Consider the following 57,671-nt stretch of genomic DNA (forward strand, 5'->3'; position numbering starts at 1 on the left):
TTTACTGATGAAGTACTCCGCTCTGTTGACCGTGAACTAATCGGCTATTTGCAAAATGATAAATTGAACATTTTTGCTCAGCCGCTGCCGTTGGAAACTGATATTCGTCAATTGGATGTAAACAATCCTGCTGATTATACTTTTCATTTTGAAATTGGGATGAAACCCGAATTTCAACTAGCCGATTTGGGCACTGCCAAAACAACAAGATATGTTGTTAAGGTAACCGATGAAATGATCGGCAATGAAATTGCCCGCCTTCAAAACCGCTATGGCAACATGAAGGACCAGGATACAATAGCAGTTGAAGACAACGTTCTGAATATTATTTTTACTGAAGTAGATGAAAATGGCAATGCCATTGAAAACGGTATTACAAAAGACAATTCCCTGTTGGTAAAATATTTTAAACCCGACTTTAGGGGCAACCTGATAGGAAAAGTTACCAATGACTTCATCATTGTACAATTAGACAATGCATTTGAGGAAAAAGAACTCGAGGCTATTTTGAGCGATTTGGGTCTTGATAAAAATGACCCGACAGCAGCGCAGAGACATTTCAAAATTCAGATCACCAAGATTGGTCTTTTAGAAAAAAAAGAATTGAACGAAGAGTTTTTCAACCAACTTTATCCCAGCCAGGATGTAAAAACTGAAGCAGATTTTCGCAACAAGATAAAGGAAGAAATACAGGCTTATTGGGATAACCAGGCTAAAAATCAAATTCACGACCAGGTATTTCATGAATTGACCGATCATACAACTATCCCGTTTCCCGAAGGATTTTTGAAAAAATGGGTAAAGACACAGGGTGATCCTTCAGCCGAAGAACAAAGTGGCAAATCAGATGAACAAGTAGAAAAGGAGTTCCCAACTTTTCTGAACCAGTTGAAATGGACATTGATCACTGATAAAATAGTACAGGAAAATGGCATCCAGGTAGATCCCGAAGATATCCGTGCATTTGCCAAACAACAATTATTTGGTTACATGGGCGGCATGGGAACAGACGCACAGGATCAACCCTGGGTAAATGACTATGTAGAAAAAATGATGAAGGACCGCAAATATGTTGAAGATGCTTACAACCGCATCCAGACACAAAAGATATTTGAATGGGCCGAAACAAAAGTAAATCCAACGGATAAAGAGATCAGTGCTGAAGATTTCACCAAGATGGTTGAAGAACATCAACACCATCACCATTAATAGAACTTTGTCGAAATAAAACGAAAGGTTGACATGATATCTGTCAACCTTTTTTATTTTCTGCTATGACCCAATAAATTAGTCCGAGTCACTTTTGTTTTTTTTCTTTTTGGTCTTTGAATACAGGGCCTTTGCCTGCGTCACCAGGGAAACAAATTCTTTTTGCAGCAATTCATTGGGATTGGCAGACGCTGTGGCTAACAGAAGCACATCATTCCACGTAACATTTTTCGTAAATGATGATGAACGAAGTAAAGACCCGAACATTGCCACGGCTGCCGAAAAACGGTAGCTCCTGTCTAATTCGGAAAAGTCCATGAAATCATATGGACAGTTATAGGTAAAAACTTTATTGGCTGTGTCGTTTGGCAATTTGTAGTGCAGTTTGACCTGGGCGAATTTTTCAATGGCCACCGTATCCGCATCATTGGACTCAATTTCAAAAATCCCCATCATTGAGTAGCCAGAGCCAATTTCACCGCCTTCTACTACCGCAGATGTATCATTCAACGCCCCTACCTTGTTGTCAAAACCCAATAGCCTGTATTGTTTAACATAATTGGGGTTGAACTCAATATTCATATAAGCGTCATCTGCTACTGAATATAGTGTCTGAGTAAACTCTTTCATCAATACTTTTTCAGCTTCCGCGAAGTTATCCAGGTAAGAAAAATTGCCATTCCCCTTTCGGGACAGTGTTTGAATTTTGGAATCCTTATAATTCCCCATACCAACACCGAGACAAGTAAGATAAATGCCCGATTCCCTGTTGCGGGATATTAATTCATCCAGCTCCTCTTCTGTTTTTAGGCCAACATTGAAATCGCCATCAGTGGCTAATATCACCCTATTATTTCCTCCGACAATAAAATGTCTTTTGGCAAGGCTGTAAGCTAGGCTGATACCTGATTCACCAGGCGTAGCGCCACCGGGGGTTAACTCATTAATCACTTGCAAAATTTTTTCCTTTTCGGCACCACAGGTAGTGTTCAACATAATGCCGGTGATACCACCATACACTACTATTGCAACCGAATCTTTAGCCCTGAGATTATTCACTACTAACCTGAAAGCAGATTTTAATAACGGTAGCCTGTTGGTCATATCCATCGAACCGGAAACATCTATCAGGAAAACAAGCTGAGTGGGCGGAAGATTATCCAGGTTTAACTTCCTGGCGGAAAGGTCGATATAAAATAAACGGTTAGCCGGGTTCCATGGACAGGAGGTCAATTGAGTTTTGATATGAAATAAATCATTTCTCTTAGGTGCAGTATAATTCAGGTTAAAATAATTCAACATTTCTTCAATGCGCACCGCATCCGGGGGGACAAACGAATTACCAGAAATAAATCGGCGGATGTTACTATAAGAGGCCCTGTCAATATTCAGCGATATACCTGTGCTGGGAAACCGGTTGGTGTTGACAAATTTGTTCTCTACAATGCTGGCATAAGTCTCATCTCCTGCAAACCATTTTCTCTGATCTTCTTTGGCCATGCCCTTTGTAAAAGATAAAAGCTTGTTTGTTCTTGCCGTAGTACGATTGGCAGGTGCTAACTTCAGTTGTACGGTGAGATAATTATCCGCATTCGCCACGACCTTCTCCGGCTTGTATCCATCCAATGAAAAATTAAACGTATCAATCTTTTGATTGACTCCTATACCAAACGATCCTACCGATCCGCTTTTATAGATATACCCCGTACGTAAATGTAAAATGGTAACATTTTGAAGATTGTTGCCAGACTCATCCTTTACTTCACCACGCAAATAGTATTGCTGGCTTTTACAAGGCAAGCTAATCAAAAGGCTTAGTAGTATATAGAAAGCGGCCTTCAAGGTAGATAGTACTTTACCGGTTTCTGGTTATCGGATACTGGTTTCCGGTTACAAGATACAAGATACAACTCATCAGAACAAGGTTCGTTAATGGCTTGCAAACCGGCAACGGGTTACCGGTAACTGGCAACCCAATTTTTACACCACCTGGTAAATTTCTTTTAGGTTACGCCCCAGTCCGTCATAATCGAGTCCATACCCTACCACAAACTTATTAGGAATATCAAACCCGATATAGTCCAATGTAAGCGGATACTCCGTTGCTTCTGACTTGTGCAACAAGGTAGCTATCTTTAAAGAACGGGGTTGCTGGTGTAACAAACGGGGAAGAAAATTATGCAGTGTCTTACCGGTATCAACGATATCCTCCACAATGATGACATCCTTATCATACAGATCCTCATCCAGGCCAATTGAGGTAACAATATTACCGCTTGACTTCATCCCCTTGTATGAAGCCAGCTTGATGAAACAAATCTCGGCATCGATCGTCAGGTGCTTGAACAGATCAGAAGCAAACATGAAGGACCCATTCAATATCGCAACACAAAAGGGTCGTTTACCAGCATAATCTTTATTTATTGCAGCAGCCATTTCTTTCACCTTTTGCAGGATTGTTTCTTCGGAGAGATAAGTAACAAACGACTTATCATGTACTTTGACGTCTGACATATTTATTGCGGGTTTCTGGTTCGAGGATTTACAAAACTGGAACAATATTATTACAGTTCATGCAGAACCTGCAGATAAATTTTAAACATCACTATAAACCAGATTGAAACTGGCGGGGAAGCTAGATCTCATTTTTGGCCAGCCTGGGCATTGCCGGCGCCTTTTTACGCAAATACAGTTGCTCGCCTACAGCAGGCTGCATATGGCTTTTCAGATGGTTATATTCTAATAAGGACTCCATGCGGATAGCTTCTTCACGGGCAATATCCTGGATGGTTTCGCCTTCAGCTACAATGTGAAATTCATTATTTCCTGTTTTCCTTTTACGCTGAAGATAAATTAGCTGATCATTTTGTATGGTCTCAGACTCATCCAAATCATTAAACTCAAATATTTTGGACAATGAAATATTGTAGCGGTCAGCAATGGCTAAAACAGGCGTTCCGGCGAGGGCATAAATAACTTTTGTCTCGTTAATTTTAAATTCTCCGCTTGGATAATCGATAGCTTGTTTCATCCTTCTCACCGGTCGGGTAACAGCAGAAGCAGTTGTAACTCCATCACCGTGTTTTTCTCCGCCGTCCGATTGTGCGATCATATCTTCTTTGGGAGACATTTTACCCATTGCAATCAGGGTGTAATCCTGCAATTGATATGTCTCAATCAACTTTATAATAATTTGGGGATACCTGGGATTGGTGGCATAGCCTGCTTTTTTCAGTCCATATGCCCAGCCCTCATAGTCCAGCGGGTCCAATGCAAATAAAGAGGCATAACGGCTGCTTCCTCTCAAAAAATCCGAATGATCCCGGTAAGATTGAGCAGGATCATCATATTTACGAAAACATTCATGGGGCGCATCATCCGTATGCTTTACCGATTCTCCGGTCCAGTTTGACTTACATTTTATTCCAAAATGATTATTGGATCGGCGGACCAAATCACTGGTACCGGCTGTTGTCTCGTGTATTCCCTGTGCCAACTTAATGGCGGCAGGTACTCCCGTTCTTTGCATTTCTGCAATGGCCGTTTCACGATAGGTATTTATGTAGTTGCGGATAATGTCAGGGTTCTGGGCATTGCTGACCAGGCAAGCCATAAGAAAGACAAAAGAGAAGAGAAATCGAATGTTTTGCATGAGATAAGAAGAAAGTTTATTAATTAAAAGTTAACATTAAAAATAATATCTATAATTTCCGAATAAGGTATAAACCGTCCCTCAACGTAATGATCATCTTGTCTATATCTGTTCTTTCCGCGATAAACACATTAAATTCTTTTATGGCTTTGGCACTTTTGCCTTTTACTTCCTTTTCAATTACTTCACCATGAAAGAAAATATTATCTGCTAAGATAAAACCGTTTTGCCGCACCTGTGGCAAAACAATCTTAAAATATTCCTTATATGAAATCTTATCAGCGTCAATAAATACTAAATCCCAGGTTTCACTCATAAAAGGAACAATATCTAACGCATTTCCGGTGTGTAAAATTATCTTGTCAGCAAAAAGGGAGCGATCGAAAAAAGCCTTAGCTGTAGCCGCATCCGGCTCTCTTAGCTCAATGGTATGTAATTGCCCGTCTTCAACGAGGCCTTTGGCGAGACAAAGAGCACTATAACCCGTAAAAGTGCCTATCTCTAAAATTCGCCTGGGCCTGATCATGCGGCTGATCATTTCCAGCAGTTTTCCCTGCAAGTGGCCGCTTAGCATATGATGCTCCCGGTGATTGGCAGCCGTGTATTCATTTATTTCTCTTAGTAAATCATCTTCGGCGGTTGAATACTTTTCTGCGTATGCCTGAATGTCCGGATGTATAATATCCAAGGTAATTTTTTTGGTAAAGGTAAAATTCCTCGTTTAAAACAATTTGCCTGCTTCTCTACCATATAAAAGAATAGGGCTGACAGTATTTATCAGCCCTATCCAATCAATGCGCCGTCACCGGCTATTTCGGATCTTTCAAAACAAAATATCTTTTTTGAAGAGTATGCACTCCAATCATAATAATACATGCCAAAAGTATCAGCGTAACAATTGACCTAATCGAATCTATGTTCGCAATTTCATTGATCAAATAAACCCACATAAACACAACCCAGCAAGATTCTAATCCTTACAAAAGAATTGTTATTAAGAATATTTTTTCTTGTCAAAAATTGAACAAGAAAAAAACACGAAGGCGATCATTATTGGCAAATAGAATTAAATTCCCATAATCTAAAGTTTTTCTAAAGAGACTATTTTCGCCTCTTTGGAGACTGCCAGCAAACCTATAAATGTCAATGAACCATTAATGATTAACAATTCGAGCCCCAGCTCGAAAGATCCAAAGATTTGCTTTTGAAATTTATCCAATATAAAACAGATAAGAGGCGATGCCACACAAATCAGGGGTACCCATTTATCAGCCACCTGTCTTTTAGTAATGATTCCAAAAGTAAACAGACCCAGCAACGGACCATAGGTATAAGCAGCTACTTTTAATATAACTCCTATCATGCTTGGATTATTTACCTTGTAAAACACCAACACAAAAAGCAGGAAAATAAAAGCCACTGTCAGGTGCACCCGTTGCCTGATCGATTTCTTTTGCTTATCAGTCCAGTCTTTCCTTCGTTGCATTCCCAATATATCGATACAAAAAGAAGAGGTGAGTGCCGTGATGGCTCCATCAGCACTAGGGAATAGTGCAGAAATAAGTGCAATAATAAATATAACTGAAACAACGGGCGGCATGTGACGCAGCGCCAACTCAGGAAACAGTGCATCACCAGTGGCCGTCATATTTTGCTGACTTCCGTACAAATAAAGCAAACCACCGAGAAACAGGAATAATAAAATGACCCCCACCATTATTCCTGATAAGGTGAGAATGTTTTTCTGCGAGTCTTTTAGTGTTTTAACAGAAATAGTTTTCTGCATCATTTCCTGGTCCATACCCGTCATGGTAATGGTAATAAAAGCCCCCGCTAGTATTTGCTTTAAGAAAAACAGCTTACTATGCGGATCGGTAAAAAATATTTTTGAATATCCTTGTTCACCCAAGGCAGAAACAGCGGAACCAAAACCCATATCCATCGCCTGTAAAATATAAATCACACAAACAATCAGCCCGATAAGCATGAAACTGGTCTGTAATGTATCGGTAAACACAATAGTCTTTACGCCGCCCTCGTACGTATAGATCAGGATCATGATCAATATGATGAGGGTAGTAAGCCAAAACGGCACGCCAAAGCTTGAAAGAATAGCATCCTGCAAAATTTTTACCACTAAATACAAACGTGCTGTGGCGCCCAAGGTGCGGGACAATATAAAAAATGAAGCTCCTGTTTTATAAGAATAAAAACCCAACCGCTCACTGAGATAATTATAAATAGAGGTAAGATTAAGTTTGTAGTACAAGGGCAACAACACGTAAGCGATAGCAACGTAACCGATCACATAACCGATTACAATTTGGAAATAAGCAAATGACTCCCTGCCTACCCCTCCGGGCACACTTACAAATGTGACACCTGAAAGCGAAGTGCCAATCATTCCAAAGGCTACCAGCATCCAGTTACTATTCCGGTTGCCAATAAAAAAAGATTCATTATTTGAATTACGGGAGGTGTACCAGGCGACGACGAGCAATAAAATAAAATATCCGATAACAAATGAAAACAACAAGCCTGCCGACATAATAATGTTTTAGTTAAATATTGTTTTTGCAATTACAGGGTTTTGAAGATAGCCAAATTTATATTCCCTTTGTGCAAATTAACAGGATTATGGGCATTCGTTCACTTGCGGTTTTCTGCGGTTCAAAAATTGGAAAGAATCCTCTCTTTTCGCAACATACTATTGAGCTCGGAAAATTAATGGCGGCTCAGAGCATCACACTGGTATATGGTGGTGGCAATGTAGGCATCATGGGATTGATAGCCGACGAAGTGATGAATAACGGGGGAAAAGTAATCGGCGTCATTCCACAGGTATTGGTGGAATGGGAAAGGCAACACACTTCTATCACCGAATTATTCGTGGTAGACAATATGCATGCAAGAAAAAAGAAAATGTATGATCTCTGCGATGCCGCCGTTATTCTGCCCGGAGGCTTTGGCACACTGGATGAGCTTTTTGAAATGGTAACCTGGAATCAATTATCCATTCATGACAAGCTTATTTTCATTGTAAACTCCGATGGCTTCTACAATCATTTAATAGCTCACATCAAACAAATGCAGGAAGAAAGTTTTTTATACGAAGAAGCACAAAAAAGAATAATTGTAATTGATGCCCCTTCCGATCTTCTGGATCATTTGTAGTCCTCTCTATTTCTACCCTGAAATAAAGGCACCTGAACCCCAGCTCTGACTATAGGTATCGTTCTACCAAAGGCATCAGTATACGGAGAGTATGCTGCTTTTGCTATATCAAACAAAACTGCGACGTAAAAAAAAGGCTGTCCGTTATCCGCATAACGATTCGTTGTGTACCCTGCACCAACTAAAAAACTATTCGCTTCGTGTTTTTCTACCGTCGAACCTGTCCCATTTGAAGGAATATATTTCTGCCTTAAAAAATTATGTTCGACTTGAGCCTGTGCAAATAAAAATCGAACCGGATATAGTCTGATAAAAGAGCCTCCGCCATAAACAGATTGGCGAAGTTTATCATCAGAACCATAATAAGAAACATCCCGATAAGAAGTGTAATTATAATTTACCACAAGTCCTAAATCCACCCAGTTAGTAAGACTGTATCCAAATACCGGACTGCCGCCTACTAAAAAAGTATTGTTATAAAATGCTAAAGAAACACTACCTCCGGTAAATAAATTTTCTTTTTTAAACCCTTTTTCATCTGCTTCATCATCCTGTGCCCAGGCTGATAGCACACTAAAACAAAGACAGAAAAGAAAAAAGCCAATCTTTTTCATCTGTTTATTTTTTATTTTTATTTATGGTCAGATGGATCCGATAGCTATCGGATTCTGCATAAAAAATTTTCATCGCTTGGACATAAATTGCTCGTCCGCCAGCTGGCGGATTATGCTTCATTTCATACGCTTATTTGTTATTGCTTTTACCGCCCAATACTTTTCAGACCTCAATAAATTTTATGAACCTGTTTATTGATCAACGAAAGACCAGTTGGTTTAGTTTGCATGGATTTCTATTTGTAAAATCTTTAGCATATCCAAACAACATGTTAACAGCGATTCAAACGGGAATAGAATGCCCGAAAAAGTCTTTACGCATCAAATATTTTACCAGCGTTTAAGATATTATTCGGGTCAAATACTTTCTTTATCCCCTGCATCAACTTCAACTGTGTATCATTAAATACAATATCCATGTATTGTTTTTGAATGAGGCCTATACCATGTTCTCCGCTGATCGTTCCACCCAGATTTTTCACGAGTTCAAATAATGCCCGCAGGCTTTTTGTCATCTCAGCATCGCCATAGCTATTCGGTGTTCCTTCCTTACGAATCCGGATATGCAGGTTACCGTCTCCGGCGTGCCCATAACAAACAGCATGAAACCCATGTTCAACACCTAAGGCTTTCACAGCTTTAACCAATGCAGGCAATTCAGCCCTTGGAACCACGGCATCTTCTTCAATAGTATAGCCGGCTATCTTTACCGCTTCAGCCGTGCGCCTTCTGAGTTTCCATAACTCGGCTTTTTGCTGGGCATCATCTGCAAAAAACACCTCACCACCTTCATATTGCACCATCAGTTCGGCTATCTGCTCCATCTCACTCATCAACACATCCATATTATTACCATCTACTTCAATGATCAAATGAGCGGCGATGTCATCGGTAACAGGAACAGCATAACTGTCTACCATTTTACTAGTAATTTTCAATGCATCGATTTCCACCAACTCCAAAGCGCTTGGTGTAAACCCTGCACGGAAAATAGCACTGACTGCTTCGCTTGCTTTTTCCAAAGAAGCAAAAGGGACCAGCATCAGCAGGTCATATTTCGGTAGCGGAATTAATTTTAAAACGATCTTCGTTACAATACCCAATGTTCCTTCACTACCGACTACCAACTGCGTAAGATTGTAACCGGTAGAATCTTTCAACACGTTAGCACCGGTCCACATTATTTCACCGGAAGGCAATACGATTTCCAGGTTCAATACATAATCTTTCACCACACCATATTTCACGGCTTTAGGTCCGCCACTGTTTTCAGCGATATTTCCACCGATAAAACAGGAGCCCCGACTGCTCGGATCAGGAGGATAAAACAAACCCTTTTCTTTTACCGCATCCTGCAGCGTTTCGGTAATAACCCCGGGTTCTGTTGTCACCTGCAAATTCCTTTCATCAATATGCAGAATGGCATTCATTCTCTCCGTTGACAATAACACACCACCCAAATGAGGTAAGGCTCCGCCACTTAAGCCAGTGCCGGCGCCACGGGGCGTAACAGGGATTTTATCCCGGTTACAGATCTTCATAATTGCACTTATTTCCTCCGTAGTACGTGGCTTGATCACCACTTCGGGCAGGTAACTAAGTTCTTCGGTTTCGTCGTGAGAATAATGCCGGAGAGATTCTTCATCTACAAAAACAGCTGATTCACCGGAGATTTTCTTAAAAAGTTCGATATGTTCTGAAGTAAGAGTCGCCTTCACTGCAGGTTCGCTCATTGTTAAATCCATGATGCTGTAAAAATCGGAAAAAAAGAACCACGATTAACAAGATTAATTGGGATTATTGGGAAACATAATTATTTGAAATGCCTTAGGAAAAAAACTTTCCACCAAATCCATTAAAATCCTCAAGATCATGGTTCTGTTCTAATACGTCTTAAATGACGGGCACATCGACTCTCTTCGATTGCCCTTGTAACGATCAAACACACCTTGTTTGATCAGGGAAAATTCGAAAGCTCCTCTCGTATTATTATAATTTTTAAGTGTTGATACCGTAGCATCGTAAGTAAACGTGAAATTAAAGTCTTTATATCCAAGCCCAACCATTGGAATGACAGCGTCGGTACTTCTATAGTAGAGACCGGCAATCAAAACATTTTGACCATCACCCGATAAATTGTAATGAGCATTGGCGCCTAAGAGCCATTCATATGATTTTGCCTGCAACGAGAAATAAGAATTCGGGTTTACGATCCATTGATCATTCAGCTTAAAACTTCCATTGATAAATGCGGTATGCCTTACGGGTATCCTGTTATCTATTCCCGGTTCCTGGTTGAAAAAGGATTCCCGCGGCCGATTGATATGCGCAGTAGAAAACCCTACATTGAAATAGGTATTATCATCCGGAAAGTAGGCGTAGTTCATCCCCGCCTGTATGTCCAGGTAATTAATATTATTAGTGGCCAGCGCTACACTGGTAGGAAGATGACCATCAAAAAAATGTCCATCGAACTGATCGGGGAACTTTAAATTGGTCACATTGATCTGCTTATTTGCCAGGCCTACATTGAAACCCAGGCTTAACAAGCTTCCCAGGTTCAGCATCTGGTGATAAGCAACGGAACCATATAATTTGGTTGATGTCAGATTGCCACTTCCCGCAACATCCCGCAATATCAGGCCTCCTACACCTAACCAACCATCATTGTTTTCATTTTGCAAAATTTGTACATCACCAAATGCACTCATAGTTTTATAGGGTATCGACATGATCGACGACCACTGGTTACGATAATTTATACCGAGGCGATAATCTCCTTCAGGCATAAACCCTGTATTGGCAGGATTTGTCGCCAGTGGAGAATTCATAAACTGAGAAAAATGAAGATCCTGTGAAAAGGTACAAGGAGCAAGACCTAATGCACAAGATACAAGGCACAGGGCTCTTGCTATAAGCGGTACTATTTTTTTAAAAGACTCCATAATTCTTTTCCTCCTTTTTCTCTTCTGAGTTTATCGAAGAATAACTCCTAGCTATCTTATCTCTTTTACCCTTTCTCTCTTTTACCTCTTAGCTCTATCTTATTAACGTTATATCGCCTTTCCGGGTTGTTTTTGTGCCGTCGAAAAACTCAACATCAAGCGTATAGGCATAAACATCCATGGGCTGTATGGCACCTTTTACCCGGCCATCCCATCCTTCCAGGCGATTATTTGTCTCAAATACTTTCTGTCCCCAACGGTTCCAGATGATGAACCGCATTTTTGCAATACCAAATCCTCTTACATGTACTTTACTATTGATGTCATTACTATTCGGCGTAAACGCATTGGGTACATCTAATGCAGGCACTACAATTGTGGTGACCGGCATACATAAGGTATCGGGACAACCAACCGAATTATAAGCAATCAAACAGGCATTAAAGGTCCCTGTGGAATTATATTGGTGTTCTATAGTCGCCCTGGAAGTAGTGAATAGCGTATCGCCGTCGCCAAACAACCATTTAAAACTAACAGCATTCGGGGAAGACAGGTTGGTAAACACGTTGGGCGTATTCTCTACCGGTACCGTCGGCGTGTAACTAAAATTAGCCGTGGGCTTATCGGACACTACAATGGTTTGTGAAAACTCGTCTGTTTTGTTACAGGTATTTGGATCATTTGCTACCATGCGAACGGTGTAGGTCCCCGGTGTTGCGTAAAAGTGTGAAGGATTGGCAAGTGTAGAGGTGTTGTCTGCGCCGGATGCCGGATCGCCAAAATCCCACTGAAAACTTTGTCCGCCAATCGATGTATTGGTGAACACCGCTGTAAAAGGAGCGCAAAGCGCCGGTGGTGTTTGAAAGCTTGCCTCCACATTAGCAGCAACACTTACTACCGTATCCAATACATCCGGGTTATTACAATAGGCCGAATCGTTCAGCATCAGTTTAACGTTGTACGAACCAACAGCAGGAAAAGTATGAACAATGCTATTTAAACCTGCTACTACCTGCGGACTGCCATCACCAAAATCCCAAATAAAAGATGAATCGGTAAAAGGTCTTATTGGTAAGGTCGTTGAAAGATTATTAAACTGGTAATCAAAAGCAGTGCAGGCGCCTGTTTTTCCAAAACTCAATTCGAGATTTGCCTTCAGGTCACCGACTTTAATATTCATATAAGTCGTATCACGGATATTGCAACTAGCGGGATCAATAGCAATAAGTCTGACACGATAGGTGCCTACGTTGACAAACGTGTGATTTTGTGTATAGCCTGCTGCCGCAGGCAACGGCCCTACATCAGGCGTACCATCGCCAAAATTCCAGATATATTCTTTTGCGTTTCTTACCAGGTCGGTAAAAGTTACATCAAGCGGAAAACATCCTGCGGTATCATTGGGCACACCACCAATAGCTGATTGCAGTTTTGCGCCAACACCGGCAAGATTAAAAGCAATCTTTATCATTCCAAGATTGCAATTGCTTTGAGCGCCGGGCTTTCCGGTTGACCATGCGCCAGGGGTAGTCGGAAAAATGGCGCCACCACTACAGTTTGCACAAACTCCCTGGTAAATCACACCATTCACATCAAAACGGCTGGTACCACCATCTACGTGATCCGCAAAGCCTCCATTCTGTCCAAAAAAGCTTCCGTAAAGCTGTTCGGTCGCATCCCTCTTTAAGACAAAAAAATAAAAGTCTTTACCGTCAGTTGATTTTTGAAGCGCATCAGCGGTAACCGGAAGACCAACTGTTCCTGCACTAGGATAAGATCTTGCCCAGTCATTATCGGCAAGGCTGCCCCATCCTGAAACATATACGTTTTCACAGCGGTCAACAAGGAAAGCTGTTGGTGAAATATTGGGCCTGGCCGATTGAGTGCCGAATGTGGTGGAATAAACAAAAGCTGAAAGATCGGGTTGCAGCTTACAGATAAATTGCTTGGAACTGCCATTATTATAAATCGCATTGATAATCGGCCAGGTTCCGTTGGTTTGCCCCATTACGTAAGGAAATCCATTTCTGTCAAATTGGATACCATATACCTGGTCTATTTTATCTGTGCCGATGTAGGTCGACCTGATAATATTATCACCGCCGTTTGTCACCTGCGCTACAAAGCCATCAATATCTCCTTTGGGACCAGTTCCGACCGTACCCGCTTTTGATCCCGGAAAATTTGAACTATGTGTCCCGCCGGCAACATAAATATCTCCTGTTGGTCCGAGTGCAAGTACATAAGCTGCATCATTACCATCACCGCCCAGGTAGCTGGAAAATAAATTAGTTGTAAGGGTAGAGTTGAATTTTAAAACAACTCCATCCTGGGTACCACCACCAAAGGTTTGCTGGAAGGCGCCTGCGGTGGTTGGAAATTTAGTAGCCGCATTATCACTTTTAGATTGGGTGCTTGAAGCAAGATAAATATTTCCGCCTGCGTCTAATATCACTTCGCTGCGCCCATCATCACCATAGTTTTGCTGCAGGTCGGATGAACCCCTGCGGCCGGGTGTAATATTTACCCCATCATTGGCACCACCACCAATCATGCGTGAGCCAATTAAACCTGTACCAGTCGCATTCAGTTTTGTAAGGATAATATCATATCCGCCACCCGATCCAACAGTTGGACCCGTGACGGGATAATTATCATCTGCAGATCCTCCCGACGAACTGGATCGCCCGGCTATGATTAAATTACCTTGCGGATCTACCACCAAGCTATGCGGTTGTTCATTTTTCGAACCACCGACATATGTTGCATACAGCCGGTTTCCACCATTAGATGATAATTTGATTATACCAATATCACAGGGCTCTAAGTCATCTCTCTCACCACCCTGGAACACGGTTTGAAAAGCACCGGTAGATACAGGCCATGTGTTACCGCCAAAGACAATACCGCCGCCGTAAAAACTTCCATCAGGACCATAAGTAGCAGTGAAGCCCCAATTGTTGGCAGTACTTCCGGCGAAAGAGCAAAATAATAATGTCGGGTCTATTACCAATGTGGCGGAAGGGTCACGTCCTTTCACCTCAAACTTTACCATTCCATCCTTCACAACATATTTGCAGTTTACATCAGACCGGTCTTTACCTTTTGACTGGTAAGTGTAGGGATATGACTCTTTCAAATCGCCAACCGAAGTACTTACAATTAATTCTTTATTTTTTACACTCAGTTTATCGGCGCCCTTATATCGCAATACGATTTTACTGATGTCAGCGCCCGGCTTTGCGATGATGTCGTATTTCAGATTGCCATTGTAAGTATAATAGCGCACATCAACGTTTGGATAAACTTCCTGCAAGGTGATGGCCTGGAAAATGCGGCATCCTGTCGCCCATTTAGAAGGGTCATTACCAATAAAGTAGTTATTATAAGTAGGGATAAATTTATCAGGCACCACCTTCATATTAGGAGAAGCTCCAACAAAATCAACATCGTAAGCATGAGAACGGATAATTATTTTATCAGTTTGTCTTGCCAAGGTTCCGGGCGGCCGGGTATTTGAATTATTGTGTCGCTCAGTTAATGCCTGGAAATTAGCGTAGTCTTCTTTATTATGCTGGAGGATGGTAAACCCTTTTTCCGTAACAAAAACAGCCCCTGCATAAACGTCGCCTTTAAATTTTATACGCTTATCCCACTGACCTTTGTTTTCAACAAATTCAATGTTACTATAATCCTGGGAAAACGCAGGAAAGGTGGAAGCAAATAGTGCCGTAAAAAATAGTAAAGACTTTAGGGACGTCATTCTGTTATTAAATTAGTTCAAATTTCTGGTAAAAGACATGAAAACTTATGTTAAGAATAAGACAGATCTCAAGTCTTTTAATTAATTCAATTGCAGGTTTTGGTAAAGGAAGTTCGAACCGGAGTTTTGGGTATGGATCAGTGGTAAATCACTCGTAACATTACGATATTTTACTCCAGGCCATCTTCCCTTTTTGTTGTTGCAGGAATTTTTTTAAGGGCAAATTCTCTGCCGAATTAAGATCAGGATCACTTTCGATGATGGCTGAAACCATTGACTTTGCCAATTCCAATAACGCCCGATCCTGCACAATATTGGCCAGCTTGAAATTTAGCATTCCACTTTGCCTGGTTCCTTCAATGTCACCCGGACCCCTTAGCTCCATATCTTTTTCGGCAATCTCGAAACCGTTGTTGGTAGCAGTTAGTATTTTAATTCGTTCACGGGCATCATTACCTAATTTGGATCCTGATAAAAGTATACAATAACTTTTTTCGGCGTCTCTTCCTACCCGGCCCCGCAACTGGTGAAGTTGTGATAAACCAAACTTCTCCGTGCTTTCAATAACCATCACACTGGCATTGGGTACATTCACACCAACTTCAATCACCGTTGTCGAAACCATGATCTGTGTATCACCTTCGACAAATCGCTTCATATTTACTTCCTTTTGTTCAGCCGGTTGACGACCGTGCACCATGCTGATCCAATATTTTGGTTCGGGGAAATAGCCTTTTACTATCTCATACCCTTTCATCAAATCTTCGTAATCCAGTTTCTCACTTTCTTCGATCAACGGGAAAATGATATAGACCTGCCGGCCTTTATCAATCTCGGCCCTTAAAAAATCCATTACCCGGCTACGTTGCGACTCGTAACGATGAACAGTCACGACGGGTTGCCTGCCCGGCGGCAATTCATCGATCACACTATAATCCAAATCGCCGTAGGCCGTCATAGCCAGGGTCCGCGGGATGGGCGTCGCCGTCATCACCAATACATGAGGCGGCACTTCGGCTTTTTCCCAAAGCCTGGCCCTTTGGGCCACACCAAATTTGTGTTGCTCGTCCACAATGACGATACCCAGTTTTTGAAACTGAACCACATCTTCAATTACGGCATGGGTGCCAATTAAGATTTGTAAAGAACCGTCAAGCAATTGATTTAGGATTTCTTTACGACTCTTTGTCCTGGTAGAACCAGTGAGTAAATCAACTGAAACAGGTAATTCTTTTAATAACTCTTTTATCGAGGCAAAATGCTGTTTAGCTAATATTTCTGTTGGCGCCATCAGGCAGGCCTGGAATCCATTGTCGATAGCGAGCAACATCGTTAACAATGCCACCATTGTTTTTCCGCTTCCGACATCTCCCTGCAATAACCGGTTCATCTGTTTGCCGGTAGCCGTATCCGCTCTTATTTCTTTTATCACTCTTTTTTGCGCCCCGGTCAACTCAAATGGTAAATACTTTTTGTAGAATGCATTAAACTGTTCACCCACCTTGTCAAAGACAACGCCCCGGGAAAACCGATGACGGGCGGATCGCAACAAATTCAGCCGCATCTGTGCCAGGAACAATTCTTCAAACTTTAATCGTTTAACCGCTTCACCGTATAAAGCCGGTGTAACTGGAAAATGTATTTGCCGGTAAGCTTCAATTCGCTTCAGAAGTTTAAGACTGGTTAATATGGAGTCGGGCAAATTTTCCGGCAAATCTCTTTCGTGCACCTGGGCCATCAGCACTTGTGTCAGCTTTCCTATTTGCCTTCCACCCAGTCCCCTGGCTCTCAATTTTTCAGTGGTTGGGTAAACAGGTTCAGCAAAACTTTTGCCTTCCTTTTTGTCAGGCGACCAGGGTTCTATTTCGGGATGGACGATCTGAACCGCATTTTGAAAAAAACTAACCCGACCGTAGACGAGGTAAGATTGACCCGGAACCAGACTTTTCTGAACCCAATTCACTCCCTGGAACCAAACCAGTTCCAGTGTTCCTGATTTATCACGGAGATAAGCCACCAATCTTTTGGCCCTTTTGTCGCCGACCAATTCAACATCTTGCAGGTTACCGGCTACCTGTATATATTCCGTTTGAGGTGTGATATCACTGATGAAATTGACCTTTGTTTTATCAACATGCCGAAAAGGGAAATGCTCCAGTAAATCCTGGAAGGTGAAAATTGAAAGCTCCTTTTTCAGTAACTCAGCCCGTTGAGGGCCAACACCTTTCAGGTATTCAATGGGGCTCGATAATATTGAAGACACCGACGAAATACGAAATATTTTTCAGGCAAAAATAGCCGAAAGAACTAATGCATGAGCAAGCAATGTCAGCTATAAACCCTACCGAAAATATGACGCAGTTTTCTGACTTTCAATTATTTTCTGATTGGCTACATCATTTCTTTTGGGAAGAATGAGTAATCACTTTAGCCTGCTATAGAAAAATTATCATTGATACACAATAAAAAACAAGTTGCGTTTTTTTAAAATGCAATTTATTTTTGCCGCAGAGAACCAATAAACCAGGAAACCAAATTAATGAGAAGCCAGATCTACCTGTTGCAGGCGTCCCTGCAACTGAACGATTTCAAATTCGCTCTTCTATGCCTTATCTCGGCGTTCGTAGTCACACTTTTGACCATTCCACCTATTATTCACCTGATCAATCGCTACAAACTTTACGATCTTCCCAACGATCGGAAAGAACATTTAGCTCCTGTTCCTACCATGGGCGGCATTGCTATTGTTGCGGGTATGGTGGCTGCACTTTTGTTATGGTTCCCATTTAAGCAAGATATCCGGCAAATCTGTTTTTTCTTCTCTATTGTTACCCTTTTTGGATTGGGCATTATGGATGACCTGAAAGACCTTTCTGCAAAATATAAGTTCATCATCCAAATAGGTCTGGCATCGCTGATTGCGATATCCGGAATCCGCATCAATTCCTTCGATGGCCTTTTTGGAATATATGAATTACCGCTTTCGGCTCAATATACATTTACTATCCTTGCCATCGTGGGCATTACCAATGCATTTAATTTAATTGATGGTATTGATGGCCTTGCCGGCGGACTTTCTTTTATGAGCCTTATTACGCTTGGTTTATTTCTAACCTTAAGTGGAGATACCAGTACAGCCTTGATTGCTTTTGCGTTGGCAGGTGGGATACTCGGCTTTTTATATTTCAATTTTAATCCCGCCCGGATTTTTATGGGCGATACCGGTTCTTTGGTGATTGGATTTGTGGTAGCCGTTCTTTGCATTCAATTGATGCGAATAAATATTTTGTCGCCACAACCTATGCTGTCACATGCCCCGATGTTTGTTCTCGGGCTTGTTTTGATACCCGTCTTTGATACCATACGGGTATTTGCTTCCCGCATCTGGAAAGGAAAATCTCCATTTGTAGCCGATAAAACGCATATCCATCACCTGCTAACCAACCAGGGTTTCAGCCATGTGTTTGCGATCAGAGTTATCTACTTTATTCATGCAGTGGTATTGATCGAAGCGTATTTATTACAGTCACTGCGCCCGGAATGGACACTGTTACTGGCTTTCACATTTATGAAAGCGGTGACCCTTGGTTTAAGGAAAATAAGAGCGGTCCTTCCGATTACGATTGGATCAGACAATTCACTCTTTGAAAAGAAAGCTGACCAGCTATAATTATAATTTGAGGAAAATCCTTTTTTTATACAACCAATAGCATAAAGATTTTTATAAAAACAATACAGTCATTGCTGTAAGTAATTGCTGGTAATGTTCAGGGTCATTGCCGGTTCATCGCCCGGTACTTTTTGGGCGACATACCGATAACAGTGCGGAACCGTTTGGAAAAATAATAGGGGTCGTCAAATCCCATACTGAAAGCAATGTCCTTAATAGAACGAATGGTAAAATCAAGGTGCTGGCAAGCCTTCTGCATCTTCATCTGCACAAAATAATCAATAGGAGCATAGCCGGTTTTTTGCTTGAACAAATTGGAGAACCGGGATACGGAATAATTGTATTGCCGGCTCAGGTCACTCAGTAAAATATTATCATTGATATGTTCCTGCATATAGAGTATGGCGCTGTCTACACAATCTGCCTGGTCAGTGGACGTCGTTTCATAATGGCGGGAATTGTAAATAAACAAGGTCAGAAACTGGGCCAGGCACATATTGGTAAAAAGTAAATTGTCGATACTATATCCCAACTCGAGTGTTTTATAGATCTTGGAAAACAAGGCGACGATATCGCCATTGTTTTTAATGTAAAATGGCTTGAAATGTTGCTGCACTACCTGCATTTTATTAAGCTCCGGCAATGAATCTCCGCCAAAATGTATCCAGTAAATGCTCCAGGGATAGTCCGGGCTGCTCCCATAAGCATGCTCCATGTTCTGTGGTAAAATAAAAAATTCATTGGGGCTTACCTCATATTTCTGATTGCCTACCTGGTACCAGCCATGTCCATCCACGCAATAAAATAGAAAATTTTCAGGCAATCCTTTTTTCCGGTAGGTATAATGATCTTTGGCTTTCGGATAATAGCCAATCGAACAAATATGAAGATGCTTTAATAGCAGGTTCGATTGTACCCTTGTTTTTAGAATGGTTTTAGGTATCTCAATTCGCTGCCGGCCCACACCATACCAAATGTTTTTATGCGAGCCTTCTTTATTCTCTTTCTCTTTCATTGCAAACAAACCGGGTTAAGCTGGTAAATTACTTAAGTTTTATGAACAAACGCATCCTGTCAACAGTATAGGACAGTTGAATTGTAAACAACATTTATTTTAGTTAAAAAATCACGATGATTGCTTTGAAACGCCACACCCCGGAAATTGTATTTTTTGTTTTGTTTCTATTATTGGCCAACTGTTTATTCGCCGCTATTACCCTGCCTTCTTTCTTTGGTGATAATATGGTACTGCAGCAAAAAACTGACGCATCTATCTGGGGCTGGGCCAGACCAGGTAGCCAGGTGACACTCAAACCCTCGTGGAGCAAAAAAAACTATTCAACAAGAGCGGGGGCCGATGGTAAGTGGAAAATAAAAATTTCAACACCATCAGCCGGCGGACCTTATCAATTGACCATCTCCGATGGCACTCCTGTCACTTTAAAAAATATTTTGATCGGTGAAGTTTGGTTTTGCAGCGGGCAATCCAATATGGAAATGCCGATGAAAGGATTCAGGGATCAACCTATTCTTGGTTCCAATGATGCGGTATTTCATTCTGCCAACAATCAACTACGCATCTACACAGTACCCCGTGCTGTCGAAAGATTGGTAAAAGACAGCACCAAAACATCTTTTTGGAAAGAAGCGGCTCCGGAAAACATCAGCAACTTTTCAGCGACCGCCTATTATTTTGGAAGACTGCTGCAAAAGCAATTGAAAGTTCCCGTGGCATTGATCCACGACAGCTATGGTGGATCACCTGCAGAAGCTTTTATGAGTGCGGAATCGTTAAAAGAATTTCCTGAGATTGCAATTCCTGCTGCAAATGGCACCGAAAAACTGACCAACAAAAATGCGACTGCTTTATACAACGGGATGATTCATCCCATCATGGGCTATACCATTAAAGGCTGTATCTGGTACCAGGGCGAAAGCAACCATGACCGGCCCGATCAATACGAAAAATTATTCCCGGCGATGATCGCCCTGTGGCGAAAAGAATGGGGACAGAATGAATTTCCTTTTTACTATGCGCAAATAGCTCCTTACAACTATTCGCAATTTCCTGCAGCTACACGTACTGAAAAATTAAACTCGGCTTACCTGAGGGATGCGCAGCGAAAGGCATTGAATAAAATACCTGCCAGCGGTATGGTAGTGTTAATGGATAATGGCGAGGAAACAAATATTCACCCGGCTAACAAAGAAATTGTAGGGAAACGTTTTGCTTATTTGGCTCTTGGCGACACCTATCAATTCAAAGGTTTTGCGTATCAAAGCCCGTCTTTTGACTCACTGCTTATCAATGGAAATACGGCGACTATTAAGTTCAGGAATGTACCCAATGGCCTCACCAGTTTTGGCAAGCCACTCACCCAATTTGAAATTGCCGGCTCCGATAAACGGTTTTATCCCACGACTGCTATTATTCGCAATGGAACTATTCAGGTATCCCATCCATTGGTGACAAGCCCGGTAGCAGTACGTTACGCCTTTAAAGATTTTATTGTGGGTGAGTTATTCAGTACCGAAGGTTTCCCGGTCTCAAGTTTCAGAACAGATGATTGGTAGCGCTAATTTTTTACCAGCTTCAGCTCCCTGGTCAACTTTTGTTACGCTCCTCCTGAGCGAAGTCTTAGGACAGGGTTCTGCTCACTATTCATCTTTATTTCAGTAACACTTCAACATCCTTCATTCTTTCTGGCGGCAACACTTTTACCCGGACCAGCTTTCCATCTTTTAACTCTGCTTCTACAGTAGTGTTATAAGGAGCATGTAATTTATAATGCACATCTATATTCTTTGGCCAAGCGGGAAACAAATAAATTTTTTTATCATCAACCTGCATTAGCATTTCCTGCAAACCAATCATGCCACTGCCACCCCAGTTATGATCAGGTACCCAATCAAACCCTGGTCCCCAAAATGCCGGAAATCTCCGCCCTGAATTTTGCAGCTTTAAGGAAGTCAAACGCCAGGCCTCACTGGTTAATCCTAATCTTGCCGCCCAGATATTATCCTGTTTCCAGCCAATATGACTCCTGAATTTGACAACATTGGTATCATAGTACCAGGTGTTAAGAGCAGTATCTAATCCCGGCTTGCCTATTCCAAAAATCCCCCATGGATATACCGGGTATAATTGTGGCGATTCTGTATTATTAATACGTTCCCATATTTTAGCTGGTGAAATGGTAGCATGCCCATTGAAATTCCCGTAATTAATTGAAGGGATTCTATTTTGTAAGGCCGCGCAATATCCCTTTTGTTCTGGGGAAAGAAATGTTTCTGGCAATGACAGTAACCGTTGTGTAATGGATTGTAATGCGGTAATGGTCGACGTTGAATTATACGCCATCTTAAAAGTTTCAGCGCCGCTTCCGGGATATAAAACAAGTTTCCCATTTCCATCCAACGCCTTATTGCCTCTTTGTTTGGCGAGCCATTGGTAATGCTCATCAAAAAAACGCAGGCAACTTTCAATAAAAGGAATTTTATCACTGATGTCTTTGCCAGTGTAAAGATTTTCTTCCAGCATCATCAAACAAGATTCTAACACGGTATCCCATTCATATTCGAGCCAGGCGTTATACTCAATTCCCTTATCAAAGTCAGCCGGGCGTTTAATACCATACTCAGCATAGTTCGGTAAGCCGTAGTTTTCCATTTGCTCGGTAAAGCAGGCACCTCCGTGATTCCAATACACTTTACTTCTTAGCTCAGCATTTTTTAAAAGTCGTAAATAAAAATCAAGTTGCGGTTGCAGCATATCCCAGTCCCCGTTTTTAATCATTGGGAAATAAACCAGTCGCTGGTTTTGCGCTGTATGTAATCCTCCGCCCCAGTTTCGATAGTCAGGGGTAAGCTGGTGAGCGGTGTCGGTGAAAACCGGATCAACTGTTAAAAGACCGCCATTAAATTTTGTTGGCCATTGGCCATGTGCATTGCAGGCAAGCATGTAACGAAAAAGTTGGAAGTTTCTTCCTACCTTCCATTCTTTCGATGATGGACTAAACTTGTTGATCCGAATAAAACTCCGGTTCCAAAATTGCCGCCACCATTGCTGCGTTTTGGAAAACGCTTTCCTGTCATTGATCGCATTTTTTTGCAGCGAATCCAATCCCCGCTTCCATAACCTTATGTCATTAACCTGCACTGTGTGCAAGATGAGTTGCAGGCTATGTTGCTTTGCTACACGACTACTTTTTAATTTCCAGCCTTTGAAATCGGTGCTTACATAAATTCCTTCACCTGTTCCTGCCGGAGAAAAATTGTCGCCGCCTAAAGAACCACCAAAAGCAAGACTTTTTAAGGGGTTATATAATTGACCTTTTATACTGTCCAAACCTTGTTGCTTTACCGTCACATCAAAAATGGTGGCAGCATCATTATGATGATAAAAAACAACGTCGTTGCCTGTAAAAGCAATGCTATCTTTTTTGTACATATGATTTTTCGGCCCTGCCCATTTCCAGGAATTACCAAAATTTTCTCTCGACTTAATTACCCTATCCCGGTAGCGCCAACTTTCAAAGGTTGCTTCAACGGTGATTCTTTTATTGGCATGGATATCAATATGCGCCGCCGGTTTGAATACATCGGCCCATATTTTTGCAGTTGCCTGCACCCCATTATGTTCTCCTTCAACAGTAATAAATCCTTCCTGCAAATGCAGTTCCTGTTTAAAGGTCTTTCCATCGAAGGGATTGGGAAATAATTTAACGCGAACCCTTCCCGCTTTCATCAGCGCATTGTCCTCATTAAAACTTCCACTTCTTGCCACATAGATAAATAACTCTCCTTTTTCTACCCACACATTCATGCCGATGTCTCCACCTCCACAGGGCATGGATTCAGAAGCATTGTTGCTTTGCGTAGTCCATATAACATTATAGTTTGGCACCTGCGCCAGGGCTTCATCAACCAAAATTGCAAGGACAAGAAATATAGAGACCAATCTACGCATCATCTGACAACAAGTTTTACATCACCGACTAATCCGGCCGGCAGCAATGGTTTATCCTTTAACCGGAATGGCGCCGTTGTCCAGATTATTCTCTTAGCTGGTGGCAATAAATTATCACCGATTAAACGATTATGCCAGGTATTGGTAACGGCAACTTCAATTTTGTTTTCACCCTGCTTAACAGCTTTGGTCACATCTATTGAATAAGGTGGTGTCCACAACGTACCGCAATCAATACCATTCACTTTTATTGTGGCAATATTGTAAATAGACTCAAACTCAAGGGTAACACGTTTATTTATGTTGCCTGTACTCCATTCAAATGCATTTGAATACACGGCAGTTCCCGAATAATATTGAATGGACGAGTCAGCAAACTCGGTCCAGCTTTTCAATTGAGGCAATTCGATTGGCTTTTCAGGTCCACCAAAGTTTTTATCGAATTGAACTTTCCAGGCCTTTGAACTTAGATCATAAACGATGGATTCCCCTCTTGCAAAATTGGAATAGTCCTCCTTCTGTGCTGTTGGCTCACGGAATATATAAAAATACGAAGCTCCGGGAGCTATATTGAGTGAGAGGTATCCGTTACCCGCATTGGATCCGGGACCGATGATTTGTCCATTGACTGCATCAGCAATTTGCAAAACCCTATCCTTTATTCTAAAATGCATCCTTCCTTGCCATGGTTCATTCGATTGGTTTGAAATAAAATAAATATCTGCATCGCCATATTTTCTGTGCGTCCATGCGATTGAATGATTGTTGTCTTCAATTGCCACATCCTTTTCCAAACCCAGTCTTTCAAAAGAGCTGTCCGTATAAGGTGCTGATAAAACATTTCTATTAGGAGTAAACAAATTCATATACTCTTTGCCCGCAATAATTTTTGCGCCTCCTTTTGCTAATTGCTTCAATTTATTTTTTGCCGCTTCATTCAAGATGCCATTTGGATTCATGGAATTTTTACCTGGTATTACCAGCAGTTTATAACTGGTTCCACCCGGCGTCACTACTCTCCCATTCAACACTTTCATTTGCATTAATACATCCGGATTGAATGAATCATAGGTATAACCATTCAAGGGATCGATCCAGTCTTCCGGATCGGCGATGTTGGCTGAATGAGTAACTCCATCCGGTATTTGCCGCAGCGGCTGTCCTTCATTGGCCAATCTCCTTTTTTCCGATTCCACTTTTTCCTTTCCAAAAATGCCAGGCAATGCGTTCACTAATCTATCCGGTAAAACAGAACGTCTTGGCACTTCTTCACCCGTAAACACGGCAATGTCCACCACCGGTTTTCCTAATTGCAGCAGCGCCTGGCACCTGGTGAGATATTCAATCCATGCTTTGCTTTGTTTGAACCATGTTTGGTCTCTTTGAAAATACAATCCAACACCATCAAGCGTCATTCCAGGTTTTTTATCCATCCATGGATTGTGTGTAAAAACATGCAACACCATTTTATTAATGCCCAATGCAAAATTTCTATCTCCCAATGCTTTTAAATTACCGGGATGCTCGCCCCAGTTCATCCTCACCGACGTGAAAGCTTCAGCCTGTACGGTATTCTTACCATATATATGGGCACCACTAATGGCATCCAACATGTCATTGGGTTTATCATGCGTAGGACTATTGAGCCAAAATTCCCCCATCGGTATATCTACATTCTTATAATGGAGTAATCCATCGCTGACAAAAGTTGGCGCAATACTTTCCGCACTGAAACGGCAGCCCTTTTCTCTTGCCAGTTTCTTTAACGTTGTATAAAAAACATCATTTACCAGTTCGGCAATCGTGGTTCTTATATCATGTAAAACTTTTTCGGATTCTTTCGCACTATTGATGGGCACACCAGTCATCACCAATAAATAAGGCACCAGATCATAACCCCGCCTCCTCTTAAATTCGCTAACAAAATTTTTACTCCAGTTCTGACTTCCGCATTCCCAACTATCGACATGGAAGATTTTCAATACTTCTTTGGTCAGAACAGGATCTGTTTTCTCAAAAGCCTTTTCAAACCAATTATCAAACTGCAGCTTCACAGCGGTGGCATTAAACTTATCACACTCCAATCCTTTTCCCGCTCCCCCGGTTGTATTGGTTTGGCCCGTGGAGGTATGACCTATACGCACAATGACCCAGCCTGCCTTGCCGTCAGGCAGGTTACCATGAGGTGGTATCCAGTTCAATTTTCCACGCCCACCTAATTTACCGGTGAGATTGATGATATTTTTTAATGGTACTGCATCTTTATCACTTACCTGCTCCGCTGTTGTATTCGGCGCTACTCTCCATACGCTGCCGTTCTTTGCTTCATAGTGATGAATCACCGGCTCATCGCTTAGGTAAATACCCATCACTTTCAAAGATGGTTTCCATTTGGCAGCATCCAGGTCTTCTGCACCAGGCTCACTTTCGTCTTTATTATATACGAAACGAAAATATTTTGCTTCAGTAACAGGGATCGCATGTGTATAATCTTCTTCGGTATCCTGCCATCCATGTCGCGGAGCTTGCAATCGTGTAATGGTTTTGAAGCTTATTCCATCGTCGCTCGCTTGAAAGATCAATCGCTGCGCCTGGTAACTATTGGTGCCGGTATGAATACGAACAGACCTACAGGTAAATGGCTTTGAATATTTATATTGTATCCAACACGCTGAATCCGATTTAAAACTTTGTTTGTTATCCCCATCAGCAAATGACAAAAATTGCGCTTTTGCTCCATTGCTGGTGCTGACGGTCGGAATCATCACTTCGCCTGCGAACGCATAGGATGAATTGGCGGGATAAGCGAATACGGAAATATCCTGGTAATAGCCTTCGTTTGTTTCGGGCTGTTGAAGAAAAATGGCTTTAGAATTAGCGGTCACATACTGTTTGGTCCAGACAAGTTTTTGCATGGAAAGTTCCGGCCTGATCCATGGGCCTCCTGCTAATGCAAAGCCATCACTGACATGCATAGCTAATTTCAAGTTCACCCGTTTTGCTTCCCGCATGGCAAACTCTACCATGGCCCACCATTCGGGAGTCAATTGCCTTACGGTTGGTTGAAATGGAATGGCAGATGATGTGTCTTTAATCGTCATGAGGTAAGCGCCGCCTATTCCAACCTCTTTCATTGCTTCAAGATCTGCGGTAATGGCTTCCCTGGAAACAGCGCCATGCATCCAGTACCAAAACACCCATGGTTTTGCTGATTCAGGAGGATTAAGAAAATTTCTTTCGATAGCTGAAATTGATTTATCCTGCGCAAAAACAATGCATGGGAAAGAAAGACAAGCGAAAATAAAAGAATATCGTAACAAAAATGTCTTCATCTATCTAAGTTCCCCTTCAGGGGGATAGGGGTTTAAACTCTAATGTGCTTTTTCCTTTATCAACCGAAGTGGCCACAGCAATGCCTCTCTGGTCTTTATTATTCACGGCGCAATAAAAATGATACACAACCCCTTTCCACTTTATCACATAACTTTTATGTGCGAACTTTTCATCATAAGGCTCAGACGATTTAATAAGATCATCTCCGGTCCAGTCCGTCCAGTTCACCAAATCATAACTGCAGGCAAAACGGTTGAACGCATCCTTTCGCCCTTCCCAAAAGGCCCCAAAATAAAACATCACCCACAGATCGCCGATCTTTTGAATAACGCCATCACCGGTGATACCAATTTTATGATGCACAACCGGGTCGCTTCGATAACGCTGCCAGTTGATCATGTCGTCACTTACGGCCATTCCGATCCGTTCAAACCAGCGCCATTTAGGTGTATTATTACTGGTATCACCGTTAGCATTGTAGTACATTACAAATGGATGACCCAACGTTTTATTCTTATCCCAAATAACCGAGCTCTTAAAAAGTTTTTTATTTTCCCACCACCGAACTGCACCATCCGTTGAAGTTAAAACAGGTTTGCTTAACCGGCTCCACTCATGGGGCTTTTTGGGATCATTAGCCGTAGTAGCAATCCCGATCGCCAAAGGACCGGCCTCATACCCCCTCTCCTTCCCACCGATATAAGACAACCAATATTTGTTTTGAAACTTCTGCAGCCGATAATTGCCACCCCATTTGGCATCCTGCAAGGCCACATATCCGGCCTTCTGGTTGTTGTCCCAATCAGTGGTATCAGAAAAGCTCATGATCCTGCCAAGGGTTTCCCACTCCAGGAGATTCTTACTTTTAGCCAGCCATGTTTCATAGCCCCGTCCATCGAACTGGATATACGTCATGTACCAATATTTACCCTTACGGAAAACTGAAGGGCAATCGATTTTCTTATTGCTGTTTTCGGGAACTAGAACAAGACCGTATTTATATAGAGTTTTTACCTCTTCATATACCTTTTGCATTACTTCCTGCGGTACTGTTTTTTGTGCTTGAATTTGAACCACAGAAATACAGAGGATACAAAGGGTCACTAAGAATCTCCTTGTGAATCTCCGATTCGTCGTGTCTCCGCGTTTAAAAAATTTAAACACTAACTTCTTTTGCTTATTCACCAGCTTTCTTTTGAATGAAATAAGATGTAATCCGTTCTATTTTTCTTTTTTTAACCACCAGGACACTAAGTTCTCGAAGTATCACAAGACTTGGTGTTGCTTTGTGTCTTTGCACCTTTGTAGTTCACCTCATCAACGGCATCCAAACTGTCATATCCGTTTTACCACGGTTTGCCCATGCGTAATAAGGTATAAGTTTAATAGTTAACGGTTTGAGTTTTGTATTCACTTCTTTATACAATGTATTGTTCCATTGATTCTGATCGAGCAGCCTCGCTTCCCCGGTTAATGCCATTACATTTCCTTCTGCCACTTTCATTGCTACGGGTTGTAATTTGATCATTGCAGGAATCACCACATCAAATACATTCTGATGCAGCAGATCGCTTGATTCAAGACAATACACAATCGGCCCACGCTTTACCGTTACCTGGTTTCTGGTTTCTTCAACCAAAGGATTGCTTTCGATGAGTGTTGCAGGCATATCCATGTTCAATTCCAGTTTATCGTTTGCCTTCACCGCCAACTCAACAAAACCGCTTTGTTTTTTTGTTGTAACAGGTTTGCCGTTTTGTTTTAAGTCGTAACGTTTGCACCAACCAGGAATACGCAGGAATACTTTCGTTTCATCCTTTGATAACTCTTTTATGTTGAGCGAAATCTTTCCATCCCAGGGATAATTCGTTTTTTGCTCCAGTTTGATCTTTGTTCCATCATGCAACTCCGTAACAAGTGTGTTGCCACCATACATACTAATGTACAAACCTTTTTCACCGATGCTGTATATATAACTGTTCACTTCGGCAATGGTGCGCACCACATTCGGCGGACAACAATTCGACTTGCTGATGTAAGGAATGCGGCCACCTTCCCAACGGAGATGATACGGGTAGTTTGTTGTTGAAGCCAATGGGTTGGTGTAAAAATATTTGGTACCATCCATGCTTACACCGCTCAGCACACTGTTGTACAAAGCCAGCTCCACAATATCAGCGTATCTCGATTCGCCGGTTAATAAAAACATGCGCCAGTTCCATAACACATTGCCAATGTTGGCACAGGTTTCATTATGTGCACTAAAGTTGGGTAATTGATAATCCCGTCCATAACTCTGATGTACTTTCTGAACGGTATCTGGTTTATAAGCTGTACCATCCACACTAACACCGTCATATAAAGCGCCACAACCACCGGTGATATACATTTTGGTGTTGATGACATTGTTCCACATCTTATTCAATGTATTTATCAATGTTGAATCGCCTGTTTCAGCATATACATCAGCCACACCTGCAAACAAATAGTTCGCTCTTACTGCATGCCCCACCACTTTGTTCATGTCACGGAAAGGTGCACGGTCGCTGTTATCATCTGTTCCTTCCACCGTACCACGGATATTGATAAGATGAATGACGAGATCGAGATATTTCTTCTCATTTGTTGTGCGGTACAATTCTGTCAAACCCATGTAATGCGAAGGGCAAATAGCATTGCGTGCAAGTTCAGGAGAGGCTGAGCTATAAAAACCAATTAAAAAGTCAGCAGCTTTCTCTGCAATGTTGAGTAAGCTTGCTTTACCTGTTGCCCGGTAATGTACACAGGCTGCTGTCATGAGATGACCAAAGTTGTACGCTTCAAAACTCAACTGGTCGTCGAATATTTTTTCTTTGCCCGATTTTTTTTGCTCAATGATATTCTTGGTGTAGATATAACCGTCCTGCTTTTGTGCTTTGCCGATCACATCAATCGCTCCATCCATCCATTTTTCCAGTTGCGGATCCCTGGTGGATGCATACATCGCTGCAACTGCTTCCAGTGTTTTATAAAAATCGCCATCATGAAACGAAGGACCATGGAAACGACCGGTATCTAAACCAGCTGCAACCCGGAAATTCTGAAACGAATAACAGATGTCCTTGCTGGTATAAGTTTGCCAAAGTTGCGGCAACATCGCATCACGACAAACTGCAAACCGCTCTGCCCAGAAACCTTTTGTCCACTTTACATCGACCATGCCCACACCGGTAAGTTTTGCATGACTGCTTGCCCGTGTATTGACAAGACTTGTTTGTGCATCTATTTTCTGCGACAACAGAAGGATGATTACAATTAAATATTCTTTCATTTTATGTTATCATTTTTTTGAACCACAGAGATCACAAAGGATTTACTTAGTGACACTCTGAATCTTTGTGTCTTTGTGGTTCCATTAGCTGAATAGAGCGCAGGACGCATCCCGATAAAATCGGGACGACGCAACGAAGCTGATAGTGGTAATATAGCCGTATACATAATTATTATTCTGAATTGATGGAATGTTTATTATCAATAATCATCTTTTCTTTCAGGAGGTAATGATAAGCTGGTTGTAAACCTGCTGCTTCTTTTATGGTATTGTTGACCTGCGGACCGTTGTTGCTCCATATATTTCCGGGACCATTGGCATTTTGTAAAAATTTTTCCGATGGCGTCCAGTTGTCTTTTACAGTTATATATGATGATCCCTCATCTGTATAAAGATAAAACCAGTGCTCCGGCAAATGAGCATACGACGCCTTATAAATACTGTCAATATAATTTTCACTGATAAGCGATCCCTGCTGTGCACTCAAGGTATAAATGCCACCGCAATCATAATTGTGTTTGCCAAAGTGATGAATCTTGTTGGCGATGATCTTATTTTCTTTCATTGCATTGACGGATTTACTCCACCCCCATCCCATGCTGATGCCGGTATAAGAAATATTTTCAATTTCGCTGTGCTCAATCAGTGTGTTGCGGGCATAGCCAATTCCTATACCGACACAACCCCAATCTTCGTTAGCAACATGGGTAATAAGATTGTTACTGATCTGCATATGGCTGCAAACTTCCCGTTCATCTTTTGGGTTATAGGGAACATGCACTTCGGTGGATTCATCAGAAAATACACCAGCAAGTATAGCAGACCCGCCAATGTCTTTAAACAAATTTCCCTGGATGAAATTATCATGTACCGCTTTATGGTAATCAAGACCTGTTGAAGCCAAATGTTCGAAACGGCAATTTTCAAATCCTGTTTTTTCAGCATAAGATACTTCGACAGCCGCGGCGGGCCGACCCACCCATGCCTGGTTATCTAAACCTTTTTTATCAGCAGTGCCTTTGGGATTCAGTTTATAAGCATCCAACATATACATACCAGCCTGGTGAGGAACATGCCCTTGATGAGATGGACGCAACCAACCTGTATGTTGGAGTGAAACGCCTTTGAAAAAAATATTGGATATAGGTCTATCTATCGTCCCTTCCATCCTGATCAATGTTTCTAAGAAAGGAGCAATTGCTGATGCTGTGGAAAGATTTTCATTATTGCGAGGCCAGTAATAGAGTTTTTGTTTTTGTATATCGAGATACCATTCGCCCGGCTCATCTAAAAACTGCAATGCATTTGTTAGGTAAAAAGCAGAGTTGCCTGTTTCTTTACTGATCCACGGTGCTGGCCAGGGATGTTCACTTTGTATGCGGCTTTCGGGTTGATGGAAAAAAAGTTTGGTGCTGTCACCTTTCACTTCCATCTTCTTTACACGAAGAATGGCAATGGCCCACCATTGATGAATAAGAAGCTCAACGCCTTTTGCATTTTGTATTTGTGAAAAAATTGGTGTCGGTATCCAGCAGGTCTGTTCGGTTTTATTCCAGCTGAGGATGCGGTTCATCAGATCGCCATTCGTGCTTTTTGCACGAACAGCTTTTACATTGTTGATCCATAGTTGGCGGAAGTTGAATAGCTGATCGCCCATCATCGGCATATCGGCAACCCATACTTTTCCGTTTGCTTTGCTCGATAAACTCGGAATGGCTGTCGCTAACTTCTTCCAGTTTTTGATTTCAATTCCGCCACTCAACACGGGCTGCTCATTGGGTGCGGCTTCAATGATTGTTGGACTTGTTGAAGTACCAGCATCTTCGGGCCGGATAAAAACGGGCTCAGTTAATTGATATCGACCGCCGTTGAGAATGATGTGAATCCCATTAGCGATGGAAGTATCATTCAACCGACGCAATTCTCTTGCCTTGCGCAAAGCTATATTGAGTGTTGCCAACGGTTTGTCTTTGGAACCATCGTTGAAATCAGAACCGGTAGGAGAAACATAAATATCTGCTGCCCTGCCCGCATGAGCAAAAATGTTAAAAACAAGCAGGAAACATGATAGCAATCGTTTCATCTTTCATTCACCGTTGAAGCTGTAAACCCTGCCTCAAAAACAGGCCTTTAGAATGAATAAATGTACCGTGGTTCACCACCCTGAAAAATGTATGTATTTGCTATAATGATGGAGGATTTTCCTGTTTTGGGGATGTCGGTGACTGAATTCCCTGGTTACAATTTGTAACTTTATAAAAACAGGTGATGGCAACCTCTTCCTTAAAAGATAAACTCATTGATAAGCTCCGGGAAATTGATGATCCGGCTTTGTTGGCCGAGTTGTCAAACCTGTTTGAATTGCAGGAACCGGAAACTGTTTACAAAACAAGTTCCGCCCAAAAAAAATCCATCAATGAAGCAAAGCTACAGGCAAAAGATGGCCGTGTTGTTGGCAATGAACAAGTCGACAAAGAATCAGACGAATGGTTAAGCGAGTAGTCTGGACACAAAATGCCCAAAACGAACGAAAAGAAATTCTTCTTTATTGGAAATCCCATAATCAATCCAGTGCTTACAGCCGCAGGCTGAATTAACTTTTCAAAAAGGCAGTAAACCTTATTAGTGCACATCCCAATATTGGCCGCAAAACAGACGTTGAAAATGTACGGGTAAAACTGGTAAGGGATTATCTCTTGTTTTACGAAGAAGCGGATGATGCGATTATTATCCTTTCAGTCAGGGATAACCGACGCAATCCTGATGAAACCCCTTATTAATTACTCCTGGAACACCTTTTTCAAATACGCTGCATTCGCACCGTAATTATATTTCGTATCTCGTGGATTTCTTGCATCACGGCTACGTTCAATCACCAGCCACCCACTCCAGCCAATTTCATCCAATGTTTTTTTCACTTTGTACATGTCTATTTGCGGATCGTTCTGCAGCCACGCACTGTCCTTGTTGGTTGCATGAATCATGCTGATGCGGTCTTTGCCGAGTATTTTTATCTCGCTGATGAGGTCTCTGCCTTCTTTGAGCGGATTGGAGAAATTGAAATAAATTTTGATCGCTGGTGAACCGATCTGTTTCAACAACTCCACTTCCTCTTTCGCAGTGAGTGATGTTTCGATGCCAATGACAACACCAGCTTGCTCTGCCAGCTTTCCTGCAACTCTTAAACGTGCAATTACTGAATCACGAACAGCACGATTCTTTTTTATATCGCACTGCACACCCAAGGGCAGGAACGCATGTTTTACATTCATCAGCTTCATGGTTTTGATACAGTCTTCAATGCTGCGGACATATTCTGCACGGCCGCAAAATGATTGGGCATAATAACCCGTCATCGCCAGGCAGAAGATTTCGACTTTACTTTCCTTTGCTGTTTTAATAAACTGATTACGCACAGAATCAATCAGCAATTGATTATCGAAAGTTGGCCTTGCACCCAAGCCGCCCATATCCACTTCTACCCCATCTGCTTTTAATTGAGCCGTTAAGGTGATGGCGCCGAGTTTTTGGCGTTTGAGCAACATCAGATCAATTAAACCGATCTTATAACGTTGATTGGTTCTTGCCCGCCCGGATGATCCGGTCGGACGGGCTTTTTCAATTTCATTTGCAAACACCTTTTCTAGTTTTTCAAATCCCTTCACTGCATGTGCAGGCAGTTTCCCCCCATTATCACCAAACACGTACAAACTCTTTTCCGGCTCTATGGTGATTTTTGATTCATCAAACTTGCCGTTTGCATCCTGGATGGCTTTCAGATCTAAACCCAAATGCTTTGCCATGAATTCATATACAGCTATACGTTTGTTGAAGCCGAAATCATGTTTCTCCCCGGGCAGGTGCACATTGTTTACATTTTCTTTCTTACCGTACCAACTATACATTTTCTGCAGGTAAGGAAAATCATGTTCAGGCATTTTATCGGTCCAGTCACCACCATCGCTTACAATCAACTGTGGACGTGGCGCTGCCATGGCTGCTATCTCCACGTTATCTGTTCTTCCCCCACAACTGTGAATATCCATACCGCTTTCACAAGGACAACCGCCATAGAAATAAGAAGAAAGTGAAACAACAGGTGCAGAGACTTTAATACGATCATCGAGTGCAGTCATTAACACGGTATGACTTCCCCCGCCCGAACCACCCGTCATACCAACACGATTTGTATCCGCATCCTTCTGTGCCAGTAGATAATCAAGAATACGGATGGCGCCCAATGCCTGTATGGTCATGGCTAAACTTCTGCGATGATCTTCAATTTTGAATTGTAATAAGGATTCGCCCCATGCAAACAGATCGTAACTGAAAGCCATCGCTCCCGTTTTTGCCAATGCGGCACAACGATACTGACAATCGGGGCGGTAACGTTGTTTTTCCCAATGACCATCGGGATTTAAGATGACAGGAATTTTTCCTTTGTACTTTAATGGCTTGTATAATGATCCGTTGATCCATACACCCGGTAAAATTTCAATGGCAATATTCTCCACACTGTAACCATCAAAGATGCGCCTGGGTGTAATGATGGGTCTGCTATTCGGAACAACCGGTAAATGTGTTAACTGCAAGGCTTCCTTTAAACAAGGCTTAAGATCGGCTTTGCGCTTTTCCCATTCTTCCAGGGTTTTGTATTGCGCAGCAATACGATCCAGCTCTGCCCAACCTTCTTCCACCGGCCAGCGGTAATATTCATATACACTTAGCTTGTATTGTTTCTCCTTTTCTTTCTTCACTTTTAGTTCGAGTGGTTTCAGGATATTATCCAGTGTTACTTCTACATCGGGACGATACTTCCATTCGGCATAGGTTACTTTTTTATTTGCCACCAAACTGTCGGCATATTTGATGATGACACCGTATTTCGCTTGAATATCGCTTAATACTTCCTTTAAGGGTTTGCTGAACTGATTATCGGTATTCAACTGTGCAGTTGCGTTGAACCACAGAGACACGAAGGCACAAAGAAGCACAAAGAAACTTATTGCTTTTTTACTATCTTTTTGCATCTTCTTTACTGAAAACTGGTCTGCCTGTAACTGAGACTTCATCATAGGGATAAATTCAATAAATACTTTCAGAATGATTGGTTGAACCTACAATGGAAGCTACATCAACTTTCTGAATATCGAGTTTTTCACACCACTGTTCAAAACGATGATGGATGTCATCAAGTGTACTGCGCTGATCGGGTGTCAACTTGGTTGCCACCGCACGGCTGATGGTACGCACCGGTAATCCACGTCTTTGCAAAAAGTATTTAGCGCTCATCGGGTAAGCAATATGAATGAGCGGATCAACTTTTGTTAACTCTTCCTGCAACCATTTTACTTCTTCCTGCTTTTCCGGATTAGTAGCGTTGTTCACCATCCACACCATCACTTCCGGATAAAAATTACCGGAGATGGACGACATCCCCTTTGCACCTCTTTGTAAACTGAAGACTGCATTGGGCGTATGCGCATCATAAAACTCCAGGTGCGTATTTCCTGTTTCATGCAACACATCGAGTTTTGCCTGCACATTTTCATGTGTGATGGAAGTGTCTTTGTGATACACCAGCCGGTCTGCCTCCAGCAAGCGCCGAAACACATCGGCAGTAATGATACGCTTGTACGGCGCGGGGCATTCGTACATACCCAGGGGAATATTTCCTGTCGCCTCAAACATCTGTTCAAAATTGCGGAGCAGTACTTCATCACTGCCTTCTTCTTTGGCGAAATGCCCGGTGATCATGATCGCCGCATCAATGCCGGTATCATAAATCTTACGTGTAAAGAGTGCTTTATCATCAATGGTTAATCCAAACGAGCCTGTCGCTACAACAGGCACACGACCATGAACCTGCCTGACAATATGTGCAGTTAAATCCAAACGCTCATTTTCGGTGATACTGAACATTTCGCTGCTGAGACAGTTGGCGAAGAACCCTTTTACGCCGGCTGCCAAATAAAATTCAACGAGTATACTAACCACCTCCGGGTCAACCTCTGCTTTGAGGTTGTACGGAGTGATCATAACGGGGACAAACTTTTTATCAGGCATTGCAACCATTTTTTTCGTTTATAAATTTGCCTTCATCGGAATTACTGCACAATGTTGCATTTAACTATTCTCCTGTACAATTTTACTGTTTCACCGCCTGCTGCTTGCTTTGGAAAATTTCGTCAGTAATAATCCTGATAAAAATATACTCAGCGTTCCTACCACGATTATCATATTCACATGTAATGGATTTTTCAGGAAGGAATAATTGCCATCCAGTCTCCCGGAAAAGGTCATCCATAAAATCACAATGATGCCAATGATGACTGCTGTAACCGCCGCCGCATTTTTTGTTTGACGGCTGATGAGGCCCAGCAAAAACAAACCCAGCATACCACCTGCAAAAATACCACTCAGTTCCCACCAGATATCGAGAAGGCTTTTGGCACCAATCATGGCCAAACCTGTGCACAAACCAATTACACCAAATACAATAGTGGAAACATGCAACAGATAAAGTTTGCGTTTGTCAGTAATATTGGGCTTAAAATATTTTTGGTAAATATCAACCGTAAACACCGTTGCCGAAGCATTCATATTACTGCTGATGGTACTCATAGCTGCCGACAATAATGCCGACACGATCAAACCAACTAAACCGGTTGGAATATTGTTCACCATAAAAAACGGCAGTACTTTATCGCCATAGTCGGAAGGCTGCAATGTTACTGCCAATTTGCTGATCTGCAGTTGCGACGCGGATGAGCCCAACCGTTCTGCTGCCACCTGCAGTTTCACGGGATCAATAAGTCCCGGCTGAGTTTGATAAAATGCATACAGGGCTGTCCCGATAATGAAGAACAATAATGATGCAGGTACATACATAGCCACACATAGCCACACAGACATTGAGGCCTGTTTTGATGACTGTGCAGTGTGATAACGCTGGATATAGTTCTGATCCATCCCGAAATTATTCAGGTTGATGAAAAAACCATAAAACAGCACAACCCAGAATGTTGATTCGGTAAAGTTTGGCGAAAGGTTGCCCAGGCTTAGTTTATGATCGGTTGTCGCAATGGAAAACAGCTGCGAAAAACCACCGGGCAATTCCTTCACCACTAAAAACAAAATAAGCAGGGCGCCCAATGTTTTAATGATGCCCTGTACCACTTCTGTCCAGATTACCGCTTCCATTCCTCCCAGTACGGTGTAGATAATAATACAGATGCCCATCACGATCATGATCGATTGCATACTGAAACCTGTGAGTGCCTGCAGGCTTAATGCAATACCAAAGAAGATAGAACCCATTCGTGCAAACTGTGTAAGCAGGAAACATACCACGGCATAAGTTCTCGCCCATGGGCCGAAACGTTTTTCTAAATGTGTATAGGCTGATATTTCACCGGTGTTCCTATAAAACGGAACAAAATATTTCGATGCCACCCATGCAGCGAGTGGCATGGAAATGCTGAACACAAATGCGTTCCAGTTACTGCCAAATGCTTTGCCTGGTACCCCTAAAAATGTATTGCTGCTTAAAAAGGTAGCGTAGATAGAAAGCCCGATCGCCCAGCCCGGAATTTTCCCCGATGCTTTGGTAAACTGGTCACTGTTTTTATTCCTTCGTGAAAAATAAAAACCAATGCCCACCATGGCGAGCATGTACACTGCTATTACAACAAGATCAGTAAATGGCAAATTGTGCATCGTTAGGTCTCCCCAGCCCCCTTCCGAAGGCGGGGCTTTAGATCAACATTAGTTATAAAATCATTTTCATGAATTAAGTTCAGCTACTATTCATTAATTCATTATCGAAAAGCGAGGGCTGTGTGCTGCTACACTCTCCCTTTAGGGAGAGATGGAGAGGGTTAATCATCCGAAGGTTTATCTACCTTCACCAAACCGCCCGGCCATTGTTCATTAATGATCTCTTTACCTACCAGCTTGCGCGGATCGATCTTTACATATTTAATTCTCTCTCTTCGCCAGGTGTAAACAATATGCACCATCCCGTCCTTCGATTGTATCACGGATGGATACGAATATTGGCTGATCGGTGAATCTTCGAGTATCAATGTTGCGAACCATTTCTTGCCGTCTTTCGAAATCGCCACGTTCAACGGCGTCCTGGCACCCTTTCCTCTTGGCAAACTGTCGGCAGGTTTTACATGATTATATACCAGCAACTGTCTTCCGTCTTTCAACGTAACCGCATCGGTTCCTGAATTATTATTCGGCATGGAAGACGCTTTCATTTCGTTCCAGGTGTTGCCGCCATCGGCACTCCAACTTTCATTAATCGTCCGGTTCTGACTGCGGCATAAGATCTGCAGGCTACCGTTTTTGTATTGCAGGATACTTGGTTGGATGGCAGAAACGGCTTTACCATCATTGATGGGTGGAGTCTTTGTCCAGGTTTTGCCGAAATCAGAGGTAAATTCAATATGTGCTTTCCATCCATTCTTTTCAGTACTGCTCGGGCACAGTAAAACATTGTTGAGTAAAACCGGCTTATTTTTAATGGGGCCCAAAAATCCATCGGGCAATGCTTCCCGTTCACTCCAGGTATGACCATTGTCTTTACTGCGTTTCATCCACCCCGTCCATCCTGCTACATTCGGACCGATCTTGTAAAACAATAACAGCTCACAGTTAGGTGCATAGAACAACACTGGATTGTAACAGGCATAACGCACCGAATCATTCAGTATTCCATCGGCCACCATTACCGGTGCTGTCCATTTGTTTTTCACCAGGTGGCTTGTCCAGATGCAAACATCTTTATTTCCTTCCCTTGTACCGCCAAACCACGCCGCGATCAATCCTTCCGGTGTTTCAGCAATGGTAGAGGCATGAGCCTGCGGAAAAGGAGCTTCGGTATAAATAAATTCATCCACCAGGATGCCTTTGCTCCATTTGCTTTTCTGCGCCTGCACTTGTGTAGCCAGGGTTGCTGTCATAATCATCAGCCCTGCTGCCAAAAACGTTTTGTTCATTCTCTTATTGATTTGAAGTTTGCCTTTTCTTTTCTTCTTCTTTATATATCCCAAAGATAGCCGGGGATTGACTTTGAAAGTAATAACTGCCGCTCCCGATTTCGAACACGGCAGATCCCTTTTCCATTTTTATAAACCTGATATCGCTTATTTGTGAAATCGCCTGCCCTGATTCTTTTACAAAAGCCACATCATCGGCAGGGATGTATACCGTCGCTTTTGTATTCGCCGGTATGCTGACCGACCATTCAAACTGGTTGGTATTCTTTCTCCAGTTGCTTGCAATTAATCCATGCAAACTTTTGTAGGATGCATTTACAATATTCAACCCGGTTGGAATGGATGGCTTCATGATGATTTTTTTAAATGCCACATCGGTTTTATTGCTGCGGATGCCTGCCAGATTTTCATAGAACCAGGTGAGCAAATCACCGAGTAACATCACATGGTTCTGGCTGTTCATACCAGGGTTAGCCGTGTTGCCATTCCACAACTCCCAGATGGTGGTGGCGCCATTCGCTGACATATAGCCCCAGCTTGGGTACGTATTATTCGATGCCAGTGTAAAAGCAAGATCCGTATGATTATACTCTGTTAATCCACGCATCAGCCACTGCGAACCTATGAGGCCCGTGCTGATATGATTTTTATTATCAACTTCAATTTTATGTTTGATCTTCTCAAACACAACTTCCCGCAACGAATCGGGACAAATGCCAAAATACAAAGGCAACAGGTTTGCTGTTACCGTATTGTTGGAATAGGATTGCTGCTGCGGATTATAAAATGTCTTTTGAAAGCTGGTGCGGATACTATCACCCAGCGCCGCAAACACTATTGCGTCTTCTTTGTTGTTAGTAAGTTGGGCAAAGCGCTGCATATACGAAAGCAGTTTGTAGTAATAAGCCGTGGCAATGAGTTTGCCATCGGTTAAACGGCTGGGATCTTTTGCATGAATGAGCCCGGGGCTTTCAGGCGGCACACACCAGTCACCATATTTATCACGGGTGACAATGTAATTCTTCATGAACTTCTCCTTCATGTACATCATCCATTTTTTCATCGAAGGATAATGTCTCTGAATGGGTGTGATATCGCCAAATTGATTGTACAGGTTGTTGCTGATAAAAATATAAGCAGCCGGCCACGTTACATCATCGCTGTAATAATTCCAGAAAGCAGGTGCCACATCGGGAATGCTTCCCTCTTCTGTCTGACTATCTTCAATATCCTGCATCCATTTGGCATACAATGCTGCATTGTTGAATACATAACCTTCTCCTTGCGATCCAACGGTACGGTCACCCAGCCATGGCTGGCGTTCGTTGCGTTGCGGACAATCAACCGGCATGCCTTTGTAGTTTGATGCAATGCCCCACCATGCATTTTTATAAACAGCATTGACGGTGGCGTTGGATGTTTCAAACGAACCGGTTGTTTCCAGGGCATCATAAACTAATTGTCCTTCAAAATTGTCAAGCGTTGGCACACCGGGGAATCCACTCACTTCCACGTAGCGGAAACCATGATACACAAAGGAAGGGCGCCACCCCCTGTCTCCCAGAGAAACATTACCGAACGTATAAACATCTGTTACTTTCGCATCCCGTAAGTTGGCAACAAACAATTCGCCGCTTGTTTGCAGGCTCTCTGCAAAACGCAAGACCACTTTGTCACCCTTTTTCCCGTTGATGTTTTGCAATTTGATCCAGCCTGAAAAGTTCTGCCCCATATCCAGGATATATTTTCCCCCGGGAAGCTTTCTGATAGAGAGGGGTTTGATGGTTTGCATCACTTTCATCGGTTCGCTCATCTGTGCAATCATCTTTCCCTTTGGCGCTTCCACTATTTGGGGCTGCATCCATTTATTATCGTTAAAGCCTGCAATTGTCCAGCCAGTAAATTCTTTCCTTGCATCATACTCTTCACCGTCATATTCATTATTGGTGCGGATGGGGCCATCCACATTCAGCTTCCAGCTTTCGTCGCTGATGATAGTTTTCTTCGATCCATCAGTGTATTCAATTTCCAGCTGCAACAACAGTTTCGGATAACCGAATGTATTATGCTTATGCATTTTGTAATTCTGCCGCATGGTAAAAAATCGTCCGTTACCCAATACAGCTCCAACTGCATTTGTTCCTGCCTTGATCTGCGTAGTTACATCATGGGTATTGTAGAAATAAGTTTTACGGTAATCGGTGGGGTTAGGCGCCAGCACCTGGTCACCGATTTTTTTACCGTTGATGTAGAGTTCATACATACCCAGGCCGCAGATATAAACCGTCGCCCTTTTTACAATTGAAGCACTTTGAAATTCCCTGCGTAAATATCTCGCAGACAATCTCGACCATTGCGTAATGCTGTCCCATGTCGATGCTTTATCATAGCCAATCCATTTTGCTTTCCAGTCACTCTCATTTAATAATCCTGTGGACCAGTAAGCCATTTCACTCCAGTGTGTTTCTCCTTTTGTTGTAAATGCTTTTACTTTCCAGAAATAGGGCTTACCACTTTGTAAAGGCTGACCGCTATAGCTGATATGGATGGATTGCGATGAACAGATCTTACCGGAGTTCCATAAATCGCCTTCATTACTATTGAGTTTTTCTTTGCTCGAGGCGACAAGAATGTGATAAGCCGTTTGCTCTACATTACGTTCGGTTGATTGCAACTGCCAGCTAAGTCTTGGAGAAGTGACGTCGACACCCAGCGGGTTGTTCAACATTTCACAGCGGAGTCGCTGAATTGTTACCTGAGCAGCTATTGGCTGTAGCGATGAAAACAGGCAGGTTATTATAATGATGTATTGTCTCATTCTTGTTGATCGGCTGAAAAGTTGAAATATAAATTCAGTTGCAAAGCCCTTGACGGATCTTTTTCGTAATCGTAAAAAATATTCTTACTGCCCATGGGGCCCGTTGTTTCGTTGCGTTGTGTTTTGCTGCCGATACTGCTGATGCCCTGCAGGAACGAAATATCACCCGAAGGAAACAGCGGTTCGTAATTGTGCCACTGATCGGTTTTCCATGCCGGCGTAAACAAACGAAGGAACAGGCTTTCATTTTCCGTTACTATCGTAAAACGATTCGTTTTTGTAAAGAAAGTGCCCCCATAGAAATTAGAATGATAGCCTTTGAACTCAGGATAGATCCATGGAGCTTCACCTGTTTCCGTGTTGTTGTAGGTTTTAGTCCATACACCAAACTGGTTTCCTTTCATACGGTTTTTCCAAACACGATAAGGGCCATCACCCATGTACGTAATAGATTGAATTTCTTTTTCGGGGAAGGAGAAGTTAACACCGGCGAAATTGGTGAAGTAAGCCGAAGGGAAATACTTTATTTCCAGCTTGATCCAACCCGACGGATAAACGGTCCACTTCAACGTGTTGTAACTTTCTTTCTGGTCGAAAGAAGATTCAAGTACAAGGTTGCTTCTTTCTTTGTACTGTTTGAATGATTTGAAATTGTTCACTCCTTCCTGCAAAACCGGACCGTTGTTGAATGGCAATTCTCCTTTTCCATTCTTTACCGACACTAGTAACCCATTGTTTTTATTCAGCACAACCGTTACATCTTTTACTTTTATAGTCAGCAATGAATCTGCATCTGTTGTATTGATATTATTATTTCCTTCTTTCGCAATCATTCTTGCACCAACCAGTTTTGGACTGCTGATGGGAAAACTCCAGGTAAACAACTCCCGTTGATAGCGATCCTTCACGGTTACATACAACACATCATAATTTTTCCAATCAGCTGGCAGCTGCAATTGTACCGTCCCTTTTGCGCCGGGCTGAATATCAGGAGCTATTGCTGTTCCGACTATTCTTTTTGATGTTTCGATCTCGAATCGTTTCAGCTTCCAGCTGAAAGCGCATTCTTTGATGTTGGTAAAGTGATAACGGTTTTCAATATTCAGCTTGCCATCAAAGGCATCGGTGATTTCCCTGCGTTCAAAATAAACCGGGCTCCACACTTCTTTAATGGTATAAAAACTTGCTTCTTTTTCGTGATGTGGGCCTACGATACCATCGGCTGCACGATGCTTATCGGTATCGAGTGAATCGTTTTTATCTTTTCGTACCACTGCATTGTCTGCAAAGTCCCAGAGAAAACCTCCTGCACTTAATGGATTGTGCCACATTTTTTCCCAATAATCTTCAATACCTGCACCATGACCGCCATCAAACTGTCCATGCAAAAACTCTGTTGGCATGACAATCTCTTTGCCGCTTTCGTAGTTGCCGATACCGTAATTGTATTCACGATAATGCTGTGTATCAAAACCGCCGAACAATTGCCAGGGATGCACAACAGGTCGCTGTTGAATATCAAATTCAGAAAAATATTTATCAAGATCAAAATTGTGACCACCTTCATTACCATTTGCCCAGAAGATGATGGAAGGATGATTCACATCATGATCGATCATTTCTTTGAGTAGCTTCTTTCCTGTTGGCTCATCGTAACTACCATGCCAGCCCGCCAGTTCATCCATTACAAACAAACCCAGCGAATCACATACATCCAAGAAATGATCATCGGGCGGATAATGACTCATCCGCACTGCATTCATGTTCATTTCCTTTATCAACAACACATCTTCAACGCTGATCTGTTTGCTGGTAGTTCTCCCTGTCTCAGGGCGAAATGTATGACGGTTCACGCCTTTCATCTTCACCTTCACACCATTGACATAGATGCCATCCCGTTGTTTTAATTCTACTGTGCGGAAACCAAATTTTCTTGAAACTTCATGCAACAGTTTATCCTTACTATAAATTCTGAATACAGCAGTATATAAATTCGGGAATTCAGACGACCATTGATGAACGCCTTTGCAATCAGTTTTAATTCCGTATTGATTGCTAAACTCACTAACCTTTACTTCGCTTTTCTTTACCAACTTGTTGTTCTGATCAAGCAATTCAACAGTTAAAGCAGTTACATAACCATCACCTTTGGCCTGCAATTTTGCAGAAAAACTACCATCTGCTTTCGCATCAATTGCGACGTGCTGAATGTGTTTTTGTGGCAGCACTTCTAACCACACCGGACGAAAGATACCGCCGAATATCCAGAAATCAGCTCTTCGCTCTGCTGCATTCACCGATTCATTTGCTGAATGCTTAGCAACAGTTACTTCCAACAAGTTATTCGATCGGTATTTCAACAGTTTGCTAATATCATATTTAAAAGCATAAAAAGCTCCCTGGTGTCCAGAGCCAGCTGACTTACCATTTAATTTTACTTCTGCATCTGTCATCACCCCGTCAAATACGATATTGATGACTTTGCCTTTCCAGTTGGCAGGCACATTGAAACGATATTTGTACAACCCTTTTTCCTTTCCCCGTACACTGTCCTTTGCAAAACCATAATCGTATTTGCCAAAGCCCTGCAATTCCCAGCAGGAAGGCACGGCGATCTTTGTCCATTTGCCTGCATTCATGCCGGCGGTGCAAAAGAAATCCCACTGCACGGTTTGATCACTTCCTGTGCCGGAGAGATAAACTTTTTCTGTTTGTTGCGGATAACTATATACCGGTAAGAGTAACACAAAGAACACAAAGAAACACAAAGCACACAACGTTGTGAACCTCGTGTTATACTTTGTATCCCTTGTGGTAGAAAAAAAACTCATAATTTCCCAACAACTTTTTCCAGCTTCAACGACGAAGCCACTTTCTTTCCGTTCACCCAAATACTCAAACCTTTCCCTTTTTTATACTTTTTTCCATCTTCATCCCAGATGATGGTGACGATCTTGCCATGATACAACACGTTATCCAAACAAAACCAATCCCATTTGTCATCCGGCAACAATGGATGTACTTCAACGAGGTCATCTGCTCTGGGACGCAAGCCAGCCAACCCACTAATGATCAAATCGTTGAATGTTGAATGGTTGTAGTAGCGGCTGCGTTCTTCATCACCCTTTAACCAGTAACCGGTCTTCTCATCAAGGTATTCACCGATATATGGACGGCCGCGATAGTATTGCGACTCCACATACGTATTCAGCAAACTGAGGTAATCGCCATCCGCCACATAATTCTGCTGATAATTATTCAACAAATTCGCCATGCCTGTTAATGTTTGTGCAGTGGCAAAAGGCCATACAGCTCCATCCCATTCGCATTTGCAGCAACCATGCGTACGAAATGAAGGATGGCTTCTGTCTGCCGTAGTAATGCCAAATGGCGCACAGAATGTTTTAGTGTCCATCAAACTTTTCCAAGCCACACTGTAAGTACTATCAGGCATATTGAAATACCAGGGAATAAACCCGATCTCTTCTTTTACATTCGACAGCGTATCACCTTTTTCTTTCCTCACTTCAAAAAACAAATGCTGCGGATGCCAGAGCAATTGCTGCGTGAGTTGTTTGATAGAATCGGCTTTACGATTGTACAATTGCATCGCATCTTCCTCTTTGTTTAACCGTGTTATCGCAGCTAAAGCTTTTGCATTGCCAAACATATAGCCATTGATCGATGAGCGGGGATTCTTTTCATTGCGTCCGCCGCTGATGGTTTCCTCCATCGCATCACGCACATCAAATTGCCAGAACAAACCGCTTGAAGCTTTCTTTTCCTGCTCCCAGGCCGCGAAATCTGCTTTCAGATCAGGAAGCATATCCAATAAAAACTGACGGTCGCCATTAACGAGATAACGGTTGTAAATAGCATCAATATTCCAACTGCTGTAAAAGCGTAATTTCTTTAATGGCTTTCCGCCATTACCCCGATACCATATGTGCAGGTTGTTATCCATGTAGGTTTTATCGTGCAGCCATCTTGATTCGTAAATATGATGCCCAAGACCGCTGGAGATAAGATTGTATTTATCGGCATAACTGCGTTGAATCAAAAATTCGGTAAATACAAATCCCTTTTCCGTTTTCTTAATATGCTTGCGCAAAGTCCACCAGCGGTAATAAAAGATCTCTTCAAAATTCTGTTGCGGACATTCAAACAAGGGAATGTTCTTCTTCATCCACTCCCAGCTCTGTGCATTGGGAATCGCCTGCTCAATATTCGGTTCCTCCATTGTGTTGAAATAGTCGACGTAATGTTTGAACTGCTCCTGTTTGAGCACAAGTGGTTTGAATTGGGCAGAAGAGTTGAACCACAAAGACACAAAGGCACACAGAAACACAAAGGATTTATTTCGTTTCCTTTTCAGTTGTGCTCTTTCAACTATACCTAAAACTTTCGAGATTCCGTATTTCATCTTTATCATCCTTCAAATCTTATGAATCCTGGTTCAGACTACTTTGTTTTTACTGAATGAATAAAATAAGCAGCCTCTTTCGCCCTTGCATTGGCATTCGGCAAATCATAATCCTGGTCGGTTGGCGTGTCTGCATTCGGGAAACGACGCACTTCACCCGTTCTGAACAATAATCGTTCTACCGATTCTACCGGTTGAAAAAAGACATTCAATGACGGCTTGCCATTATTCACTGTTACCGTATAGAAACGTGTAGTAGTATTCAGTTCAATTTTTATAGCAAGCTGCTCATCGGCGTTGTATTTGCCGAGGCTCTTGTTGCGATAACCTTGCTTCGTCAATAAATTTCCTGTTGAATCGAGAATAAGACGCAACGTGGCTGTACCCTTTTTATCCAGCAGTTCAATTTGCAGATCACCTGCACTATTCTGCCTGGCTGTAATCGTAAACTCAACTACCACATTCTTTGATTCAGGGAAAAGACGTTCTGCTTTGGCATAATCAAACGGATCGCTGTCGTGCAGGGCCAGTACTTTCTGGTTGTTATAATTCTCTACATTCACCCTGCACCAAAGCGGGCTATAAATATTCCACTCATTCATCTCCACTCCTGCAGGCAAGGTATTGAACACCTCGTTTACATGTGTGGTTACTTTCTCTTTTACCGGAACAGGAATACGGCTCACCCACATATCTTCCTTGTTCATGCTATAGGTTATCCACATGTTTCCATCAGCAGGTTTGCCATCCATTTCCTGGATGCCACGTACATATTGCGGACCATAACTTTTATAGGCACCACCATAACGCATGGAAGTGATCTCGCCATTTACCAACAAGAGGTTTTTATAATTCAATCCATCATCACTTATGCTAACAGCTAAGGGCCAACGAAATTCAGAAGGATTATACACCGTAGCATATTTACCGTCCCCGGTTTTCTGTCCCCAGATCTTTGCATTCGCATTTACAAAGCCCGGTGCCCGTAGCGGATTGTATTGCCAGGTTCTTCCTTCATCTTTACTGATACTGGTTAATGCATATTTCCAAAGGGCCACCACGTTGCCATTGGGCAAATGATAATAGTTGAATGCTTTGAAATCTTTTTGCAAGGGAATCAACGGATCATTACGATCAGCTTCTTCTACAGTCTGCATCATTAATAAAGGTGTGCTCAGAATTTCTTCGCAGGCTGCAACAAATCCTTTGTCTTTGGATGATTTATAAAACGGGTACGAAGTATTCTTTTCGTTGAATGCATGATTGTACCGGAGAAAATAGACAGGACCGAATGAACCATCTGCTTTTATTTCACGAATAACACGACCAATTCCATTTCCATCATTCGGGTCATCCTTCTGACCTAACACGATACCATAAAACGCCAATGCAAAAAGACGTTTTGATTTTGCAGTATAGAAACCCATTCGCTGATGCATCACTGCATAAGTATTCTTTGCCGTATCAGTCTTTCCTTCTTTTACAAACCCATCGGGGATTTTATACGGCGGAAAAATCACAACAGGATGAGTCCAGTTGTAGCCATCCTTTGATGTTTGCAGTAAAGTTTGTCCCGGCGGGATATGTTCGCCAATAGGATCGCTTAAATATTCCAGAAAGAATGTATTGTCCCAGTAAGCCAGCATTGGTGCATGATTATAGGTCCATGAGGTAGCGCCTGTATCGGCACGGTTGGCCCGCATGGTTTGAATATTGTGTACACCAACCGCAGGTGATAATTGCCCGTGGTGATAATCGACGTTGGATAAAGTTGTGCCGTTGTAACGCACTGTATCCTGTGCCGCAGCACTCAATGCACCTAACAGAAATATGCTAAATAACTTCTTCATTTCTTTTTGTACCACAAAGGCCCGAAGTTGCAACGAAAACGCCTCGTCTTAGTGAATCTTCGCGACTTTGCGTCTTAGTTGTTTTAAATATTTTCTTTTTATTGTCAAAATCGACCCGTGCTTATGTCCTTCCGGAACTCTTACTGTCGTTGTCACATTCTCAAAACGCACAAAATCTTTTGTTGCAACCGCTTCATAAATTTTCTTTTGGTACGAATCAAAATAGATCAGCCACTCATCTTTCAGTTTTACCACGGTCGGACCTTCGGTAAAAGAATCCGAAAATGGTTTAGAAATATTGGTCCATGGACCTAGCGGCGAATTACTGAATGCCACTTTAATATTCCGCTCAGGCCTGGTGTTATCTTTTAACAGCAGCACATAATCATCTTTCTTCCTTTTTACGATCACCGCATCAATTACACTGAACTTCGGATCGAAAAACAATTTTGTTTCACTGAAAGTTTTAAAATCGGGTGTAGTGGTTACATACATGCGGTGATTGTTGCTGTCTTCTTCAATGCCCCGTTCAAACCTGCCGGGAATACAGCTTGCCCAGATGATGATGTATTGTTTAGCCTCATCATCGTAAAACAATTCCGGCGCCCATACATTTACCGTAGTTGGTTCACTCTTCATTACCGGAATAAACTGTTGTCCACTCCAATTCAATAGATCTTTTGATGAAGTATAACCAAAGCCAAGATCACCCCGCCAGCTGCTTGTCCATACCAAATGAAATGTACCATCCGGCCCCTGCACCATCGATGGGTCACGCATGACTTGCTGGTTGCCCACTTTCGGTTGTAAAAGAACTGTATCAATATCGGTCCACTGTTTTCCATCATAGCTGTACAACATCCGTAACCCCTCATTCGCCGGTTCGTGAAACGAAGTAAACAGGTATGCTTTGTTTGAACAGGAAGCAAACAAAATGAGTAATGAACAATGAATAAAGAGTGCCCTCAACCACATACTTATTATTTTTCAAGGATCAATACCCAATCATTTCCGTCCTGCTGTTCACCGGGTGGATCAAAACTCGCAATTGCTTTGTTTTTGTATCCCGCAACAACCTGCTGTTTTCCTGTATTCGGACTATACCAGTTTGCCTTCGCCGGCGCAAACTTCAGTTTCGCTATATCCACTTTAAAGTTTCTTCCGTTGTGCACATAAAATAGAGCATAACCGTTTCCTCTTGTTGCGGCTACACGATCATAACGTTCGCCACTGTCTACCACTGCATCCTGTGCAGGCACACGATCGAAATAAGATTTGCTCAGCATCAGTTTTTTCAAATAAATCATTTGGCTCGCACCGGGCGAATAGATAGTTTGTTTCCAGTTCATGGTTACGCCGTAGTTCGCTGTCCAATCGCCCATCTTGTTAAACTGCATGGTTGCATTCTCCCCATAGGTAAAACCGGCACCTCCTGCAAACACACTCCAGTATGCATAGCGACGCAGATCTGCATCTTTCCAGCGTGGTTGCAAACTATCGTGCAATCCATGCGGGATATTTTCATAAGAAGGTTCCCCATCCATTGTAGGCTTTATCGGTTTGAGTTGATAATCTACGTTAACAAACTTCCAGTTGTCTTCACCGTAATGATTGGTTTCGGTACTAACGGTATCCTGCGCATAATCTTTGTGACCGCTCTGAAACATATTAAAGTCGAGCCATGCTTCATTATGGAACCAGTCGCTGGAAGAAGTACGTCCCCGTGGATGATAAGTCACCAAATGTTTGGTGTCATATTTCTTCAATGTTGTGCCGATCACTTTCCATACATCCATCCCATCTGTCCCTTTTACATCGCCGCCATTGAGCCAGATGATATTGGTTTTGTTTTTATAACGGTGGGCTAAAAACTTTGCATAAGCTTCCCCCTGCTGCACATTTACTTTTCCAGCTTTTACATTACTGCCCCACACCGGCACCATCGCCATGTATATGCCACGCTTCGCCGCTTCATCCACGATAAAATCAACATGATCCCAATAATCGTAGGCATCGGCATTTTTATAATCACTTCCCGGCGTTACATTGGGCCTTGATGCATCTTCGTTGATCAAGGCAGAATCGCCATATACATTCTTTGTATTATTCATGTCGTGCAGCACCATTACCTGCACCACATTAAAGCCCTGCTGTTTTCTTGTTTCGAGATAATGCACAGCATCTTCACGGTTACACTTTACAAATAATAACCAACCGGTGTCGCCCAGCCAGAAAAACGGTTTCCCATTTATTGTTTGAAAGAACCGCTTATTCGCCGACACTTTCAACTTCGGCAGTTGTGCGTTTATAAAACTTACGATGAATAAACAAAATATCGTCGATCCTTTTTTTATCATTTATCTTCTTTCCAGCTTTTTGGTTACTGTGTTATAAATAATACTGTTCTTTCCATTGCTCAATACATATTCGTTGGCGTTGGTTGATGCAACAGGCTTCATGGCTGCGGCAGCATTTACAATGTCTTTATCAATATTCTCAGGCAACACCGGCATGCTGCCACCCGCCATCAATACCGCCATGCCAAACTCAGAATAATTATCGCCGCTATACACAACAGCTTTGGCTGGATACTTTTTGCGGTATTCTTTTACTGCACGATAAACTTGTTCGAAACTTGTTTTCTTTGGTTTCAATAAACGTGCATGCTGACGGGGAGCAAGATTTTGCCCACCCATTGGCGCATACGCAGAACCATCGGCCTGGTAATGCCAGTAACGGATATCAATCAAATCAACAACCACAGCATATGCAGGAATGCTTAAAATAGAATCCTGTACATCTTTGGTTACACTCAACCCGATGATCGGATGCTTGCCTGTTTCTTTTTCCCATTCACGGATTACATCGAGCCAGAATTTTACAAAATGAACAGGACCTGTGTATTCTTCCCCGATGAGTTGAATAACGCCGTTGTTGTCTTTAAAATTATTTAGACACTGGCGGATATATTTTTTATGCAGCTCTCTGCGAACAGGATTCGAAATATCATAAAATTGTTCTGCATAAAAAATGCGTTTATCACCCGCATAATTCACGGGCTCCACAAACCCGGTATTGTTGATATTGTTCGCCGTGCGCCAGGGAAAATCGGCATAGTGTGCTCCTGCCTCAATAATGTTGTGCTGGAAATAATTCTGATGTACAAGCACTAAACTGTTCTGATCAGCAAGATCAGCAAACTGCTTCAGGCGGTTCCAGTAAAACAAGTTGTACTTCGTTAAATCGTACCTGCTCAAACCATCCCACGCTGTTTCTTTACCGCTTCTAGCAAAAGGTAATTCATAAAATGGTGGCCATACTTCACCATCCATACGACGAATACGTTCATGATCATCTCTTCTCCTGTCGTACCACAAACCATAATTATGTTCAATCGCAACATAATTGGTCGCTTTCATCTCAGCCACCACTTCATCCAAATTATCCGTCAATCCTCTGCCACTGCGGCCGGGAACATAACGGGTAATGTGCGGCCTTGCCTGTTGCAGGTCTTTTCCCTGTACACCACCACTCCACCATTGTACGCTTATACGTTTACCGGTTACTAATTCACTGCCTCTAATTAACACTCCATTCTTGATTTGCATTGCAGCCCCCTCACTCCCCGAAGGGCGGATTTTAGACTCCGCTTGCTTAACAAGTCTATTAAAGTCTGAAACACTTAAAACTGTGTCATTACTATAAGATATTGGAATAGTATTTCTTTTACTTGCTTGCGCTATCCATTCCTTTAATTGCATTCTTGGCTTGCCAGCTTCTTTCGTTAACTCCATCGCTGTTTCAACCGACGGACTGCTGCTTGCCTCTGTCGGTACATTCAACAATTGTGCTTGTTGATCGATGTTTTTATTCAACCGTTCACGCAGCTGTGCGTAGTATAAACTTCGTGGTGTGATGGTATTGTTCGATTCATTCCAGTAACCATCGCCTGCAAACTGGCTCCAGCTACCGAAGGCCCAGTTTTGTGCAGTTGGAGGTTGGTAACAATCGATGCGAGCCGCACTGCAGTTCCAGAATAAACTGTTAGCTGCCGCCCAACCTGCACCATTGCCATCCTGTCCACGATTACCGAAACGCAGGGCATTGCCATCTACACTCACTACATCAAATAATACGCCGCTTGCCCAGCTATCGATAGCACCACTGAAATTATACGGTAAGACGGATTCACATTGTACAAATGCATTGGGGCCGGGTGCACAAAAACCAACGGCAAAATCATGATAACCATTTTCCGCATAACACCGCTGAAACAAGGCTTGCTGACCAGTCGTTAAAAATGTGTACCGACGCTGACCGCCGATTTCCGAAACAGGCGCTAAGGAAATGCAATCTTCAACGGTAATTCGTTTGGATGTTTCCAGCACACTTACAGCACTTCCTGCGAAATGCTGAAAGTTCACCTGGCGTACCCAGCAATCTTCTGCTCCTTCGATATTGATAGCATTCCAGCGATGATCTTCATCTTTTAGATTTGTCCTATCATATGTTGAAATACAATGCAGATTTTCTACACCGCAGTTATTAATGTGGTCATCATTGTTATAAAAATAAATCGTACCGCCGCCATAAGTTGAATCGAGTGCAGTTGTAAGTGGTGCATCAATAGAAACAGTATTACCTTCTATTTTGGTAATGGTACGATCAAAGAACAAATCCCTGTCGCCGGGTTTCCATCCCAATGCAGTAATGCCACCACCAAAATGATCGGTTCCTAATAATTTGATCCAGTTGGCTGTTGAAGGGCGATGGATGATAATTTTATTCGAATGTTGCTTGATATTGATAGAGGGATCTATATGAAAGCTCATTGCATTCACCGGCACGTATGCGTCAGTTATTTTAATACCTGTCATTTCACGATTGATAGAATTCTTCCCTATGATCTTTATTAATGCCAACCGTCCGGTTCCTGCACCAACAATGGTTGTTGCGTTTACGCCACTGCCACGCAGCACCACGCCTGATGTTGTGATGCGTAACTGGCCGTACACTTCATAAGTTCCTTTCTGCAACAACACTGCTCCACGAAAGCCATTCGCATCGACAGGTAATGAAGCCACATAATCCAACGCCGATTGAATACGCAATGTGGCATCACCCTTTCTTACGGGCACTATCACTTTCACTTCTACATTCGGAATCGGCTGCTCAGAAGCTTTGTAACCGCAATAGGAAAAATCAGGAACGCGGTTGCCCAATGAATCGGTGGTATAGGAAAGGTGACTATTTAAAAAGGCAAGAGGAGGCGTAGGTTTTGCCTCCTTCTGTGCCGAACTGCTAAATGAAAAAATAAAACCGAATATGCATGTCAATGCTGCATGAGAAAAAAACTGCCTGCTACAAAAATTCCTGATAGATATGATAATCTTCAAAGCGTTTTATTTTATCTGCTAAAAACTGCATTAAATCTACTGTTAATTTAAAAAGCTTTTAATGACTCAGCCGGTTTTACATGTTGCAGGCTTACCACACTATTCAAATAATTTTCAATATTGCTATAACCATTCGATGCAATCTTTCCGGCATCTGCAGCTTCTTTTGGATTCAATTTGTTTTTAGCCTCCCAATCATCAGGAAGACCATCATTGTCACCGTCTTTGTAAGCTGTTCCTTTATATTCAGGATAGCCACCTACCTGGGCAGGATCTGTGATAATACCGATCTTATAAGAATCAATGGGTAAACGACGATGCTTAAATTGCGAGGTTGGCAGGACAACATTGGGACTATAAGTGATCTTACCTGTCCTGACCTGTTCAATAATTCTTGCATCTACGGCATCCCTGCGGGGTAACGTCGCTCCTGCATTGGCCAGCACATAGGTTTTAGCATTTGAAGCATCAATGATTGTCAGCGCCGGCATGGGCAATGGCTTGCTCCATTTAATATCCTCAGTATACTCTCCTGCATTCGACATCTCTTCTATTTGCACACCACCATTCCAATTGTCTTTTGTAATCTCCGGGTAACCTTCCATGATATTTCCATTCACATAAGCTCTGCCATAATATTTTTCTTTCAACTTACTTCTGCCGCTTTCCGGTTTCAGGATACGATGCCCCACATTATTTTTCGGGGTGGCCGGGCCGGGCTTGAAGTAATTATTAATGATATTGTATTGGGCACGGTAGTCACCGCCATCGATAGAACGATGGACCCAGTTAAAAACGACATTATTTACAAAATTGAAAATACCGTTCCAGCCGATAGAAGGGTTACGTCCTGCATTATTGGCCCAAAGGTTTCGCATGAAGGTGCAATTTTCGCCACCCAGTGTGCTGCCAAAGGCATGATTCCAGGTATCCAATGCTTCACCAAAAATGGAATTTTGAATGGTAATATTCACCGTGCCTAATTTTTGTTCCTGTGTTCCTGTACTATCGTTGTACATGTGACGATACATACTCATGTTTTCGTCCAAACCCCAGGTAGCACTCACATGATCGATCATGATATTGCCAATGGGATTACCGCCAATCGCATCGTCTCTTCTTCCCACCCAGGTTTCGCCGCGGCGAAAACGCATATACCGGATGATCACATCATGTGTGTTGATCCAAACACTTTCACCTGCGATGCATACGCCATCACCGGGAGCTGTTTGTCCTGCAATAGTGATATAAGGTGCACGGATAATAACAGGAGTTTTTATCCTGATAATACCCGCCACGTTAAACACCACTATTCTTGCACCACCCTGTTCACAGGCCCAGCGAAAACTTCCGGGCCCATCATCGTTCAAATTAGTTACAACGATCACCTTACCTCCACGGCCACCGAAGCTATATTTACCACCGCCTTCGGCTCCCGGAAAAGCAGGAACTGATGCTTGCGGCAGATCGTCAAAACGGGTGGCCCAGGGTATATAAGGTTTCCCTTTTCGTGCTTCTTCTTTTATAATCGGGTAAGCAATATTCCAGGCAGAATCAGAATGTTTTCTTGCTGCGGTTAACAATGAATCGGCAGCCCTTTGTACATCGGAAGGTATTTCCGGGTACTGAGCTTTTACATTTGAAACGGCCAATAAAACTGTCGCTGCCAATAAAATTTTCTTTGCTTGCTTCATTGATATTGCTTTTCGGACTTTTCTTTTTGTTATTAACTATTTCATTATTGCAGGGGATCGAATGCGCCCTGTCCTGTTAGTCCATCCCAGTCTTTTGTTTGCTCGAGGTAGGAGGAGCTGTTCAGGATACTGCTATTAAATCCAAAGAAGTAATATTGATTGAACCATTTGAATTTCCAGTCATCATTTGTCGGGTCAATATTATCTCTTTCGCTTACTACGAAATAATTATCATACAGGTAGTCAACATACGCATTATATGCTGATGTATTCGCAAATACGGAATCCCTGTTAATTAAAGGCGCATTGCCTGTTGCTGGCTTGATCAACGGATCGGCTGACTGCGCAGCTACGTAGGGAGTTCCGTCCTGTTTTTTCACTGTGATGTAATAGCCCGTCCTCCTTGAATCATTCAAAGGATCAACTCCGAGTCTCGTGCAGGTGCCATAATCATTGTTAAAGAGCATCCAGCGCCTGAGATCAAAGAACCGTTTACCTTCATAGGCAAACTCGACCTTTCGTTCGGCCAACACGGCTGCAAATAATTCATCCCTGCTCACTGCATTGGCCAGGCCAAAGGCTCCATCAAGATTTTCAACACCCGCTCTTTCGCGAATTGATTTTATCAACTCTAATCCTTCAGACAATTTGCTTATCCCAATTGCGGACTCCGCCAGGTTCAGTACCACTTCTGCAAAACGCATTTCCATATAGTCTGTACCGCTATATTGAAAATTGCCAGCCGAATTATTGGCAGATGGAGATGTTGCTTTTGCTAAATAAATGCCACTGCTATTTGCTCCCAGGGTTTCAGTCTTATTAGAGGGAGTTGTTTCCGAGGTGTTTTTCCACCAATAATAGGTCCATATTTTATAGTTATTGTTTGCCTGGTAAGGCCAAATGGCCCCATTGTAGGCAAAGGTTTTATAAAACCGGGGATCCCTGTTCTTATAAAATTTATTTGCATCATAAGTGTAAGTAGAAGCACCGGGCATCTTCCCGTCCTTCATTGGAAACGCATCTACCATTTGCTTTGTTGGAGATAGGGAACTACCGCCATTTATTGCCTTGGGGCGACAAGCCTGTTCCCAACCGTTATTTTTTAACTGACCGCTTGAGTTTGAATTATTGAATCCATATACTATTACTGCTTCAGGATTGTTTACTTCCTTAAACCACATGTTTCCCCATGCTTTACCATCGGTAAAACCACCATCAACGAATAAACCAAAACCATTTGCTTCCAGCAGGGTCTTAGCAGCAAGGTTTGCATCATAGGCAGCTTGCCAGCGGGTTATGTCATCGTTTCTGTTAAATAAAGGGCTGGCCCAGGTTAATAAAACCCTTCCTTTGAGAGCGGCGGCTGCGCCACTTGTAATTCTACCCCAATCACCACCTTCCCATTTGCCAGGTAATAAGCTTATTGCTTTATCAAGATCACTTACAATTTGTGCAATGCAATCAGATGTTTTGTTGCGCGGAATTTGCAACGAGCTGGTTCCCTCGGTAGTAATCGGATCCTGGGGTTCCAGTACCAGGGGTACACCCCCATACAATCTTATCAAATCAAAATATTGCCAGGCCCTCCAGAAATACATTTGGCCTTTGAGCGGATCAGTCACACTTGTTTCTAATCCGTATTTGTCAATGTTTACTAAAAAGGTATTGATTTGCTTCATCCTTGTCCAGGTATTATTGGCGATACTACCGGTAAGTGGTGAACCAAAATATCCCAGTGCATGATTGTTTAAATAAGATACGGATGACCAGGTAGGTTTATTCCAATTCGTTTCACCCGGAAACTCTTCAGTGGTCTGGGCAAATTGAATATTGCCTGTTGCCA

At 42.4% G+C, this 57,671-nt stretch carries 34 protein-coding genes and 1 pseudogene (2 of these 35 only partly in view); 6 read left to right on the top strand and 29 right to left on the bottom strand.

The window, feature by feature from the left end; translation table 11 throughout:
* On the top strand, window positions 1-1,209 hold the 3' portion of the coding sequence (tig, locus tag ACFEL9_RS19840; RefSeq protein WP_385893872.1) for a trigger factor. 189 nt of this gene lie to the left of the window's left edge; 1,209 of the gene's 1,398 nt are visible here — the last part of the coding sequence; the start codon falls outside the window, past its left edge; it ends in the stop codon at window positions 1,207-1,209.
* A 78-nt stretch (window positions 1,210-1,287) separates the two neighbouring features.
* On the opposite strand, the gene ACFEL9_RS19845 is transcribed toward tig, so the two are convergent.
* From ACFEL9_RS19845 to ACFEL9_RS19865, 5 genes are all read right to left on the bottom strand, one after another.
* Window positions 1,288-3,009, bottom strand: coding sequence for a vWA domain-containing protein (locus ACFEL9_RS19845; RefSeq protein ID WP_385893874.1), 1,722 nt, complete (start codon window positions 3,007-3,009; stop codon window positions 1,288-1,290).
* A 180-nt stretch (window positions 3,010-3,189) separates the two neighbouring features.
* A complete protein-coding gene (hpt, locus tag ACFEL9_RS19850; RefSeq protein WP_385893876.1) occupies window positions 3,190-3,723 on the bottom strand; it encodes a hypoxanthine phosphoribosyltransferase in 534 nt (177 codons plus the stop codon).
* A 121-nt stretch (window positions 3,724-3,844) separates the two neighbouring features.
* A complete protein-coding gene (locus tag ACFEL9_RS19855) occupies window positions 3,845-4,861 on the bottom strand; it encodes a glucosaminidase domain-containing protein (protein WP_385893877.1) in 1,017 nt (338 codons plus the stop codon).
* Between the two features lie 49 nt (window positions 4,862-4,910).
* Window positions 4,911-5,549 carry an O-methyltransferase gene (locus ACFEL9_RS19860; protein WP_385893879.1) on the bottom strand — a complete coding sequence of 213 codons (639 nt, stop codon included), beginning with the start codon at window positions 5,547-5,549 and terminating at the stop codon, window positions 4,911-4,913.
* Between the two features lie 393 nt (window positions 5,550-5,942).
* Window positions 5,943-7,409, bottom strand: coding sequence for a sodium:solute symporter (locus ACFEL9_RS19865; protein ID WP_385893881.1), 1,467 nt, complete (start codon window positions 7,407-7,409; stop codon window positions 5,943-5,945).
* 89 nt (window positions 7,410-7,498) lie between these two features.
* Between ACFEL9_RS19865 and ACFEL9_RS19870 the strand changes: the two genes are divergently transcribed.
* Complete coding sequence (locus ACFEL9_RS19870; protein ID WP_385893883.1) at window positions 7,499-8,035, top strand: LOG family protein; 537 nt, start codon at window positions 7,499-7,501, stop codon at window positions 8,033-8,035.
* Here the strand turns inward: ACFEL9_RS19870 and ACFEL9_RS19875 are convergent.
* The 5 genes from ACFEL9_RS19875 to recG all read right to left on the bottom strand — a co-directional run bounded on the left by ACFEL9_RS19875 (window position 8,026) and on the right by recG (window position 17,620).
* Entirely contained in the window at window positions 8,026-8,649 is a 624-nt protein-coding gene (locus ACFEL9_RS19875; RefSeq protein ID WP_385893885.1) for a hypothetical protein, read from the bottom strand. The two genes, ACFEL9_RS19870 and ACFEL9_RS19875, sit on opposite strands and share 10 nt — an antisense overlap.
* A gap of 314 nt (window positions 8,650-8,963) precedes the next feature.
* Window positions 8,964-10,382: an FAD-binding oxidoreductase gene (locus tag ACFEL9_RS19880; RefSeq protein ID WP_385893887.1), complete on the bottom strand. Its 1,419-nt coding sequence runs from the start codon at window positions 10,380-10,382 to the stop codon at window positions 8,964-8,966.
* Between the two features lie 150 nt (window positions 10,383-10,532).
* Window positions 10,533-11,594, bottom strand: a complete 1,062-nt coding sequence (locus ACFEL9_RS19885) for a PorP/SprF family type IX secretion system membrane protein (RefSeq protein WP_385893889.1) — start codon at window positions 11,592-11,594, stop codon at window positions 10,533-10,535.
* A gap of 94 nt (window positions 11,595-11,688) precedes the next feature.
* A complete protein-coding gene (locus ACFEL9_RS19890; protein ID WP_385893890.1) occupies window positions 11,689-15,357 on the bottom strand; it encodes a DUF7948 domain-containing protein in 3,669 nt (1,222 codons plus the stop codon).
* Between the two features lie 160 nt (window positions 15,358-15,517).
* Window positions 15,518-17,620: an ATP-dependent DNA helicase RecG gene (gene recG, locus ACFEL9_RS19895; RefSeq protein WP_385893892.1), complete on the bottom strand. Its 2,103-nt coding sequence runs from the start codon at window positions 17,618-17,620 to the stop codon at window positions 15,518-15,520.
* A gap of 276 nt (window positions 17,621-17,896) precedes the next feature.
* On the opposite strand from recG, the gene ACFEL9_RS19900 reads away from it, so the two are divergent.
* Complete coding sequence (locus ACFEL9_RS19900; protein ID WP_385893894.1) at window positions 17,897-19,027, top strand: glycosyltransferase family 4 protein; 1,131 nt, start codon at window positions 17,897-17,899, stop codon at window positions 19,025-19,027.
* A 103-nt stretch (window positions 19,028-19,130) separates the two neighbouring features.
* Here ACFEL9_RS19900 and ACFEL9_RS19905 read toward each other — a convergent pair whose 3' ends face one another.
* Window positions 19,131-20,042, bottom strand: a complete 912-nt coding sequence (locus ACFEL9_RS19905) for an AraC family transcriptional regulator (RefSeq protein WP_385893895.1) — start codon at window positions 20,040-20,042, stop codon at window positions 19,131-19,133.
* A 116-nt stretch (window positions 20,043-20,158) separates the two neighbouring features.
* Between ACFEL9_RS19905 and ACFEL9_RS19910 the strand changes: the two genes are divergently transcribed.
* Window positions 20,159-21,601: a sialate O-acetylesterase gene (locus ACFEL9_RS19910; RefSeq protein ID WP_385893897.1), complete on the top strand. Its 1,443-nt coding sequence runs from the start codon at window positions 20,159-20,161 to the stop codon at window positions 21,599-21,601.
* 94 nt (window positions 21,602-21,695) lie between these two features.
* Here the strand turns inward: ACFEL9_RS19910 and ACFEL9_RS19915 are convergent, their stop codons facing one another.
* The 5 genes from ACFEL9_RS19915 to ACFEL9_RS19935 form a co-directional block, all read right to left on the bottom strand.
* Window positions 21,696-23,999, bottom strand: a complete 2,304-nt coding sequence (locus ACFEL9_RS19915; protein WP_385893899.1) for a DUF5703 domain-containing protein — start codon at window positions 23,997-23,999, stop codon at window positions 21,696-21,698.
* Complete coding sequence (locus ACFEL9_RS19920) at window positions 23,996-27,328, bottom strand: glycosyl hydrolase (protein ID WP_385893901.1); 3,333 nt, start codon at window positions 27,326-27,328, stop codon at window positions 23,996-23,998. Before ACFEL9_RS19920 ends, ACFEL9_RS19915 begins: the two co-directional genes overlap by 4 nt.
* 16 nt (window positions 27,329-27,344) lie before the next feature.
* Entirely contained in the window at window positions 27,345-28,244 is a 900-nt protein-coding gene (locus ACFEL9_RS19925; RefSeq protein WP_385893902.1) for a glycosylase, read from the bottom strand.
* A gap of 394 nt (window positions 28,245-28,638) precedes the next feature.
* The gene (locus ACFEL9_RS19930; RefSeq protein ID WP_385893904.1) at window positions 28,639-30,639 is read right to left on the bottom strand and encodes an aceric acid hydrolase; all 2,001 of its coding nucleotides are present in this window, start codon (window positions 30,637-30,639) and stop codon (window positions 28,639-28,641) included.
* A gap of 172 nt (window positions 30,640-30,811) precedes the next feature.
* Entirely contained in the window at window positions 30,812-32,722 is a 1,911-nt protein-coding gene (locus tag ACFEL9_RS19935; RefSeq protein ID WP_385893906.1) for a right-handed parallel beta-helix repeat-containing protein, read from the bottom strand.
* Window positions 32,723-32,907: 185 nt separating this feature from the next.
* On the opposite strand from ACFEL9_RS19935, the gene ACFEL9_RS19940 reads away from it, so the two are divergent.
* Complete coding sequence (locus tag ACFEL9_RS19940; RefSeq protein ID WP_385893908.1) at window positions 32,908-33,141, top strand: hypothetical protein; 234 nt, start codon at window positions 32,908-32,910, stop codon at window positions 33,139-33,141.
* A gap of 113 nt (window positions 33,142-33,254) precedes the next feature.
* Window positions 33,255-33,419 (top strand): annotated as a pseudogene (locus ACFEL9_RS19945) (type II toxin-antitoxin system RelE/ParE family toxin); the annotation flags it as partial.
* Here ACFEL9_RS19945 and ACFEL9_RS19950 read toward each other — a convergent pair.
* From ACFEL9_RS19950 to ACFEL9_RS20010, 13 genes are all read right to left on the bottom strand, one after another.
* Entirely contained in the window at window positions 33,420-35,714 is a 2,295-nt protein-coding gene (locus tag ACFEL9_RS19950) for a TIM barrel protein (RefSeq protein ID WP_385893909.1), read from the bottom strand.
* A 10-nt stretch (window positions 35,715-35,724) separates the two neighbouring features.
* Window positions 35,725-36,705 carry a dihydrodipicolinate synthase family protein gene (locus ACFEL9_RS19955; RefSeq protein WP_385893911.1) on the bottom strand — a complete coding sequence of 327 codons (981 nt, stop codon included), beginning with the start codon at window positions 36,703-36,705 and terminating at the stop codon, window positions 35,725-35,727.
* Window positions 36,706-36,795: 90 nt separating this feature from the next.
* Entirely contained in the window at window positions 36,796-38,358 is a 1,563-nt protein-coding gene (locus ACFEL9_RS19960; protein WP_385893913.1) for a sodium:solute symporter family protein, read from the bottom strand.
* A gap of 161 nt (window positions 38,359-38,519) precedes the next feature.
* Window positions 38,520-39,647, bottom strand: a complete 1,128-nt coding sequence (locus ACFEL9_RS19965) for a sialidase family protein (RefSeq protein WP_385893915.1) — start codon at window positions 39,645-39,647, stop codon at window positions 38,520-38,522.
* 4 nt (window positions 39,648-39,651) lie between these two features.
* Window positions 39,652-42,465 (bottom strand): alpha-L-rhamnosidase, encoded by a 2,814-nt coding sequence (locus tag ACFEL9_RS19970; protein ID WP_385893917.1) that lies wholly within the window; start codon window positions 42,463-42,465, stop codon window positions 39,652-39,654.
* Entirely contained in the window at window positions 42,462-45,296 is a 2,835-nt protein-coding gene (locus ACFEL9_RS19975; RefSeq protein WP_385893919.1) for a glycoside hydrolase family 2 protein, read from the bottom strand. Before ACFEL9_RS19975 ends, ACFEL9_RS19970 begins: the two co-directional genes overlap by 4 nt.
* Window positions 45,293-46,888 (bottom strand): MGH1-like glycoside hydrolase domain-containing protein, encoded by a 1,596-nt coding sequence (locus tag ACFEL9_RS19980; protein ID WP_385893920.1) that lies wholly within the window; start codon window positions 46,886-46,888, stop codon window positions 45,293-45,295. The genes ACFEL9_RS19975 and ACFEL9_RS19980 overlap by 4 nt, the downstream gene beginning before the upstream one ends.
* Window positions 46,889-46,926: 38 nt before the next feature.
* A complete protein-coding gene (locus tag ACFEL9_RS19985; protein WP_385893922.1) occupies window positions 46,927-48,738 on the bottom strand; it encodes a sialidase family protein in 1,812 nt (603 codons plus the stop codon).
* Between the two features lie 48 nt (window positions 48,739-48,786).
* Complete coding sequence (locus ACFEL9_RS19990; protein WP_385893924.1) at window positions 48,787-49,713, bottom strand: glycoside hydrolase family 43 protein; 927 nt, start codon at window positions 49,711-49,713, stop codon at window positions 48,787-48,789.
* Between the two features lie 5 nt (window positions 49,714-49,718).
* Window positions 49,719-51,095, bottom strand: a complete 1,377-nt coding sequence (locus ACFEL9_RS19995) for a glycoside hydrolase family 140 protein (protein WP_385893926.1) — start codon at window positions 51,093-51,095, stop codon at window positions 49,719-49,721.
* Window positions 51,096-54,134 carry a DUF6298 domain-containing protein gene (locus ACFEL9_RS20000; protein ID WP_385893928.1) on the bottom strand — a complete coding sequence of 1,013 codons (3,039 nt, stop codon included), beginning with the start codon at window positions 54,132-54,134 and terminating at the stop codon, window positions 51,096-51,098. It abuts the gene before it with no gap.
* A 47-nt stretch (window positions 54,135-54,181) separates the two neighbouring features.
* Window positions 54,182-55,828, bottom strand: coding sequence for a pectate lyase family protein (locus tag ACFEL9_RS20005; protein WP_385893930.1), 1,647 nt, complete (start codon window positions 55,826-55,828; stop codon window positions 54,182-54,184).
* A 44-nt stretch (window positions 55,829-55,872) separates the two neighbouring features.
* Window positions 55,873-57,671 carry the 3' portion of a RagB/SusD family nutrient uptake outer membrane protein gene (locus ACFEL9_RS20010; RefSeq protein ID WP_385893931.1) on the bottom strand. It continues 205 nt past the right edge of the window, so 1,799 of the gene's 2,004 nt are visible here — the last part of the coding sequence; its start codon lies beyond the right edge, outside the window; the stop codon is at window positions 55,873-55,875.

The organism is Terrimonas alba (assembly GCF_042434975.1).
In the GTDB taxonomy this organism is placed as follows: Bacteria; Bacteroidota; Bacteroidia; order Chitinophagales; family Chitinophagaceae; genus Terrimonas_B; species Terrimonas_B alba.

Bases quoted from the DNA above. Each gene is read 5' to 3' on its own strand.
- hpt (WP_385893876.1), bottom strand. From the start codon at position 3,723: ATGTCAGACGTCAAAGTACATGATAAGTCGTTTGTTACTTATCTCTCC.
- ACFEL9_RS19855 (WP_385893877.1), bottom strand. From the start codon at position 4,861: ATGCAAAACATTCGATTTCTCTTCTCTTTTGTCTTTCTTATGGCTTGC.
- ACFEL9_RS19865 (WP_385893881.1), bottom strand. From the start codon at position 7,409: ATGTCGGCAGGCTTGTTGTTTTCATTTGTTATCGGATATTTTATTTTA.
- ACFEL9_RS19870 (WP_385893883.1), top strand. From the start codon at position 7,499: ATGGGCATTCGTTCACTTGCGGTTTTCTGCGGTTCAAAAATTGGAAAG.
- ACFEL9_RS19875 (WP_385893885.1), bottom strand. From the start codon at position 8,649: ATGAAAAAGATTGGCTTTTTTCTTTTCTGTCTTTGTTTTAGTGTGCTA.
- ACFEL9_RS19880 (WP_385893887.1), bottom strand. From the start codon at position 10,382: ATGAGCGAACCTGCAGTGAAGGCGACTCTTACTTCAGAACATATCGAA.
- ACFEL9_RS19885 (WP_385893889.1), bottom strand. From the start codon at position 11,594: ATGGAGTCTTTTAAAAAAATAGTACCGCTTATAGCAAGAGCCCTGTGC.
- ACFEL9_RS19890 (WP_385893890.1), bottom strand. From the start codon at position 15,357: ATGACGTCCCTAAAGTCTTTACTATTTTTTACGGCACTATTTGCTTCC.
- ACFEL9_RS19900 (WP_385893894.1), top strand. From the start codon at position 17,897: ATGAGAAGCCAGATCTACCTGTTGCAGGCGTCCCTGCAACTGAACGAT.
- ACFEL9_RS19905 (WP_385893895.1), bottom strand. From the start codon at position 20,042: ATGAAAGAGAAAGAGAATAAAGAAGGCTCGCATAAAAACATTTGGTAT.
- ACFEL9_RS19910 (WP_385893897.1), top strand. From the start codon at position 20,159: ATGATTGCTTTGAAACGCCACACCCCGGAAATTGTATTTTTTGTTTTG.
- ACFEL9_RS19915 (WP_385893899.1), bottom strand. From the start codon at position 23,999: ATGATGCGTAGATTGGTCTCTATATTTCTTGTCCTTGCAATTTTGGTT.
- ACFEL9_RS19920 (WP_385893901.1), bottom strand. From the start codon at position 27,328: ATGAAGACATTTTTGTTACGATATTCTTTTATTTTCGCTTGTCTTTCT.
- ACFEL9_RS19925 (WP_385893902.1), bottom strand. From the start codon at position 28,244: ATGACGTATATCCAGTTCGATGGACGGGGCTATGAAACATGGCTGGCT.
- ACFEL9_RS19930 (WP_385893904.1), bottom strand. From the start codon at position 30,639: ATGAAAGAATATTTAATTGTAATCATCCTTCTGTTGTCGCAGAAAATA.
- ACFEL9_RS19935 (WP_385893906.1), bottom strand. From the start codon at position 32,722: ATGAAACGATTGCTATCATGTTTCCTGCTTGTTTTTAACATTTTTGCT.
- ACFEL9_RS19940 (WP_385893908.1), top strand. From the start codon at position 32,908: ATGGCAACCTCTTCCTTAAAAGATAAACTCATTGATAAGCTCCGGGAA.
- ACFEL9_RS19950 (WP_385893909.1), bottom strand. From the start codon at position 35,714: ATGATGAAGTCTCAGTTACAGGCAGACCAGTTTTCAGTAAAGAAGATG.
- ACFEL9_RS19955 (WP_385893911.1), bottom strand. From the start codon at position 36,705: ATGCCTGATAAAAAGTTTGTCCCCGTTATGATCACTCCGTACAACCTC.
- ACFEL9_RS19960 (WP_385893913.1), bottom strand. From the start codon at position 38,358: ATGCACAATTTGCCATTTACTGATCTTGTTGTAATAGCAGTGTACATG.
- ACFEL9_RS19965 (WP_385893915.1), bottom strand. From the start codon at position 39,647: ATGAACAAAACGTTTTTGGCAGCAGGGCTGATGATTATGACAGCAACC.
- ACFEL9_RS19970 (WP_385893917.1), bottom strand. From the start codon at position 42,465: ATGAGACAATACATCATTATAATAACCTGCCTGTTTTCATCGCTACAG.
- ACFEL9_RS19975 (WP_385893919.1), bottom strand. From the start codon at position 45,296: ATGAGTTTTTTTTCTACCACAAGGGATACAAAGTATAACACGAGGTTC.
- ACFEL9_RS19980 (WP_385893920.1), bottom strand. From the start codon at position 46,888: ATGAAATACGGAATCTCGAAAGTTTTAGGTATAGTTGAAAGAGCACAA.
- ACFEL9_RS19985 (WP_385893922.1), bottom strand. From the start codon at position 48,738: ATGAAGAAGTTATTTAGCATATTTCTGTTAGGTGCATTGAGTGCTGCG.
- ACFEL9_RS19990 (WP_385893924.1), bottom strand. From the start codon at position 49,713: ATGTGGTTGAGGGCACTCTTTATTCATTGTTCATTACTCATTTTGTTT.
- ACFEL9_RS19995 (WP_385893926.1), bottom strand. From the start codon at position 51,095: ATGATAAAAAAAGGATCGACGATATTTTGTTTATTCATCGTAAGTTTT.
- ACFEL9_RS20005 (WP_385893930.1), bottom strand. From the start codon at position 55,828: ATGAAGCAAGCAAAGAAAATTTTATTGGCAGCGACAGTTTTATTGGCC.